Source organism: Facilibium subflavum (genome assembly GCF_003574485.1).
Lineage (GTDB): Bacteria > Pseudomonadota > Gammaproteobacteria > Francisellales > Francisellaceae > Facilibium > Facilibium subflavum.
The window spans coordinates 1-53,291 of the sequence record NZ_KZ984700.1; the positions used below are offsets into that span (position 1 = coordinate 1).

At 37.8% G+C, this 53,291-nt stretch carries 47 protein-coding genes and 1 tRNA gene; 17 read left to right on the plus strand and 31 right to left on the minus strand.

What is annotated here, in order from left to right:
• Positions 1-259: 259 nt before the first annotated feature.
• The 10 genes from DNK84_RS14115 to uvrY all read right to left on the minus strand — a co-directional run bounded on the left by DNK84_RS14115 (position 260) and on the right by uvrY (position 11,909).
• On the minus strand, positions 260-412 hold the full coding sequence (locus tag DNK84_RS14115) for a hypothetical protein (protein ID WP_162902112.1): 153 nt from the start codon (positions 410-412) through the stop codon (positions 260-262).
• Positions 413-754: 342 nt separating this feature from the next.
• Positions 755-1,672, minus strand: coding sequence for a protease modulator HflC (gene hflC / locus DNK84_RS00220; RefSeq protein ID WP_119342579.1), 918 nt, complete (start codon positions 1,670-1,672; stop codon positions 755-757).
• Positions 1,669-2,727, minus strand: a complete 1,059-nt coding sequence (gene hflK / locus DNK84_RS00225) for an FtsH protease activity modulator HflK (RefSeq protein WP_119342580.1) — start codon at positions 2,725-2,727, stop codon at positions 1,669-1,671. The genes hflC and hflK overlap by 4 nt, the downstream gene beginning before the upstream one ends.
• Positions 2,728-2,750: 23 nt before the next feature.
• Positions 2,751-4,058 carry a ribosome rescue GTPase HflX gene (gene hflX, locus DNK84_RS00230; protein WP_119342581.1) on the minus strand — a complete coding sequence of 436 codons (1,308 nt, stop codon included), beginning with the start codon at positions 4,056-4,058 and terminating at the stop codon, positions 2,751-2,753.
• Positions 4,059-4,083: 25 nt separating this feature from the next.
• Positions 4,084-4,455: an RNA chaperone Hfq gene (hfq, locus tag DNK84_RS00235; protein WP_119342582.1), complete on the minus strand. Its 372-nt coding sequence runs from the start codon at positions 4,453-4,455 to the stop codon at positions 4,084-4,086.
• Positions 4,456-4,662: 207 nt separating this feature from the next.
• Complete coding sequence (locus DNK84_RS00240) at positions 4,663-6,069, minus strand: HlyD family type I secretion periplasmic adaptor subunit (protein ID WP_119342583.1); 1,407 nt, start codon at positions 6,067-6,069, stop codon at positions 4,663-4,665.
• Between the two features lie 18 nt (positions 6,070-6,087).
• Positions 6,088-8,256 (minus strand): type I secretion system permease/ATPase, encoded by a 2,169-nt coding sequence (locus tag DNK84_RS00245; protein ID WP_119342584.1) that lies wholly within the window; start codon positions 8,254-8,256, stop codon positions 6,088-6,090.
• A gap of 67 nt (positions 8,257-8,323) precedes the next feature.
• Complete coding sequence (locus DNK84_RS00250; protein WP_162902113.1) at positions 8,324-9,139, minus strand: phospholipase A; 816 nt, start codon at positions 9,137-9,139, stop codon at positions 8,324-8,326.
• 183 nt (positions 9,140-9,322) lie between these two features.
• A complete protein-coding gene (gene uvrC / locus DNK84_RS00255) occupies positions 9,323-11,152 on the minus strand; it encodes an excinuclease ABC subunit UvrC (RefSeq protein WP_119342586.1) in 1,830 nt (609 codons plus the stop codon).
• A 106-nt stretch (positions 11,153-11,258) separates the two neighbouring features.
• Positions 11,259-11,909 (minus strand): UvrY/SirA/GacA family response regulator transcription factor, encoded by a 651-nt coding sequence (uvrY, locus tag DNK84_RS00260; RefSeq protein WP_119342587.1) that lies wholly within the window; start codon positions 11,907-11,909, stop codon positions 11,259-11,261.
• 221 nt (positions 11,910-12,130) lie between these two features.
• Here uvrY and DNK84_RS00265 point away from each other — a divergent pair, with 221 nt between their 5' ends.
• On the plus strand, positions 12,131-13,234 hold the full coding sequence (locus tag DNK84_RS00265; protein WP_119342588.1) for a ribonuclease D: 1,104 nt from the start codon (positions 12,131-12,133) through the stop codon (positions 13,232-13,234).
• A gap of 21 nt (positions 13,235-13,255) precedes the next feature.
• Here the strand turns inward: DNK84_RS00265 and DNK84_RS14120 are convergent, their stop codons facing one another.
• From DNK84_RS14120 to rpoZ, 11 genes are all read right to left on the minus strand, one after another.
• The gene (locus DNK84_RS14120) at positions 13,256-13,405 is read right to left on the minus strand and encodes a hypothetical protein (protein ID WP_162902114.1); all 150 of its coding nucleotides are present in this window, start codon (positions 13,403-13,405) and stop codon (positions 13,256-13,258) included.
• Positions 13,406-13,545: 140 nt separating this feature from the next.
• Positions 13,546-13,833 carry a hypothetical protein gene (locus tag DNK84_RS00270; protein WP_119342589.1) on the minus strand — a complete coding sequence of 96 codons (288 nt, stop codon included), beginning with the start codon at positions 13,831-13,833 and terminating at the stop codon, positions 13,546-13,548.
• Positions 13,834-13,902: 69 nt separating this feature from the next.
• On the minus strand, positions 13,903-14,502 hold the full coding sequence (gene lexA, locus DNK84_RS00275) for a transcriptional repressor LexA (RefSeq protein WP_119342590.1): 600 nt from the start codon (positions 14,500-14,502) through the stop codon (positions 13,903-13,905).
• Between the two features lie 89 nt (positions 14,503-14,591).
• Positions 14,592-15,920, minus strand: coding sequence for an amino acid permease (locus tag DNK84_RS00280; protein ID WP_119342591.1), 1,329 nt, complete (start codon positions 15,918-15,920; stop codon positions 14,592-14,594).
• A 102-nt stretch (positions 15,921-16,022) separates the two neighbouring features.
• Complete coding sequence (gene rplT / locus DNK84_RS00285; RefSeq protein ID WP_119342592.1) at positions 16,023-16,382, minus strand: 50S ribosomal protein L20; 360 nt, start codon at positions 16,380-16,382, stop codon at positions 16,023-16,025.
• A gap of 36 nt (positions 16,383-16,418) precedes the next feature.
• Entirely contained in the window at positions 16,419-16,616 is a 198-nt protein-coding gene (gene rpmI / locus DNK84_RS00290; protein ID WP_119342593.1) for a 50S ribosomal protein L35, read from the minus strand.
• 57 nt (positions 16,617-16,673) lie between these two features.
• Positions 16,674-17,195: a translation initiation factor IF-3 gene (infC, locus tag DNK84_RS00295; protein WP_119342594.1), complete on the minus strand. Its 522-nt coding sequence runs from the start codon at positions 17,193-17,195 to the stop codon at positions 16,674-16,676.
• Positions 17,196-17,210: 15 nt separating this feature from the next.
• Entirely contained in the window at positions 17,211-19,130 is a 1,920-nt protein-coding gene (gene thrS, locus DNK84_RS00300) for a threonine--tRNA ligase (RefSeq protein WP_119342595.1), read from the minus strand.
• Between the two features lie 243 nt (positions 19,131-19,373).
• Positions 19,374-20,438 carry a 3-deoxy-7-phosphoheptulonate synthase gene (locus DNK84_RS00305; RefSeq protein WP_328587414.1) on the minus strand — a complete coding sequence of 355 codons (1,065 nt, stop codon included), beginning with the start codon at positions 20,436-20,438 and terminating at the stop codon, positions 19,374-19,376.
• Positions 20,439-20,858: 420 nt separating this feature from the next.
• A tRNA-Val gene (locus DNK84_RS00310) sits at positions 20,859-20,934 on the minus strand.
• 68 nt (positions 20,935-21,002) lie between these two features.
• On the minus strand, positions 21,003-21,215 hold the full coding sequence (gene rpoZ / locus DNK84_RS00315; RefSeq protein ID WP_119342596.1) for a DNA-directed RNA polymerase subunit omega: 213 nt from the start codon (positions 21,213-21,215) through the stop codon (positions 21,003-21,005).
• 134 nt (positions 21,216-21,349) lie between these two features.
• Here rpoZ and rsgA point away from each other — a divergent pair, with 134 nt between their 5' ends.
• Positions 21,350-22,336, plus strand: a complete 987-nt coding sequence (gene rsgA, locus DNK84_RS00320; protein ID WP_119342597.1) for a ribosome small subunit-dependent GTPase A — start codon at positions 21,350-21,352, stop codon at positions 22,334-22,336.
• Here the strand turns inward: rsgA and pdxT are convergent.
• Positions 22,323-22,862 carry a pyridoxal 5'-phosphate synthase glutaminase subunit PdxT gene (gene pdxT / locus DNK84_RS00325; protein WP_119342598.1) on the minus strand — a complete coding sequence of 180 codons (540 nt, stop codon included), beginning with the start codon at positions 22,860-22,862 and terminating at the stop codon, positions 22,323-22,325. The genes rsgA and pdxT overlap by 14 nt on opposite strands.
• A 6-nt stretch (positions 22,863-22,868) precedes the next feature.
• A complete protein-coding gene (gene pdxS / locus DNK84_RS00330; protein WP_119342599.1) occupies positions 22,869-23,744 on the minus strand; it encodes a pyridoxal 5'-phosphate synthase lyase subunit PdxS in 876 nt (291 codons plus the stop codon).
• A 411-nt stretch (positions 23,745-24,155) separates the two neighbouring features.
• Between pdxS and DNK84_RS00335 the strand changes: the two genes are divergently transcribed.
• Complete coding sequence (locus tag DNK84_RS00335) at positions 24,156-25,748, plus strand: FMN-binding glutamate synthase family protein (protein WP_119342600.1); 1,593 nt, start codon at positions 24,156-24,158, stop codon at positions 25,746-25,748.
• Between the two features lie 4 nt (positions 25,749-25,752).
• On the opposite strand, the gene DNK84_RS00340 is transcribed toward DNK84_RS00335, so the two are convergent.
• Positions 25,753-26,928: a YihY family inner membrane protein gene (locus DNK84_RS00340; RefSeq protein WP_162902115.1), complete on the minus strand. Its 1,176-nt coding sequence runs from the start codon at positions 26,926-26,928 to the stop codon at positions 25,753-25,755.
• A 23-nt stretch (positions 26,929-26,951) separates the two neighbouring features.
• Between DNK84_RS00340 and wrbA the strand changes: the two genes are divergently transcribed.
• From wrbA to topA, 3 genes are all read left to right on the plus strand, one after another.
• A complete protein-coding gene (gene wrbA, locus DNK84_RS00345) occupies positions 26,952-27,536 on the plus strand; it encodes an NAD(P)H:quinone oxidoreductase (RefSeq protein WP_119342602.1) in 585 nt (194 codons plus the stop codon).
• Positions 27,537-27,741: 205 nt separating this feature from the next.
• Positions 27,742-31,080: a beta-ketoacyl-ACP synthase 3 gene (locus tag DNK84_RS00350; RefSeq protein ID WP_119342603.1), complete on the plus strand. Its 3,339-nt coding sequence runs from the start codon at positions 27,742-27,744 to the stop codon at positions 31,078-31,080.
• Between the two features lie 171 nt (positions 31,081-31,251).
• A complete protein-coding gene (topA, locus tag DNK84_RS00355) occupies positions 31,252-33,564 on the plus strand; it encodes a type I DNA topoisomerase (RefSeq protein WP_119342604.1) in 2,313 nt (770 codons plus the stop codon).
• Here topA and DNK84_RS00360 read toward each other — a convergent pair.
• Entirely contained in the window at positions 33,549-34,310 is a 762-nt protein-coding gene (locus DNK84_RS00360) for an AraC family transcriptional regulator (RefSeq protein WP_119342605.1), read from the minus strand. The two genes, topA and DNK84_RS00360, sit on opposite strands and share 16 nt — an antisense overlap.
• 143 nt (positions 34,311-34,453) lie before the next feature.
• Here DNK84_RS00360 and DNK84_RS00365 point away from each other — a divergent pair, with 143 nt between their 5' ends.
• Positions 34,454-35,896, plus strand: coding sequence for an MFS transporter (locus tag DNK84_RS00365; protein ID WP_208123214.1), 1,443 nt, complete (start codon positions 34,454-34,456; stop codon positions 35,894-35,896).
• On the opposite strand, the gene DNK84_RS14125 is transcribed toward DNK84_RS00365, so the two are convergent.
• Both DNK84_RS14125 and DNK84_RS00370 read right to left on the minus strand, forming a co-directional pair.
• The gene (locus DNK84_RS14125; protein WP_162902116.1) at positions 35,783-36,442 is read right to left on the minus strand and encodes a hypothetical protein; all 660 of its coding nucleotides are present in this window, start codon (positions 36,440-36,442) and stop codon (positions 35,783-35,785) included. The two genes, DNK84_RS00365 and DNK84_RS14125, sit on opposite strands and share 114 nt — an antisense overlap.
• A 68-nt stretch (positions 36,443-36,510) precedes the next feature.
• The gene (locus DNK84_RS00370) at positions 36,511-37,218 is read right to left on the minus strand and encodes a DUF445 domain-containing protein (protein ID WP_119342606.1); all 708 of its coding nucleotides are present in this window, start codon (positions 37,216-37,218) and stop codon (positions 36,511-36,513) included.
• 167 nt (positions 37,219-37,385) lie between these two features.
• On the opposite strand from DNK84_RS00370, the gene accD reads away from it, so the two are divergent.
• The 3 genes from accD to tsaE are packed head-to-tail and all read left to right on the plus strand — an operon-like array spanning position 37,386 to position 39,853.
• On the plus strand, positions 37,386-38,279 hold the full coding sequence (accD, locus tag DNK84_RS00375; RefSeq protein WP_119342607.1) for an acetyl-CoA carboxylase, carboxyltransferase subunit beta: 894 nt from the start codon (positions 37,386-37,388) through the stop codon (positions 38,277-38,279).
• Positions 38,266-39,456, plus strand: coding sequence for a bifunctional folylpolyglutamate synthase/dihydrofolate synthase (locus tag DNK84_RS00380; RefSeq protein WP_162902117.1), 1,191 nt, complete (start codon positions 38,266-38,268; stop codon positions 39,454-39,456). Before accD ends, DNK84_RS00380 begins: the two co-directional genes overlap by 14 nt.
• Complete coding sequence (gene tsaE / locus DNK84_RS00385) at positions 39,428-39,853, plus strand: tRNA (adenosine(37)-N6)-threonylcarbamoyltransferase complex ATPase subunit type 1 TsaE (RefSeq protein ID WP_235826780.1); 426 nt, start codon at positions 39,428-39,430, stop codon at positions 39,851-39,853. Before DNK84_RS00380 ends, tsaE begins: the two co-directional genes overlap by 29 nt.
• A 94-nt stretch (positions 39,854-39,947) precedes the next feature.
• On the opposite strand, the gene nagE is transcribed toward tsaE, so the two are convergent.
• Positions 39,948-41,684, minus strand: coding sequence for an N-acetylglucosamine-specific PTS transporter subunit IIBC (gene nagE / locus DNK84_RS00390; RefSeq protein ID WP_119342609.1), 1,737 nt, complete (start codon positions 41,682-41,684; stop codon positions 39,948-39,950).
• 19 nt (positions 41,685-41,703) lie between these two features.
• Positions 41,704-44,211 carry a phosphoenolpyruvate--protein phosphotransferase gene (gene ptsP / locus DNK84_RS00395; RefSeq protein ID WP_119342610.1) on the minus strand — a complete coding sequence of 836 codons (2,508 nt, stop codon included), beginning with the start codon at positions 44,209-44,211 and terminating at the stop codon, positions 41,704-41,706.
• Between the two features lie 235 nt (positions 44,212-44,446).
• On the opposite strand from ptsP, the gene DNK84_RS00400 reads away from it, so the two are divergent.
• Positions 44,447-44,827: a DUF4870 family protein gene (locus DNK84_RS00400; protein ID WP_119342611.1), complete on the plus strand. Its 381-nt coding sequence runs from the start codon at positions 44,447-44,449 to the stop codon at positions 44,825-44,827.
• Here the strand turns inward: DNK84_RS00400 and nadB are convergent.
• Together nadB and DNK84_RS00410 are read right to left on the minus strand one after the other, a co-directional pair.
• Entirely contained in the window at positions 44,817-46,391 is a 1,575-nt protein-coding gene (gene nadB / locus DNK84_RS00405) for an L-aspartate oxidase (protein WP_119342612.1), read from the minus strand. The genes DNK84_RS00400 and nadB overlap by 11 nt on opposite strands.
• An 83-nt stretch (positions 46,392-46,474) precedes the next feature.
• A complete protein-coding gene (locus DNK84_RS00410) occupies positions 46,475-46,675 on the minus strand; it encodes a CarD family transcriptional regulator (RefSeq protein WP_208123215.1) in 201 nt (66 codons plus the stop codon).
• Between the two features lie 87 nt (positions 46,676-46,762).
• On the opposite strand from DNK84_RS00410, the gene DNK84_RS00415 reads away from it, so the two are divergent.
• The 6 genes from DNK84_RS00415 to DNK84_RS00440 all read left to right on the plus strand — a co-directional run bounded on the left by DNK84_RS00415 (position 46,763) and on the right by DNK84_RS00440 (position 53,206).
• Positions 46,763-47,497, plus strand: a complete 735-nt coding sequence (locus tag DNK84_RS00415) for a response regulator transcription factor (protein ID WP_119342613.1) — start codon at positions 46,763-46,765, stop codon at positions 47,495-47,497.
• A gap of 93 nt (positions 47,498-47,590) precedes the next feature.
• Positions 47,591-48,751 carry a sensor histidine kinase gene (locus DNK84_RS00420; RefSeq protein ID WP_162902118.1) on the plus strand — a complete coding sequence of 387 codons (1,161 nt, stop codon included), beginning with the start codon at positions 47,591-47,593 and terminating at the stop codon, positions 48,749-48,751.
• Complete coding sequence (locus DNK84_RS00425; RefSeq protein WP_119342615.1) at positions 48,726-49,892, plus strand: hypothetical protein; 1,167 nt, start codon at positions 48,726-48,728, stop codon at positions 49,890-49,892. The genes DNK84_RS00420 and DNK84_RS00425 overlap by 26 nt, the downstream gene beginning before the upstream one ends.
• 284 nt (positions 49,893-50,176) lie before the next feature.
• The gene (locus DNK84_RS00430) at positions 50,177-51,250 is read left to right on the plus strand and encodes a hypothetical protein (protein ID WP_119342616.1); all 1,074 of its coding nucleotides are present in this window, start codon (positions 50,177-50,179) and stop codon (positions 51,248-51,250) included.
• A 648-nt stretch (positions 51,251-51,898) separates the two neighbouring features.
• Complete coding sequence (locus DNK84_RS00435; protein WP_119342620.1) at positions 51,899-52,222, plus strand: helix-turn-helix domain-containing protein; 324 nt, start codon at positions 51,899-51,901, stop codon at positions 52,220-52,222.
• Positions 52,223-52,312: 90 nt separating this feature from the next.
• A complete protein-coding gene (locus tag DNK84_RS00440; protein WP_119342617.1) occupies positions 52,313-53,206 on the plus strand; it encodes a cation diffusion facilitator family transporter in 894 nt (297 codons plus the stop codon).
• Positions 53,207-53,291 lie beyond the last annotated feature (85 nt).

Consider the following 53,291-nt stretch of genomic DNA (forward strand, 5'->3'; position numbering starts at 1 on the left):
ATTACCCTATTTACACCTCTACTACGAGCAAGTGCGACTACCATGCTAAACTTACCTCTAGATGTATAGGATCCAAGATAAGCATGCAGAAATAGCAAGGTTCTCCCAAGTTCCAAAGCAATCAGTTCATCTACCCGCTACGGACTCAGACCCCGGCACCTCCACGCATACTCGCCTTTACGTATTGCGTAGTGCTGATTTCAGGCATATGAAAACCTTGATCAGGTGCGACGATGGTATATTACGGGGCTCAATACCTTCACTCGCGTTGTGGCTGATAGACCGCCCTTACTACAGCTTCATAATGTTCGTTACCTTGCATTATGTGTAGTTCGGTTCCAGACTGGTGGCTAGCCTTTTTCTGGGCTGGATTGTCCAGCTTGATTGCCTTAGCTTTGCTTGGCGCACTCATATTATTCTATACTCCATCATTTTTTATTGGTTTCCTACACTCTAAATATAAAGTGCAGACTCATCATGCCGACAAAATAATGCCATGTCCAGCGCTATCACAATAATTTTTTTTACTGCAGATAGAAACTGGTAATCTCACCAAAAGCAGACTTTAACGGATAACATTTTCTAATAACCTATAATGTAGAGGAAGCGACATAGGAGCCCATAATCAAACCTCAAGCAGGATCAGGGCATTAATCCCAACTTGCACTAAGAGTTTCCTTAATAATATGAAAAAATGATGCTTTTAGAAAAACTATTGTGTGACAGACTTATTTGCAAAACCGCTTCGTCAAAACTATTTTGCAGTGATGGCCTGCTGATTATCTTCTGTACTTAGCTGATTAAAGTATTGAAAAAACTTGCCTTCAGGTTTTAAAACAAAGACATCCTTTTCTTTATTGTTAAAGCTTTGCTGATAGGCCATCATAGCACGCCAAAAACCATAAAATTTCTCAGATTGACTGTAAGCCTTAGCATAGATTTCAGCTGCTTTAGCATCTGCTTTTGCTTTAATTTCCTTAGCATCACGATTGGCTTTTGCCATTGTGATCGTTACTGTTGCATCAGCATTGGCCTTAATACTCTCTGATTTCTGCTCACCCTCTGCACGAATAAGTGACGCTACTTTATGTCGCTCTGAGCGCATTCTTTGAAAAATAGAGTCTGTAACGGTGTCTGGCAAATCAATTTGTTTAATACGTACATCAACCACATCAATACCAATTTTTTTGGCTTGCTCTTGTACACTTTGGGTTAGTGTCTGCATTAACTCGTCACGATCGTTATTAATCAATCCCTTAATATCTGTCTTACCAACTTCAGCACGTAAAGATGATTCTAAAAATTGCTTCAATAGGACAGTTGCTCGATCATCATTACCTGAAACACTGCGATAAAATTGCGAAATATCACTGATTTTCCATTCCAGATATGCATCGATAATAACATCTTTTTGCTCATTGGTAACAACCCTTGCCTCATCAATTAACAGGGTTTTCAGACGCATATCATATATTTTAACATCCTCAATAAAAGGAATTTTAAAATGCAGCCCTGGTTGATAAATTTTAACTTGTCCAGCCTTATTTTTATTTAACTCACCAAGCTTTAGTACCACTGCTTCATAACCTTGTGTCACACGAAATAACATGCTGTATAAAACGACTAAAACGGCAATAATAAGCACAATAAGTCCCATCATCTTATTACTCATTGCTCACCCCCATTTTCTTTCTGGCCTGATACAGCAAAAGGCGTTGATTTCTCGCCATAAAATAGATTTTTTGCGCCATTTCCATCAATCACATACAACTTATTATTGCTAAAGATTGATGCCATTGTTTGATAATATAATTGATTTTCTACAATATTTGGCTGCTGCTTATACACTGGTAATAACTGATTAAAGCTTGCAACATCCCCTTCTGCCTCTAATACGATTTTTTGGCTATAAGCACGCGCTTCATCTAAAATACGTTGCGCTTTACCTTTTGCCACTGGCATAACTTTATTTGCATAACTGTAAGCTTCATTTTGTAAACGCTCACGGTCTTCTCTTGCCTTAATCACATCATCAAACGCACTTTTCACCTCGTCAGGTGCCTTAGCAGGCTGCATAATAACCTCATTTACTAAAATCCCTGTTTGGTATTTCTTTAACAATGCTTTAAGTTCCTGCTCAACCTGAAGTGTAATCTGCGCACGTGATACCGTTAATATTTTCTCAAGCTTGTTTGCACCAACCACTTGACGCACAGCGCTTTCAAGCGCCTGCCTTAATATTAATTCAGGCGAGGTAGTCGAAAATAGATAATGCTCCAGATCCCCGATACGGTACTGAACTGAAAAAGAAACATGTACGATGTTTTCCTCAGAGGTCAACATGAGTTTATCAACACTAATCGTATTTAAAACCTGCACATCCTTTTTAATCACCTGGACAAAGCCTGGTGGATACCAGTGAACACCAGGGCCTTCAATTCCTGAGAACTTGCCGAATTTTAATATCGCTGCCTGCTGTGCTGGCTGAATAACATAAATACCAAATAAAGCCCATATAATGACAACCGCTGCAACCAATGCCAATAATATTTTTTTTATTGGTAGAGGTTCTTGCGATTTGGCGTTGCGCGAATAAATGCTTTTATTGTTTTGATCTCCATTATTATTGGAAGGCTTTTTCTTTCCAAAAAAACGTCGAATGGCTTCTTCAAGATCAGGCGGTCCCTGATCTGACCCTTTATTATATGCGATAAATTTAAATCCCATGCATCAATACTTTAATTACGCTCTTATAAAGAGTCATCTTGACTAAAATTTGCCATTAACTCAAGCTTATTTGTTTGAGAAATATGAGTTAGATCACTTTTTGCAATATGAATGGCTAAATGATAGTCGCCACTTTCAGCAATTTGCTCTTTTTCCACAACACCTAATTGATAAAGCTGCGCCCTAATTTTAGTATGCTGAGGAGATAAAACAAGCACCCCTTTAAGCCACTGCTGATTAAAGAATTTTGCAATCGCCTCATAAAGGTATTCAATCCCCTGACCTGTATAAGCAGACAAATAGACTTCTGATGGTTTATTTTGACGATAATAAACACCTGCATCAACGTTATCTAGAAGGTCAATCTTATTATAAACTGGCAAAATCGGCTTTTTATCCGCATGAATCTGCGCTAATACCTGATGCACCTGTTCGATATATGCCAAATGCTCAGGATCAGCATAATCGATAACATGTACAAGCAAGTCTGCTTCAATTGCTTCTTCAAGCGTTGCACAAAACGCTTCAACTAAATCATGTGGCAAGTTACGAATAAAACCAACCGTATCAGACAACACCACCTGACCCAACTTGGGAATATTCACCTGACGCAAGGTTGGATCCAAAGTTGCAAACAACTGGTCTTTTACGAAAACCTGTGCCCCGCTTATCTTATTAAATAAGGTTGATTTACCCGCATTTGTATAGCCGACAAAAGCAATCGTTGGAACACTGTGCTTTTTTCTTGAGGCTCGGCTTAAGCTGCGTTGTTTTTTAACCTTTTCCAGGCGTTTCTCAATTTGCGCAATACGCTGACGAAGCATTCTTCTATCTAGCTCAAGCTGTGTCTCACCTGGACCACCACGCACGCCAATACCACCTTTTTGGCGTTCAAGATGTGTCCAACCACGAACAAGGCGTGTTGCCACATAGTTTAATTGTGCAAGCTCGACTTGCAGCTTTCCTTCATAGGTTTGTGCACGCTGAGAGAAAATCTCTAAAATCAAACGCGTACGATCAATAACCTTACAACCTAATACATTTTCAATATTACGTTCTTGAGAAGGGGTGATACTATGGTTAAATACAACAAGCTCAATGTCACAAGCTGCAAGCTGCTGTTTGATTTCATCGAGTTTTCCCCTGCCACAAAAATATTTTGGATCAGGATAATTACGCTTGGCTGATACAGAAGAGATGACTTGCCAGCCGGCGGCATTAACCAGCCCGCAAAGCTCGTCAACCTGAGCATTCAACTCAGGTTTTGATGAGAAGTGAATATCAACAATAAGACAACGTTCACCAATATGATATTGCTGAAATATTTCCAATGAAAATGTCGCCCTTTATTGTCAATTAATTTTGGTTATTTTGAGAGGTTGTTTGCCCTTCGGCCAGGTTCTCTTCAAAAGACTCATCCTCAAACACCTCTTCCATTTGATCAAAATCTTCTTCTTGATTTTGCTCAGACATCGGTGTTTGTTGCTGATTGTGATGCGGGTTGTAGTTGCTATAAACTAAACGTACGGCTTTTGCAGGAACAACAGTTGAAATAGCATGCTTGTAAACCATTTGGTTAACACTATTTCTTAGAACGATGGAAAACTGGTCAAATGCCTCGATAATACCTTGCAATTTAATACCATTTACTAAATAAATTGATACTGAAATCTTTTCTCTTCTTAACGCGTTTAAGAATGGGTCTTGCAAAGATGAGATTCTAGACATAATTTTATCCTCTTTTATCATTATTTTGTTTTTATAATCATTATTATTACATCGAATTACCGATGAATAGTACTGCCAACACTATTAAACAACAAGGTCAAAGCAGTATATCCCGTGCATTCTATCACTATTTCAATCAATAAAAAAGGAAATAACGATGTGTTTTTGCACAAAAATGCAGCTGAATCGCTGATTTCATGCAAGCGATTATCGTTCTCGCAAACTTTCTTCTAACCCTTTAATCAATGGATGTAAAAAATAATCAATAATTCTTCTTTGGCCTGTTTTAATTTCGATGCGTACTGACATCCCTGGTATCAATCTAATGTTTTTATTGTTAACTGACAAACGCTGCTTTGCCAGATGAATGCTCACTTTATAAATAAGTCCTAACCTTTCATCCTGAACAGCATCTTCAGAAATATCACGAACTTTGCCTTCAATGTAACCATATTCGGTAAAAGGAAAAGTATCAATTTTTACCACGACATCTTGCCCTTCATGGATATAACCAATATCCTGATTCGAAATGATCGCGGATACTTCTAAAATATCATCTTTTGGAATAATCTTTAACAAAACTTTTGCCGGTGATACCACCTCATTAATCGTATGAACCATTAGCTCATGTACATAGCCAGTAATAGGGGCTTTAAGCATAAATTTATCATAAAGCCGTTTTTGTTTTTCCAAATTAGTTTGAAGCGAGCTGATCTTCTCTTGTGTCTGCTGTATTTCCTCTAAAGCATTGACAAAATATTCTGCTTTTTTTAGTGAAAGCTGGCTTTCTACGCTTTGCAAAACTGCTTGCTGCTCTTTCTTCTGCGCTTTTGTTATCGACAGCTGTTTTTGCTTCTCGATTAATGTTTGTTTAAGCTTTAAATACTCAGCTTTAGAGGTATAATTCTGCGCATATAAATGCGCGAGCATGTCATGCTGTTCTTTCACAATTGGTAACATCTCCTCAAGCATAGCAATCTGATTATCTGCTGAAACAATCTGATTTTGAACTTTTGCAATTTGTGATTTTAAGCTTGCAATCTGCGCAGCATATGCTTGCCATTTTTGCCATAACAAATGCTCACCAGTTGTGTTTCTTTCAGGTGCATTTTCTAAGAAAAAATAAATAATATCCTCTAATGTCAGTGATTTTTCTTCGCCACTTTTAAGCAGCTGATAAAAGGCTTGATTGACATATAGCGTTATTTTTTGCTGCTTTAGCTGTTTTGTTAAATAATCAATTTCATTTTGTGTAAAACTCTGATCAAGCGCAATTAAAGCATCATTTTTATGTACCAATTGACCATTGTGCACAAAAATTTTGTGAACGGTCCCTTTCTCTAAAGACTGAATCACTTTAACCTGCCCACTTGGGACAAGCTTCCCTGCCCCGGTAATAACAATATCAAGTCTGCCTAAACATGCCCATAAGATCGCTAGTAAAAGCAATAAAGTCATACTCCACAGAATAATACGAGTCAGCGGATGTGGTGGGCGGTGTTGTATTTCTAACGCTGCTGGCAAAAAGCTTAATGTATCTTTCTGACGGTGCTGGTCTTCATTAAGATATTTTCGACGCTGCCAATAATTTATAAAGCGCATTAATAATTTCATTACATCACCTGAAATAACTCATCCATTTACAAAATTACTATCAATTCTTTCCCCTTTCTTGAACGCTTCTTGTGTATGGTATTGCGCTTTATACAGGCTTGCATAATCACCTTGGCGTTGAAGTAAATCCTGATGTGTCCCAACTTCAGTAATCACACCATCTTTCAAATACATTATCTGATCACAGCAAGTCACTGAGCTTAAACGATGCGCAATAATAAAGACCGTCCTATTTTCTGCTATAAATTGCATATTGGCTTGAATGATTCGCTCAGATTCATAATCAAGCGCTGAAGTTGCCTCATCAAAAATTAAAATTCTAGGATCATGAATTAACGCTCTTGCAATTGCTAATCGCTGTTTTTGCCCACCTGAAAAATTCGCACCTTGTTCTTTTATGAGCGTCTCATAGCCATTATTAAGCGTGCAGATAAATTCATGTGCACCAGAAAGCTTTGCTACATGTATCACATTATGTAAAGAAGCTCCTGGACATGTCAGTGCAATATTATCACGAACACTGCAGTTAAATAAAAAATTCTCTTGTAAGACCACGCCAATATTTTGCCTAAGCCAGCTGATGTCAATTGCCGATAAATCAACGCCATCAATTAGTATTCTGCCTGATTCAGGAACGTATAACCGCTGAATGAGTTTTGTCAGCGTACTTTTCCCAGAGCCAGAACGCCCAACAATACCAATCATTTGCCCAGGCTTACTATCAAAGCTTACCTGCTTTAAACAAAGTGGCATATCAGAATGATAACGAAAATTAACAGCTTTAAAGCAAACCTCGCCTTGAAAGGTATCTAGATTGTGTTTCGCAATTTTTTGTGACGTTTCAGGCAAAGCATTTAATACATCACCTAAACGTTGTAGCGAAATGCTGGCTTGTTGAAAATCCTGCCATAACTGAACAAATTTCAAAATAGGCGTTGTTACACGTCCTGCCAACATATTAAAGGCAATGAGCTGCCCAATTGTCAATTGCCCATTAATAACAGATTTCACACCAATAAAAATGATTAAAAGTGTTGTGATTTTACTGATAAACTGTGCGATCTGACCACTTATATTACTTAGATTACGTGCGCGAAAGTTTGTCTGTACATAGCTTGCTAGATTTTCTTCCCATTTGTGCTGCATCCGCGGTTCAATTGCTGATGATTTAATGGTCTGGATTCCCGTTAAAGATTCAGTGAGAAAGGCCTGGTTTTTAGCACCCTCTTTGAATGCTTTATCCAGGCGGTATCTTAAAATCGGGGCGATAAATATTGATAAACCCGCATAAAAAGGAATTGTTAGTAATACAACCAGGGTTAATGTGGGCGAATAAAACCACATCACTGAAAAAAACACAAAAGTAAACCCAAGGTCGATAATCAATATTAAGGCACTACTTGTTAAAAACTCCCGCATACTATCAAGCTCTTTAACACGCGCAACATTCTGGCCAATTTGTCTTGATTCAAAATAAGCCAAGGGCAAACTTAACAAATGCTTATAAAGTCTGCTGCCAAGCTCCACATCAACACGGCTTGTCGTATGTGATAGCAAATAAGTACGAATCGCACCAAAAATAACTTCAAACAATGAAACGACCAAAAAGCCAATTGCCAATATTTCAAGGGTTGTCAAGGCTTGATGAACAACAACTTTATCCATCACAACCTGAAAAAACAAAGGTGTTACCAGCGCAAATAGCTGCAAAAAAAATGAGGCAATCAAAACATCACGAAAGATATGCCTGTATTTCCATAATGCTGGAATAAACCACCTTATACTAAACTGCTGCTGCTTTTTACTGTGATGTTTTGGCGTTAAGTAAATAATCTCATTGGCAAAAAGTGCATTAAATGCATCTTCTGTTAAATGCTTTATTTGGCGGCTTAATGGATCAATGACTAAATATTCATTTTGCTGTTTTTTCACACCTAAAACGACAAAATAGCCATCAACACCCAATGCAATAGCAGGCAAAAGCGAAAAATTGATTTTTTGCGCTGTGGTTTTGACATGTTTTACTTTGAAATGATAGGATTTTATTGCACGCAATAAAGCCTGCTGTGATAAAGGTTCTGTACCATTACCATATTCGTGGTAAACCATTTGTTCATTAATAGCAATATGATAAAGGCTTGCTATTTTGACAAAAGAAAAAATCCCTGAATCGCATCCCGACAACATTGTTTGTATATATCATGTTCAATGTAATTTCATTATAGTCGATGAAAAAAACTTATGATCAAAATAATCAATTCAATAACCAATCTGTAAAATCAATCCCTAATCCTAATCCTGTATTGTAGTGATTATAGCTAATAAGGCTTTGCCCATATCCTGTAAAAACTTGAGCCATCCCGCGAAGACCATGGTAAATGGGGAAGCTCCAACTCAACTGCACAGCACCTCGTTTAAAACCGCTTTCAAGGTTGTTTCGCAACATAACGGTAAAAACATTATTATAAAGTCTATAAGATAGCTTGAGATTACCATGTCCCATATAATCTGTTATATCAGGATTATAGTCCTTTGACTCTAAAACACCATAAACCCGTAGCCAAGGCTGAACCTGGATCAGCCAATGATCAGCTGGTTTAAACGTCCAATTGGAAAAAACGCGATTCCAACTGCGCTCATTTTCGCCACCTTTACCATTAGACTGATGCACAAAGCCAAGTGATACTGTTTTTAAACCAATGATATTATTACCGCTAAAACTGTATAACAAAAAAGTACTTGGCTCATAATCAGTCTCACGAAAGTATGCAGAATCATTATATGCCTGCCAGAAAGAGCGCTGTGTATAAGTAAAGTACCAAGAAAGTGGTGTTGCAAAAATATTGCGCCAAATACCTGCTTGAACCGAAATTTGAAAATTAACCTCTGTATTTTTATTTTTTTGGCCATCTGGCCCTGAAAATACTTGGGTTTGATTATTATTGTAATAAAAAGGCAATACATAATTGGGTTGATAGGCTGAAAACACATTTCCCCAGCCTGCTTGAGTTGAGCTTTCATTAGGCGTTATATTAACTTCTTTCCCATTTTTTTGTTGTACTGTTTGCATGCTATCAGAACCTATATTTTGAACCTTTTTTGCGCTACTTAGATTAACGCTAATACATAACAAAAAGACGGCAAAAAACAGTTTCACTTTTTTGCACATAGTGTGTCGCTCAATGATTTGTTTTAAAAAAGCCTACAAAGCTTATGGCAAAAGGTAAAGCATACATACCAAAAATTTATGTTTTTAATGCAATGCATGCCAGATCATATCAGCCATTTTAGCACTAATGCCTGATACTTTGGCTATTTCGCTAGCTGAAGCGCTTGTTAAGCCTTGCCATCCGCCAAAGTGTGTTAATAAAGCTTTTCTACGCTTAGCACCGATTCCTGGAATTTGCTCTAAAATAGACTCTGTTTGTCTTTTAGCAACTTTTTTCCGTTGGCCGGTAATCGCAAAATCATGCGCACTGTCACGAATTTGTCGAAGCAGTAAAAAGGCTAAATCATACGCTGGCAAGTGATAACCAGTTGAATCAAATCCACGATAGATCACTTCCTTTCCACTAATACGCTCAACCCCTTTTCCAAGGCTTACAAGCTGTATTGTATTTTGCAAATCAAACTGCAATAGCGCCTGCTCTGCTTTATGCAACTGCCCCTTTCCACCATCAATGACAATAACATCTGGTAAATTATCCGCCTGAACGCCTGAGGATAACCGCCGATGCAATGCTTGTGAGATCGCCGTATAATCGTCTCCAGCCGTAACCCCTTCGATATTATATCGCCGATAAGCAGACTTTACTGGACCTTGCTTTTCATAAACAACACATGAAGCAACTGTTGCTTCTCCTTGATGATGACTGATATCAAAACACTCAATACGTCTGATTTCTTCGATATTTAGCCATGTTTGTAATGCTGTAAATTTTGCAGCATATTGAGACAAAGACTGTAAGTTTGATTGTAGTTTCTGCTTGGCATTCACCATAGCAAGCTTTTGCCATTTTGCATTGATTCCTGTGGTCTTTATTAACCACTGAAGCTTTGCCCCTGCTTTTTTTTCAATCGCTGATAACAATGAAGATGATACCTTTGATCCCTCAGGTAAAATAACTTGTTCTGGCCAGAGGTTGCGGCTTTGATCAGATAAGTAATAATGTAAGAGAAATGCTGATATAACATCCTCTTTTTCTTGCAGCATATCAATGTCAATAAACCAATGTCGATCATATTCAACTTTGCCTTGGCTTATTTCCAAAAGACTTACACAAGCTTTTTGCATAATTGATGCAATACCAATTACATGAAAACTACGCAAACTAACCTGATCGATAATCTGCTGTTGCTGTATTTTCGTTAAAATTGTCAGCTGATCTCTTAACATGGCTGCTTTTTCAAAATCATGCTGTTCTGCAGCCTGGTGCATTTTATTTGAAACTTCTTCTAGCACACTGCTTAGTTTACCTTGAATAAAACGTTTTAATAAATCCACCTGCTCTGCATAGGTTTCTTTCGATATTTTATTGACACATGGCGCACTGCAACGCTTTATTTGATATTGTAGACATGGCCGTGTACGTGCTTTGTAATAACTGTCTTCACATTGGCGAACCGGGAAGATTTTCTGCAATAAAACAAGCGTTTCACGCATGGAAGCAAGCGATACATAAGGGCCAAAATAAGTGGCTTTTTTATCTGGTTTGCCGCGAAAGCCATAAAGCCTTGGAAAATCATGATGGCTAAGTGCCAAATAAGGATAGCTCTTATCATCTTTAAACAAGATATTATACTTAGGTTTATGCTTTTTAATTAAGCTACTTTCTAATAGATACGCCTCATATTCACTTGGCGTTACGGTAATATCAATATAGTGAATCTGCGCAACAAGACTTTGCGTTTTTAGATCCTTAGCACCTTTGCTAAAATAACTGTTAATCCGTTTATTTAAATTTTTTGCTTTACCCACATAGATAATATTGCCTTGTTTATCATACATGCGATAAACACCAGGATGTGTACTGACATTCTTTAAAAACGATTCAAGATCAAATGTGAAATCATCTAAAAACATGATGGTAGTTATCTATTAATGGTTAGCTTTATATTCAACGTTGCCGTATTTATTGAAAGATAATGAAGATAAATGTAGGCGATTTTTAATATAGATAAGGATACAGCTAAACCTTATCTTCTTCAACATCGATAAGTTTATGGCGTATGGCAAGATGCGTTAACTCAACATCACTATCAATCCCTAATTTTTCAAATAAGCGATATCGATAACTGTTGACCGTTTTAGGACTTAAACACAGCTGATCAGCAACTTCATTGACTTTTTGCCCGCTGGTAATCATAATCAAAACCTGCATTTCGCGCTCTGATAAAGAGTCAAAAGGTGATTCATCCTCATGCGTTAAATGCTTTAAAGCAAGTTGTTGCGCCACTTCAGGTGAAAGATAACGCCGACCAGAATGCACCATTTTGATTGCCTGAATCATCTCATCCACACTTACACCTTTAGTCATGTAACCTGATGCACCTGCTTGTAAAACGCGTGTTGGATAAGGCTCATCGCCATATACTGTCACCACCAGAACTTTTACATCCGGATGAGATTTTACAATGCGTTTTGTTGCTTCCAACCCGCCCATACCAGGCATTTTCACATCCATTAAGATCACATCAGGCTTAACTTTAGGTACGATTTGAATCGCCTCCTCACCACTGGATGCCTCACCGACAATTTGTATATTCCCCACATCGCTTAAAAGTTTCTTAATTCCCAAGCGAACCAAATCATGGTCATCAACTAATAGCACCTTAATCACTGTGCGCCTCCTAAAACTTTATCGCCTACAATTTTACATTATCACTAAACTACAATCTATTAAAGTGGTTTTTAGGGCTTATTTCCTAGCACCTTTGTAAGAGTTTTTCCATAGTATAGCTGAAAATAAGTGAAGGTGTAGATACGATTAAGCATTAATTTTACTTGAATTTACCATTTTACTTTGTAAGATAGGCAATATTCTAATCGTTAGCCAATTAAATGATCACAACAAATCAACATCTGCATGCGCTTGCACAACAATTACAAAGTGAAGAGGCTATCGGGCTGGATACCGAATTTTTCTGGCGTTATAGTTACTATCCCAAGCTATGTCTTATTCAAATATCAACCCCAGAGCAAGTCTTTTTAATCGACACACTTGCCCCTGGGCTTGACTTATCGATACTAACGCCTGTTTTTCAAAATCCAAATATTTGTAAAATCATGCATGCTGCTGATAATGATATTAAAATCATTAAACATGCGCTTAATACATCATTTGAAAATGTCTTTGATACACAGACAGCCATGGCTTTTTTAGGCAATCCACATCAAGTTTCTCTTCCACATTTGCTGTCTGAGTTAAATATCGCCATTGTTGATAAGGAACAAAAACTATCTGATTGGCGCATACGCCCCCTAACAGATGAACAAATAACTTATGCTGTTGCTGATGTCGCTTATTTGCTCGAGGCCTACCACGATCTCCAACAAAAGCTTGAAAAAGCACAAAAGCAAGCCCATTTTATTGAAGAGATGGATCGCTGCTGCCAAAATGCTGGATTTTCTACGCCTGAGCAAGCAGTAAAAAGGATGTTTCTGCGTATCAAATCACTTAGCAATGATAAAGCCCAGGCAAATTTAATCTCACTAGTGAAATGGCGTGAGCAATATGCACAAAAACATAATCTTGTTGTGCGCAACACACTTAACGACCAGATGCTAACCAAAATTGCCAAGCTCAATCCAAGCAATATTACACAGCTTGCCGATAGCAACATACTATCAAAACAGAAATTAAATCGTTATGCTTCTTTGGTTATGTCCGCACTTCATAAAGCATCCTCCCAAGATGATCTGCTTAGTGAAAGGCCAGCAATGCCCACGATAAGCAAAGAAACCCTCAATGATATTTATCAAAAATTACAAACGCTTTGTGAACAGCAAAATATTGCTGTCGAAATTGTTGCTGCTAAACAAGATCTTAAACTCTTTGTACAAAGCTGTCTAATGGACCCTGAAAATTTAAAAAGCAAACTTGCTGAAGGCTGGCGCTTTAAATTGTTTGGCAGTTTATTAATTAAGCACATATACCACTTGTAAATCATTTGGTAAATATTTGCACTAATGCCTGATAATCTCACTTAGCTTTAAATCTAATGTCCTTGCAATCACAGAAATTGGCACGCCATCTTTAAGCATCTTTTCGGCTTCTATCAATCGTTCAGTTTTATTCAGCACGGTCTCAAAATTGTCTATTTTTGTCTTTCTCATCTTGAATTAATCCTTTATATACTACTATATAAGCGCTTACGCAAAGCTTTTGCACGCTGTCTGTAAAGCGCCTGTTTTCCAAGCTTCCCTTTCTTAAAAGCACAAATGTAGCTAAATAATAATTTCATCAAACATCTCCTTTAAGCTGCCTTGTTATTATGATTAATCAATGCCAATACATTTGATATTACATCATGTAAATCAAATGGTGTAACTGAGCTTACTCGCTTGACTGGTTTTTTGCGTAGTTTCCCTTGATGACTTAATAACACCTGAAATCCTTTGTAAGGGTTGAATGTAATTTTTAAAAGGTGATTATCTTTTGCCTGCGCAGCAACACCTTGGTCAATTTTATAAAACTCACTGACTTCCCAATAAAATACGCATGGATTTGCACATAAAAATGTTATTAATCGCTGACTGTTCATTATTTACGACCTCCTTATACCTTTATCTAACATAGCGCTATTAATACTAAAAAAGTGAAATTTATACGCTTAACTTAATAAATATGATTTATCAAAACGCACACCAAGATAAACCCCTTGTATCTTAATACGGCTGGCCGAATAAAGCATTGGTGTTAATTCATCGTTATGTGGAATAAGTGCAACCGTTGATTTATCCTGCATTACAAACTCTTTTAATGTCGCCTCTTCGTTATCAATTAATGCCACAACAATCTGGCCATCTCGTGCGATACTTTGTTTTTGAATCAGCACCAAATCACCATCTAATATTCCGCTATCTTTCATAGAGTCTCCTGAAATTTTCAGTAAATAGCGATCATTTGTTTGAATTAGCGAGCTAAAGTCAATGGTTTCAATCACTTCATACGCCTGTAAAGGCTGGCCTGCCGCAATGGTTCCTACAAGCGGTAAAAGTAACCTGCTGCTTTTTAGCACTTTTATATGTTTACGCTTGCCCTTTGGCGTTTCAATATAGCCTTTTTTTTCAAGGCTTTGAATATAATAATGAACACTGCCTTTTGACTTGATCCCAAGCTTGTGTGCAATATCGTTTAGCGTTGGCACTTCTTCTTGGTAGGCAAAATCTTGTATAATTTCTAAGACCTGCTGCTCTCTTTTCGTCAACATATACTTCCCTGCTATTTTTACGAGACATAGTGCTATTATGTTCTATTTTTTTAGAACATCAAGCAATTTATTAAAATTTTACTAAATTTTTAGAACATCGACTTCCTTTTTATAGGCTTTGCTGTATTAATCCATTCTGCTGCTGCATATATTGGAGTGCCTAGAAAGAATAAAATCATCCCATAGTAAACAACTTCTTTACCTGAACCAACAATTGTCCACAATGAATAAGCACAAGCTAGAATGGCAATAATTACACTTGCATGGTAAATACGCGTTTGTGGGTTTTGCGCTTTAATGACTAAAATATTCGCAATCGCCGTATAAAAATAAGGTATAAGCGCTGCTAATACCGCCATTAAAATGATTAAATTAAATTGTGCAACCAAGCTTTTTGACATTGTCATCAACAATAGTATTGTCATCAAGACAGCTGAAAGCAGCAAACTAAAAACCGGGGCACCATGTTTATTTTCTATGGCAAAGATCGCAGGGAATAAACGGCTTTTCGCAATTGATTGGGAAACAACAGCTGTTAACATCACCCAACCATTTAGCGTCCCCAAACAAGCAATAACCGCTGCCACAGCAATAACCATACTACCATTTGGCCCTAGAATTTCAGCCGCAGCCAAGGCAAATGGTGCATTGGAATTTTGTAAATTTATCGCCGGCACCATTCCCATAATCACAACAGAGCTTGCAATATAAATAAATGCAGCAATCAAAACACCAGTGAGTGTTGCCAAAGGAATTGTCTTAGCAGGATTTTTAACACGACTTGCCGTCACTGCTGCTGACTCTAAACCAATAAATGCCCACAAGGTAAGTGATGCTGCCGAACTAAAGGCATCAAAATTTGCTTGTCCACTGATGTTAAAACCAGTATAAAATTGAGGGTGTATATACCACATTCCAACTACGATGATAAAAAGCAAAGGCAGGCTTTTCGCAATCATTGTGATGACTTGCAACCAGCCTACACTTCTGGCGCCCAGCATATTAAAAAAGGTTAAAAGCCATATAATACCAATGGCAGAGCCACCTGCAATAACATAGTTATTCAAAGCAGGAAAAAAATAGCTCATATAACCTACCATGGCAATTGCAATTGCACAGTTTCCCACCCAAAGTGATGCCCAATAGCCAAAACCACTTTGAAAACCAAGAAACCGTCCCAACCCAACACGAACATAAATATATGGCCCACCATCAACCTTAGGAACAAGACGGCTAAAGCTACAAAACACTAATGCCAATGCCGTTGAACCAAGTGCTGTGAAAACCCAGGCAAGAATGCTAATACTACCAAATTTTGCCAGTCCTGATGGTAATAGAAAAATACCAGATCCCACCATATTTCCAGAGACAAGGGCCACAAGCATCCAAAAATTCATATAATGCTTATCTTCCTGCACAATATTCACCTTTTTACATAAGTAATAGTCAAAAAAAAGGGTGTACCCTCAAGCACACCCCTTTTAAAAGTTTTACGCTGTTATTTGCGTTGGTATAGCAAATTATGCAGCCAGTGCTGCTTTTGCTTTTTCTACCAGTTCGGCAAATGCGTCTTTGTTGAATACCGCAAGCTCAGCAAGTACTTTACGATCTAGATCGATTTGCGCTTTCTTTAAGCCATTGATAAATTTGCTATAGCTTAAATCATGTTGACGTGCTGCTGCATTAATACGAACAATCCACAAAGAACGAAATTGTCTTTTTTTCTGTCTGCGATCACGATATGCATATTGACCTGCTTTAATAACAGCTTGCTTGGCAACACGGTAAACACGCGAACGCGCACCATAGTAGCCCTTGGCCTGTTTTAATATCTTATTATGACGACGGCGTGCTTGAACGCCTCTTTTTACTCTTGGCATAATTTACTCCACTTTAAAAAAACTTAGTTAATTGAATTAAGCAAACGGTAATTGCTGATTAAGACTTGGTACATCAGCCTTAGCCACCTGATCCATTCCACGCAGATGACGCTTACGCTTAGTTGTCATCTTAGTATTAATATGGGCACGGTTTGCTGCACGATGCTTAAAACCACCCTTACCAGTTCTTTTAAAGCGCTTATGCGCACCTTTATTCGATTTTAATTTTGGCATAATCTACTCCGCATTTTACCATTATTATTCAGGTATCTGTTTTAACGACAAATACATTTATTTTTTCTTTGGTCCTAAAACCATGATCATTTGACGACCTTCCATTTTCGGTCGGTGCTCCACCACGCCGTAAGGTTCTAAATCAGACTCCAAGCGCTTCAACATTTCCATGCCTAACTCTTGATGTGCCAATTCACGCCCCCTAAAACGGACTGTGATTTTGACTTTATCGCCATTTTCTAGGAACTTTATCAGGTTGCGTAGTTTTACCTGATAGTCCCCAACATCGGTACCAGGTCGAAGTTTAATTTCTTTGACCTGCATCTGTTTTTGCTTTTTCTTTGCAGCTGCTTTCTTTTTGCCCTGTTCAAATAGATATTTACCATAATCCATTAACCGACATACTGGCGGTTTGGCTTGTGACACCATTTCCACCAAATCAACACCTGCTTCTTCAGCCTTTTCCAGCGCCTCTTTTAATGAGACGATACCAATTTGTTCTCCATCCGCTCCAATCAAACGGACTTCTTTCGCCTTAATATTCTCATTAATTGGCGCTTTTTGGTCTGACTTGCTAATTGTTCACTCCTAATATCAACTTGTTACCAAACCTTTTTTTGCCACCTCATCGCTCAATAGCTTACTAAACTCGCTGATCGATAATACACCAAGATCTGTGCCATCTTGTTTTCTGACACTGATTTGATCTGAAGCAGCTTCTTTTTCACCAGCGATGGCTATAAAAGGAACTCTTGCTAAAGTATGCTCACGGATTTTAAACCCAATTTTTTCATTTCTCAAGTCAATTTGTGAACGAATGTGCATATTTTGCAATTTTGTCTGTATTTTCTGGATATATTCATCCTGTTTATTACTAACACCAATTACGACAACCTGAGTTGAGGCAAGCCATACAGGCAATTTCCCGGCATAATGCTCAATTAACACACCAATAAAGCGCTCTAGAGAACCCACAATTGCCCGATGAAGCATTACAGGCGTCTTTTTTTCGCTTTGTTGGTCAATAAATTTAGCGCCTAATCGCTCTGGCATTGAAAAATCCAGCTGAATTGTACCACATTGCCAGCTTCGACCAATGGCATCTTGTAAATGAAACTCAATTTTAGGACCATAAAAAGCACCCTCACCTGGCAAATAGTCAAATTTAACGCCATGGTTGGTTAATGCATCTGCTAATGCCCTTTCTGATTTATCCCAAATTTCATCAGAGCCCACACGCGCATCTGGACGAAGTGCCAACTTAATATCATAATCATTAAATCCAAAATCACGATACACTTCAAAACACTGCTCAATCATTTGTGTGACTTCTGACTCAATCTGTTCTTCTGTGCAAAAAATATGTCCATCATCCTGTGTAAAGCTTCTCACACGCAAAAGTCCATGCAAAGCGCCTGAAGCTTCATTTCTGTGTACCACACCAAATTCTGCCATTCTCAAAGGCAGATCACGATAACTTCGCAACTGACTATTATAAACTTGCACACAGGTTGGACAGTTCATAGGACGAAGCGCATATTCTCGGTTTTCAGAATGTGTCATAAACATATTATCTGCATATTTGGCTGCATGTCCTGATTTCTCCCACATTGAGATATCCGCAATCAATGGTGTACGAATTTCTGTACATCCATACTTTGTGTTTGAGGCTCGCATGTAATCTTCAACAACTCGCCAGATAGCAGTGCCCTTTGGATGCCAAAATGCGATTCCTGGGGAGTCTTCTTGAAAATGAAACAGATCCAGAGCTTTACCAATTTTTCGATGATCACGCTTTTCTGCTTCTTCTAAACGATGCAAATATGCCTTAAGTGCTTTTTTGTCTGCCCAACATGTCCCATAAATTCGTGTTAGCATTTCATTTTTTGCATCACCACGCCAGTAAGCACCAGCAACTCGCATTAGCTTAAATGCCTTAAGGTAACTTGTATTTGGCACATGAGGCCCTCGACACAAGTCAGTAAAGTCTCCTTGCGTATAAAGACTTAATTCCTCATTTTCAGGTAAATCGCGAATAATTTCCGCCTTATACTTTTCACCAATCGATTCAAAATAAGCAATCGCCTGATCACGTGTCATCGTACTTCTTATGACTTCTTGTGCTTTTTGCGCAAGCTCGTGCATCCGCTGTTCAATCTTTGACAAGTCTTCACTGCTAAATCCGCGCTTATAAGCAAAATCATAATAAAAACCATCTTCAATCACAGGACCAATTGTCACTTGTGCCGATGGAAATAATTGTTTAACTGCCTGGGCCAACAAATGCGCACAAGAATGACGAAGGATTTCAAGTCCTTGGTTATCTTTAACCGTTAATAACTTGATTGCTGCATCATCTTGCACCATAAAAGACATATCTACAAGCTTGCCATCAACGACACCAGCAACAGCAGCTTTAGCAAGTCCAGGACCAATATCAAGCGCAATATCATAAACAGACACTGGCTTGTCAAATACTTTTTCCGAGCCATCAGGTAGGCTAATAACAGGCATTCATCACTCCACTTAATTTATCAAAAAAAACGACACTCACTTATATGATTTATAAACGATTACAGCGTTTCTTGTTTTACCCTTTTGTAAAATATTCCACACATGCTACGCACATCATATAGGTTTGCATTTTATCTATAATTATCTGGCTTGGCATTTTCAATGATTTGACATATAAATGTCAAGAAAAAGCCAACGCTCGCAATCAGGCGCCGAAAAGGCTTACATTTTTTCAAATACAGATTAGTGCCCGCGTACTTCTTGAACTGCTTTAGCTAAATTAGCTAACATTTGAGTAGTCTCTTGCCAATCAACACAAGCATCTGTAATACTCTTACCATACTCAAGTGGTGTAACAAAAATCGACTGATTCCCCGCTTTTAAATTACTCTCTATCATAACACCTAGAATATTTTTACTACCTTGCTTTATCTGCTGGCAAACTTCATCAACCACAACAATTTGCTTTTTATAGTCTTTATTGCTGTTGCCATGACTACAATCCACCATGACCTTATGTGGTAGTTTTGCCTCTTCCAACATCAAAGCTACTTTATCAACACATTCCTTTGAATAATTTGGCCCAGTCTTGCCGCCACGCAAAATCACATGGCTATCAGCATTTCCTTTTGTCTCAAAGATAGCGGTTGTCCCTTGCTTTGTCACCCCTAAAAAGTGATGCTTTGATTTAGCAGCTTTCACAGCATCCACAGCAATATCCAAGCTGCCTTTGGTCCCATTTTTAAATCCAATTGGGCATGATAAGCCAGATGCCAGCTCTCGATGGACTTGGCTTTCTGTTGTTCTTGCACCAATAGCGCCCCATGAAATTAAATCTGAAATATATTGGGGGCTGACGACGTCTAAAAATTCCGTAGCACAAGGCAAGCCCATATCCGAGATGTCTAAAAGTAACTGCCGCGCCATACGAAGGCCTTTATTAATCTTAAAGCTATTATCCAGATCCGGGTCATTGATAAGCCCTTTCCAGCCAACGGTCGTTCTTGGCTTTTCAAAATAAACGCGCATCACGATGATCAGCTGATCGCTATATTGTTTTGCAGCCTGATACAACAACTCCGCATACTCTTTAGCTGCTTTCACATCATGTACAGAGCAAGGCCCTACAACAACCACTAAACGATCATCTTGCCCATGCAAGCTTCTTTCAATTGCCTTTCTTGCGGTTATAACCGTACTAGCTGCAGATCTTGTTATTGGCTGATCTTCATGAATCACGCCCGCCGGCACCAATGTTTTTTGATCGCTAATACGCATATTATCTGTCTTTTCTTGAAAATCAATCAACGTCAATTACTCCACTTTATTTGGAAACCTCCATACTATAGCATGCTTTATATGCATGCTTAAACTACTCGACAGGTGAAAATGATAAATATTTTAAAGAACAGAATGCAAACAGAGTTTTATATCCATCACAAATCATTTTATGGTGTTCGGTGTCGAAGAAGTTTTTGATCGTTTTGTACGATTGGCTTGCAGGTAATAGCAAGGACTATTGGTAAAACCACATCGCTTAAAAATGCAAGAAATTCGATGACAGAAATTCTGTAAAGTGGTTTATGGTGGGTATAAATATACAAAAAAGCAACTCTCTTTCTAAATTAGAAATCTAAGCATTAAGCATTTAGTTTCTTTTATTTGAAAAATTCATAACTTACAGCAACTAAATATTTTGCAATTAACTGCATAAGATCATGTTGTCAGTGGTGGGTGCTGAGGGGTTCGAACCCCCGACCCTCGCCTTGTAAGGGCGATGCTCTCCCAGCTGAGCTAAGCACCCGACAACGAGATGAGATTATAGAGCCTCGACAAATAAAGTCAATGCTTTCATTTCATTTTTTTAAAAAATTAATAATCCTGCTGTTTGCGGATTTCATCTTTTGATATCACGCCTTCTGCAATTTCCCGAAGCGCAACAACAGTTGACTTATCGTTATCCCAGTCAACACGCGGTTCTTCACCACTTAACATTAGATGGCGCGCCCTTTGGGCAGCTAATAGAATTAACTCAAAGCGGCTATCAATTTTATCTAAACAATCTTCAACAGTAACACGAGCCATAATTATCTCCTTCGTTCAAAAGCTGCCCAGATTTTATAAGATTTTTTATAGTTTGCCAAGTACTATAGTACGGATGGATAAAATTACGCTATGATTACAAACAAATAGACTTGGTAATCGTATAATAAAACCAAATGGGTAAACGCAGACTATCAAAACAACAATTACGTAATATTAAACACAAACAACAAACGCAACTAGTACAATCACCTGAGGGTACAATATTATTGGATGGTGTGGTAATTGCTCATTTTGGCAAACGAATTCAAGTTGAAGATAGCGAAGGAAAAACAATCTTGTGTAAATATCGCCAGAATATTGGAGATATCGTTGCAGGAGACAAAGTTTTATGGCAGCAAGAGCCAAATCATAGTGAAGGTATCATATATCAAGTATTGCCACGCACCAATATCCTCAAACGCCCAAGTAAATTATCAAAAAAGACGAAAAGCATGGCAGCAAACATCGATCAACTTGTAATTATGCTTGCAGTGGAACCTGCACCTATTGAACACTACATAGATCGCTATCTTGTCGCTGCTCACCATATGAATATTCATCCTGTTATTGTGATAAATAAAATAGACCTTCTTAACCGAAGCGATAATAAAGCTCAAATCGCCGATATCACTCATTTATACCAAACATTGGGCTATGAAGTGTATCACCTATCTGCCATTACACATGATAAATTTGATAAACTAAAATCCATGTTATCTGGAAAAACTTCCATTTTTGTTGGACAATCCGGAGTAGGGAAATCAGAGACATTAAATGCGCTTTTGGGCCAAATCATGGCAAAAACGGGAGACATCTCAGCACACAATAAACGTGGGAAACATACAACCACAACAGCATGTCTGTATCATTTAGACACGCATACGCATATCATTGACTCACCAGGTATACGGGAATTTGGGATATGGCACTTAACTGAGGAAGATATTTTTAATGGATTTAAAGAATTTCACCTTTCTGGTCAGACCTGTCAATTTCGAAATTGCGCGCATTTAAAAGACACAAAAGGCTGTGTTATTGATCAGGCACTTAAAGAAGGAAAGATTACGCCACAGCGTTTTATTAATTATCACCGATTAATACAGGAAATCACATCGTCATAAATGCTTTATGTATTAATGTATCCTCTGATAATTCTGGATGAAAAGTCGCGGCTAAAATATTGTCTTTACGCAATAATACAGGTTTACCTTGATAATGAGATAACACTTCAATCGAAGTATCATTTACTTTATCAACAATTGGTGCTCTGATAAAAAAACCATTCATTTTTTTCTGAGTACCATCAAGATCAACATCCAAAGGATAAATTCCACTGGCAAGCTGCCTTCCATAGCCATTTCGCGTAATTTCAACGTCCAAAAGCCCTAACTTCTGCAACAAAATAACGCCAGCGCAGGTTGCCAACGTTGGCACCTTCTGCGCTTTATGCATCAATGTTTCCCATAAATGGTGCTTTTGCAATAAATATGTCATTGTTGTACTCTCACCACCTGGCAGGATAATTGCATCTGCTTTATCAAGCCCAGCTAGCGTTTTAATTAAAATACAATCATAGCCAAGTAAGGCAATCTTTTTTTGATGTGCCTCATAAGCACCTTGTAAAGCCAGAACACCCACGGTTTTCATTAATGATCACCCTCTGGATGAGAAAATTTGATGCGGCAATAAATCATCACAATTAATCCCAGTCATTGCTCCACCTAGGTCTTCTGAAACTTGCGCTAACATCAAAGGATCATTATAGTGTGCAACCGCACTAACAATGGCCTCAGCACGTTTTTGTGGATTTGATGATTTAAAGATGCCAGAGCCAACAAAGACCGTTTCTGCACCTAATTGCATCATCATTGCAGCATCTGCAGGTGTTGCAATGCCGCCGGCAGAGAAATTAGGCACAGGTAATTTGCCATGTTTATGCACATATTGCACAAGCTCAAATGGTGCAGCTATTTTTTTTGCAATTGTCATCAACTCAGAAGAATCTGCAGTTTGCACTTCTTTAATCTGTTTATTCAATGCACGCATTTGCTTTACCGCCTGAACAACATCGCCTGTTCCAGCCTCACCTTTGGTACGAATCAACGCCGCCCCTTCACCAATTCGACGCAAGGCTTCACCTAAATTGCTACAGCCGCAAACAAAAGGTACTTTAAATTGATGTTTATCGATATGGTTTTGATCATCAGCTGGCGTCAGAACCTCGCTTTCATCCACAAAGTCAACACCTAAAGCTTCAAGAATCTGTGCTTCAACAAAATGCCCAATACGCACCTTAGCCATTACAGGGATACTTACTGCATCCATGATCTCCTTAATAAGCCTTGGATCAGACATTCGCGCAACACCACCGTCTTTACGAATATCAGCAGGGACACGCTCTAGTGCCATAACAGCAACCGCACCTGCTTTTTCTGCAATTTTTGCCTGCTCTGCAGTCACAACGTCCATGATTACGCCACCTTTTAGCATTTCTGCTAACCCTATATTAATCTGCAATCTATCTGTCATTGATTCTCTCCAAATTTTCAGTCAATGATTAAATAATTTAACCAGCTACATACATTTATATCATTTGCACATCATTATGCATTAAGCATCAAGAAGCACAAGCAATAAATTTCCCCCACATACAATAGAGGAATTTATCGGCTGAAACAATGCATTTAACCTCGGTATTTTCATATTTTTTAACAGCATGGCTATTATACCGCAAATTTACTCAATACACATCTAGTACCGATATTTTCCAGAGCCAGACTAATACCAAAATCAGAAAGCGTATAAGTATTACTTTGGCAATAAACACATGTAAACGCCATATCAATTTATCATATAACCTGGTTGTGTCAGGTTGCCTTTTTTAGCATAGTTGCACTATTATCATTAGATATAATCAGCCTTAATAAAGGATCTATATTTATGTTCAAAATTTCCGAACGACGCAAATGGTATATTGGTTTTGGGATTTGTTTTTTAATTATTCTAGCTTTGCTGTCACTTTTACACAGTTATATTACCATTAGCATTTTTCTAGGTATTATTTTACTGGTCGCAGTTTATGATCTATTGCAAAAAAAGCACACAATTTTACGCAATTTCCCTGTTTTAGGACATATGCGCTTTATTCTTGAGTTTTTCCGCCCTGAAATCCAGCAGTATTTTGTGGCAAGTAATGAAAGTGAACGCCCATTTGACCGCCAAACCAGGACACTTGTGTACCAACGTGCAAAAGGAATAAATGACACACTACCTTTTGGTACAGAGCGCAATATCACCTACCCTGGATATGAATGGGCACTTCACTCTTTATCACCTGCCCATCCAGATGACGTTGATCCACGCATTCAAGTTGGTAACAAGCAATGCCGGCAGCCCTATCAATCTTCACGGCTTAATATATCGGCAATGAGCTATGGTGCACTATCTAAACACGCTATCATCGCACTAAACAAAGGTGCTAAGATGGGAAACTTCTGCCATAATACTGGTGAAGGTGGATTGAGTGAGTATCATTTACAAGGCGGGGATTTAACCTTGCAAATCGGTACAGGGTATTTTGGTTTTCGCACGCCTGATGGTGATTTTGACCCAGACAAATTTGCCAGAAAAGCGAATCTTGAGGTTGTCAAAATGATTGAGATCAAACTTTCACAAGGCGCAAAACCGGCACATGGTGGCGTTTTACCTAAAAGTAAGCTTACACCAGAAATCGCGCGAATCCGTGATGTTCCAATGGACAAAGATGTTTTATCCCCACCATCTCATTCATCCTTTAGCACACCTGAAGGCTTATGTCATTTCATTGCACAAGTACGTGACTTATCTAATGGAAAACCGGTTGGTTTTAAGTTATGCCTTGGCAGAAGAACTGAGTTTCTCTCTATTTGCAAGGCAATGCTTAAAACTGGCATTTATCCAGATTTTATTACCATAGACGGCGCAGAAGGCGGTACAGGTGCCGCACCTGAGGAATATGTCAACCACTTAGGCGTCCCATTAGAAGATGCCATTGCCTTTGTGCACAATGCACTTGTTGGTTGTAATATTCGAGAACATATTCGTTTGATTGCCAGCGGGAAAACTGCAACAGGATTTGATATGGTCAAGCGAATCTCATTAGGTGCCGATATCATAAATTCAGCACGAGCAATGATGCTATCTCTTGGCTGCATCCAATCAAAGCAGTGTGATAGAAACACCTGCCCAACAGGTGTTGCGACACAAAACCCAAGGCTTTATCGTGCCTTAGACGTCAATGATAAGGCAAAGCGCGTCTATAATTTCCATAAAGCAACGATGAAAAGTTTTTCAGAACTGGTTGGTGCCATTGGGTTAAAAGATCCAAGCGATTTATCTGCATCAAGGATCATGCGTCGTATTGATGAACAAACCGTAAAATCCCTGGACGAAGTTTACCAGTATATTAAGCCAGGCTGCTTGATTGATGGTGAAAACATCCCTGAGAAATATCTAAAATACTGGCACCAGGCAAGCGCGGAAAAATTTTCCTAAAAACTTACTCAATCACATCACGAATCGGCATTTCCATCGACGCTTTCACAGTTTTTTTAACACCAGACAGTGACTCAAAGCTCTTACTATCCAAATCAAGATGGTAATGTAAGCGGCGATACAGCATAGCTAGTGATTCAGTGCTTACATCACAGTTTAAGCAATATCTTTGTGCTTGTGTTAGCTGAATGTAACCACAAGCAACAAGCTTATCAAGCACCTGCTGTAAGTGCGACATACTGGCACCTAGGGCTTTTTGATTAATCTTGCTCAACGTATAGCTCTTTTTTTCTTTTTGTGCCTGTTGCAGCACCTTTAAAACCCGCAAAGCCAGATCAAACTTATCGCATTTTTTCTCTATCTTTTGCTGCCAGGGAACACTTAGCGCATGAACAACGACGGCACCTAATAGAAAAATCTGCCATGAAATAGCAACCCATAAAATAAATAAAGGTATGATTGCCAGCGCACCATAAAGCATTTCGTAGGTTGGCAGATAAAAAACATACCAGGCAAAAATCGTTTTGGCAACATCAAACAATACCGCCATAAACGCACCGCCTAAGATGGCATGCCATAAGCGCACATTGGTAAATGGAACAACGGTATAAATAAAACTAAAAGCAATCAGGTTAAAGAAAAAAGGCAAGAGTTTTAATAGTGGGAAATACCCACCAATACCATCACCAATCCATTGCCAAGAAAGCAAATAAGAGCTCACCCCCAAACTGCTGCCGACAAAAATCGGCCCAAGCGTTAACACAGCCCAGTACAATAATATTGCCTGCATCAAGGGACGCTCTTTTTTAACATACCAGATATTATTGAGCACTTTTTCCAAAGCGCGCATCATCATAATGCTAATAAATACAAGAACAATAACTGCTGTTACCGGAAGCCCTGCGCGCTTTTCCAAAAACATTTGTAAATAGGTATTTACGGTGACACCCGTGCTTGGCATTAAGTTTTGTAAAATAAATGCCTGAAATTGACTTTGAATGCTTTTAAATGCCGGCAGCATGCTTAGAATCGATAGTGATACGATCAATAAAGGCACCAGCGCAAAAAGGCTCGTCAGTGCTAATGTTGAAGCTTTAGCCAGGCAGTTTTGTTGTAAATATTCTTTAAACACCCATACCCAATATTGCAAAAATCTTCTAAAATAGTGTTTATAATCCATAACCTCACTGTCCTTAAGTAAACATGAAAAGCATATTAATCCTTTATTATAGTCAAGGAGGATCAACAAAGGCAATTGCATCAAAAATTGCGCAAGGTGTTGAGTCCGCTGGTGCACAAGCCATTATTCGAACTGTGCCGAATGTTTCTCCCAACTGCGATAAAACGCAAAGCACGGTTCCAGATAAAGGCGCTATTTACGTCACCAAAGAAGATTTAAAGCATTGTGATGGCATTATCGTAGGTAGTCCAACACGTTTTGGAAATATGGCAGCACCTTTAAAGTATTTCTTGGATACAACGAGTGATTTATGGTTCCAAGGCACGCTAATCAATAAACCCGCGGCCTTTTTCACCTCTACGGCAAGCCTGCATGGTGGCCAAGAAACAACCTTGCTATCGATGATGCTGCCTTTTATCCATCATGGTGCTGTTATTGTGGGCATCCCTTATAGTGAAGTTGCTTTACAAAAAACACGCACAGGTGGCACGCCTTATGGCATGAGTCACTTTAATGGCATGGATTCTGATAAGCCCCTATCCGAGGATGAGATCACGCTATCAAAGGCTTTAGGAAAGCGTGTTGCGCAAATTGCACAAAAATTCTAAGCTTTATAAACGTTTCATTTTACCGTGGCAGCGGCACATGTTCCAAAAAGCCTATTTATGTTAAAATGATGCCAACACAAATGAAACATGCGCTAAATTATTTGACTTTCAAGCCTATCTCAACGAATATTTCACTTATTATAAAATTTGTGAAAATGCAGACACTGTGAGTACGAATACTTTATGTAGCAAGGAAACATCTATAATGACAACCACATACGACACACAGACAAAAGACCTACTTAGCTGCTATGAAAAAATGTATAGCGCCAGAGCCATTGATGACCGAGAAGCTGAAATGGTAAACAGCGGGAAAGCAAACTTTTTAGCATCATCACGTGGCCATGAAGGTGCAATTATTTTTAACGCTTTCTTACACGAAGATGACTGGTTACACTGCCACTACCGTGATAAGCCTTTAATGCATGCCAGAGGCATGAAAGCAGAAATGTTTTTCTACAGCTCTCTTTGCAAAGCTGAAGGCATTTCAAATGGTCGCCAAATGGTTATTGGGGTTAGTGAAAAGGCTTTAAATATCGTTAGTATTATCACCCCTGTCGGCAACCAGGCTTTACCTTCTTGTGGGATCGCGCAAAGTATTAAAGATGCCCCAAACAACCCAATTGTTTATTGCGGAATGGGAGATGGGACAACACAGCAAGGGGAAGTATTAGAAGCATTTGCCGAGGCAAAAAGACAGAATCTTCCTGTATTATTTGTTGTGCAAAATAATGAGCTTGCCATATCAACGCGAACACAAGGCAAAACCTTTTTCTCGATGCCCGATGGCAGCAAAAAGGATCAGTTTTATGATATCCCGATTACCTATTTGGATGGCACACGCCCATTAGAACAGTACCAGGCAATTAAATCTATTATCAAGGATATGCGCCAAAACCGCGCCCCACACATCATTGTTTTTGATGTTCCTCGACTAAATAGTCACTCTAATGCTGATGATCAAAGAATTTATCGCAGCAAAGAAGAACTGGAACAGTTAATAGCACAAGATCCACTTACTTTAAGTCGAAAGTACCTGCAAACACTTGGCATTACAGAAAATCAATTAAAGTCGATTGAAGCTGATTGCGATAAAATCATTGATGATGCTATGCATACAGCCTTACAAGGAAGCACGCCTGAGCCTTGCTTTGATGCAGAAAAACCACTGCCTGCGCATTTACTCCCTGATCGTGAAGAGTACCGTGGCGACTTTTCCCAACAAACACGTTTAGGCATGGGAGCTGCCATGCGTGAAGTTTTTCGTCAACGATTACTTAATGATGAGCGGGTTTATTTATTAGGTGAAGATATTGAAGATGATAAAGGTGATGTATTTGGTGTGACCAAAGGCTTATCAACACAATTTCCCGGACGCGTTGTTAATAGCCCCTTAGCAGAAGCAACCATTGTTGGGAAGTCTATTGGAATGGCACTAACCGGTAAACGCCCAGTTGCCTTTATACAGTTTGCTGATTTTATGCCACCGGCTTACAACCTGATATTTACCGAGCTTGCTACAATGCATTGGCGCTCAAACGGTGATTGGGATTGCCCTGTTATTATCTTTGCAGCCTGTGGTGGCTATCGCCCTGGTCTGGGTCCATTTCATGCACAAACCAACGAAGGCACATTTGCACATATCCCAGGATTAGACGTTTACATGCCATCTAATGCAGCAGATGCCGCAGGTATGTTAAATGCAGCCTTTGAATCTGATCGCCCCAGTGTATTTCTTTACCCTAAAAAGCTTTTGAACAATTCAAGCATTGATGATACAACATCAACCGATGTCAGCAAACAAATCATTCCTGTTGGTAAAGCAAGAATCGCAAAACCAGGAAGCGATATCACACTTGTTGGCTGGGGCAATACCGTAAGCCTTTGCCATGAAGTCGCTGACACACTGGAGACAGTTGGTGTTGATGCGGAGATTATTGATTTAAGAACCATTCGCCCTTATGACTTAAAAAGCGTGTTGGCTTCAGCAGAAAAAACAGGACATTTAATCGTCACACATGAGGATAATCTAACCTGCGGTGTCGGTGGTGATGTTATTGCCTCAGTTGTTGAAAACGCGACAAGAAATATTAAAGTAAAACGTGTCACAAGAAGCGATACCTATGTACCGTGTAACTTTGATAACCAAATGCAAGTATTACCCTCTTTTGAGCGCATCTTAACCGCAGCTGCTGAACTGCTGGATTTATCCTTAAGCTGGGAAGTGCTTAAAAATAATGATGCTGGCAGTTATAATGTCGAAGTCATTGGTGCAAGCCCTTCTGATGAAAGCGTATTAATCACTGATTTATATGTGAAAATCGGAGATGAAATCAAGGTGGGTGATAAGCTGGTTGATCTAGAAGCCAGTAAGTCTGTTGGTGAAATACTGTCACCTAGTAATGGAACCGTTGAAGAGATTTACGTGGAAGAATCTGAGCGTGCAACAGTTGGCGATTTATTGCTGAAACTTCGCTTACCTCAAGGCAGTGTTAATCAGCAAAAAGAACAAAAACGCCCGATATTAAAGCGAAAAGTTCACAAAGAAGTAGTTCAAAAAAATAAACAACAAGGTGTTTATCCTGTGGGTATCAGCGCACCTTGCTTTAAAACAGGGGGCAAAAAAATTACCAATGATACACTTTTGGTGAACTTCCCTGAGCATGCATCTGATGATATTATTAATCGCACTGGCATTGAAAGCCGCTTTTGGCTGGATAAGGGTGAAAGCATCGTTGATCTGGCTGCACAAGTTGCAAAAGAGTCACTTATCAATAGCCAATTAACACTTGCTGATATTGATATGCTGATTTGTGCAACCTGCACGCCTGATGAATTTCTATCGCCATCCATGGCATGTTTAGTATTAGAAAAACTTTATCACACTTTTGGCCAACACAATATTCCAGCTTATGACTTAAATGCGGCCTGTAGTGGCTACCTATTTGCATTACAAACGGCAAAGGATTATTTACAAATTCGCCCAAATAAGCGTGTATTAGTTATTACAGCAGAGTATATGAGCAAACGTGTCGATCAAAAAGACTTTGATACAGCCTTTTTGTTTGGTGATGCTGCCACAGCAACTATTGTCAATGGCGATGCACACCGCGATGATTCTCTGGCAATGATTGATGAGATTGCATTAACGAGTATTGCTGAGAATGGTGAAACTTTGAATGTTCCTGCTGCTGAATGCCAATTTATTCAACTTGAAGGCAAAAAACTCTTCACTTTTGCAGTTAAGACAATGTCAATGATTATGCATAAATGCTGCCAACAAAGCGGGATTGCATTAAATACGGTTGATCTTGTTATTCCACATCAAGCCAATCAACGCATCTCTAATGCCGTTGAAAAACGTTTAAAAATGCAACCAGGCACACTTTATAGTAATATTGCCCGTTATGGTAATACTTCCTCTTGCACCATTCCAATTGCATTGAGTGAAACATTAACAAAGCAAGGTAAAGATAAAAAAGTCGCCCTTTGTGCATTTGGCTCAGGATTTACGGCTGCAGCGGCTTTATTAACAACCAAGTAAGTGTTTTTGAAAAGGTAAAACCAACTAACTGCTGGTTTTTCATAAAATTCACTATAATATATTGCATTGTATTTTATAACTGTTAGATTAGCTCCTATAAAAATTGCAATTAACGCCTTATAGGAAATTTTGCTATAAGTTATGTAAAACACAAAAAATGAAGACATTATAATGACAAAAAATTTAGTAATTGTAGAGTCTCCCGCTAAATCCAAGACGATTAAAAAATACCTGGGCAAAGATTTTGAGATTCTTGCTTCTTATGGTCATGTCCGTGATTTAGAACCAAAAGAAACTTCTGTTGATATTGAAAATAATTTCAAAATGAAATATCAGCTTATTGAACGTAATAAGCGTCATGTGGATGCAATTAAAAAATCTGCTAAAGATGCGCAAAACATCTACTTGGCAACAGATCCAGATCGTGAGGGTGAGGCTATCTCATGGCATATTTATGAGCTATTAAAAAATGCGCGCTTATTAAAAGATAAGACCGTTCATCGTATTGCTTTTAATGAGATCACTAAAAATGCGGTGACCGAGGCGGTAAAAAATCCACGTGATCTTTCTATGGATCTTGTTAATGCACAACAAGCACGCAGAGCACTTGACTTTCTTGTTGGCTTCAAGCTTTCTCCACTTTTATGGAAGAAAGTTCGTCGAGGGCTTTCAGCCGGACGCGTTCAAAGCCCAGCGCTTCGCATGATTGTTGAGCGTGAACTGGAAATTGAGGCATTTGAATCACAGGAGTATTGGAGTATTACGGCTCAATGCCAGAAAAAGCGCAAATTTGATGCCAAACTAATACAGTTTGCAAATAATAAATTAACGCAATTTTCTTTAACGACAGAAAACCAGACGAAAAGTGCTTTAGAAACAATTAAGTCAGATGCTAATGGTTCGCTTATTGTACAAAGTGTTGTTAAGAAACAAAAAAAACGTAATCCTTTACCACCATTTATTACCTCAACATTACAGCAAGATGCCGTTAGAAAGCTTGGCTTTACCACGAAAAAAACAATGATGCTTGCCCAGCAATTATATGAGGGGATTGATCTAGGCAGTGAAGGTGCTGTTGGTTTAATTACCTATATGAGAACAGACTCTACTAATTTATCAAATGATGCTGTAAATGATATCCGCGACTTTATTGAGCAAACTTATACTAATGCGTTGTTGCCAAGTAAGGTACGTGTTTACAAAACAAAAAACCAAAATGCTCAGGAAGCGCATGAAGCAATTCGCCCAACCTCTGTATTCAAACGTCCTGAAGATATAAAAGCGTTTTTAAGTGCAGATCAGTTTAAGCTTTATGATCTTATCTGGAAACGTGCCGTTGCCTGCCAGATGGCACATGCGGTAATTGACACGGTAGCCGTTGAGTTAGTGACTGAAAATAAAGCACATATGTTTAAAACAACGGGCTCAGTTATTGCAAAGCCTGGATTCTTAACTGTTTACCAGGAAGCAAAAGATGAGGATGCTAAAGATTCTGATGATGAAGCCGTGCTGCCAGAATTAAAACAAGGTGAGACGGTACAAGTGAATGATATTATTGCTAAACAGCACTTTACCGAGCCACCACCACGCTACAGTGAGGCCTCTCTAGTTAAAGCACTTGAAGAGTATGGCATTGGCCGACCATCAACTTATGCGACCATTATTTCAACCTTGCAACAGCGTGAATATGTTGAAGTAGACAAAAAACGCTTCAAACCAACTGACGTTGGCCGTGTTGTGAATAGCTTCTTAACCAATTATTTCAAAAAGTATGTTGAATATAGTTTCACGGCAAAACTTGAAGATGAGCTTGATGATATCGCAGAAGGCAAAAGTGAATGGATTCCTGTGTTAGAGCACTTCTGGCAGCCTTTTATTCGGAAAATTGAAGAAACTGACGCTTCGGTGAAAAAAAGTGATGTAACGCAGGAAAAACTTGATGAGGATTGTCCAGAATGCGGACATAAGCTCTCTATCCGCCTGGGTCGAAGTGGCCGTTTTATTGGCTGTACCAATTACCCTGAATGTACTTATACCAGAGCAATAAAATCAGAAGAAACCGAAAAGGATGAAGCCACACCACAAGCACCTGAAATTGTTGAAGGCAGACAATGCCCACAATGTGATTCAGATTTACACATCAAACAAGGGCGCTATGGTAAATTTATTGGTTGTTCCAATTATCCTAAATGTAAACACATGGAACCCCTTGAAAAACCAAAAGACTTAGGCATACAATGCCCTAAGTGTAAACAACATAATTTTGTTGAGAAAAAATCGCGCAAAGGGAAAGTATTTTATACCTGCAGTGGCTTTCCAAAATGTAAAAATTCATTCTGGTACCCACCTATTCAAGAAGAATGCCCTAAATGTAAAAGCCCAATCTTGCTGCATAAAATCACTAAGAAATACGGTGAACAAAAAGTGTGTCCAAATGAAGATTGCGATTTTGCAGTGGATTTAGGCAATCATTCAGAGGAATAAAAATCTGAAGGCTTTTTGCCAGTCAAGCGCTTAAACATGTGAATAAAAGCACTGTCACTGTCATAACCAAGCTCTCTTGCAACAACAGAGGTTTTTTTCACAACAGCCAAACGCTTAATGGCAATTAGCGCTTTATAGTTTTGTAACCATTGTGAAAAAGCCATTCCTGTTTCTTCTTTAAAAATTCGGCTTAGATGCCGAGTACTTAAATGTACAATCTCTGCAATATTATTAAGTTTAAGCGGTGTATCCAGATGTGTATTGATATAATGAAGCATCTTTTTAAGCCTTGGATGTTCAGGAATTGACAACTTATAAAAGTGCTCGTTTTGCAAATCCAAAAGCTCAAAGGTCAGCACTTCTAAATACGCAAAACTAATATTCTCTGGTGTTGCTCTGGATCGTGTTAATTTTAGAATCAACTCTTTTAATAATCCGCTGACAAGTAACACCATCGTATTGCCTGGCAACTCTTGTGACTTGGTTTGTGTCAAATATAAATGATATGCCCTTGTCTTACTTTGCATCTGCCCGCTATGTGCCATATTTGCAGGAATATAAATCAAAAAACCCGACGGAATAAGATAAACATTACTCCCCACAATAACCTTCATTAACCCTGTTTCAATATACGTTATCTGCGCTTTGGCATGGCTATGCGCTTCAAACAGATTATCTTGATTTTCTTCTGTTACACCAAAAAGCGGCAAATGAGCATCATCAATAATCTGAATGGGTTCATTCATTTCATATTACCTTGTACTGCAAATATCATAACCTTATGATAGCAAATATTACATTTAAGCAAAATATTGTCTTTATTATTATAATAAGCCTGATCAAAGAACGATACACTCATCACTTAAAAAAATAAATAAGGTTACGTTCTATGACACCATTTAAAACAATTCTTCTTCTTAGCTATATCTGTATTGCTTCACTATCTGCAGCGATCATCACCCCTGGATTACATAGTATTCAGATACAATTTCAGCTAACAAGTGGTGCACTTAACTGGGTTATTTCTATTTTTTTAATTGGTTATGTCATTGGTCAGCTAATTTATGGGCCATTATCAAACCGCTATGGCAGATTAACTGCATTACGAGGTGGCTTGGTTCTTAATTTAATTGGCATTGTTATATCATTGCTTGCTGCTTATTTTTCCCTGTATAATTTGCTTTTAATCGGCAGGGTGATAACGGCACTAGGCGCCTCAGCAGGGCTATCGATAAGCTATACGCTGATTCACGAGTTATTACCTGAACAAAAAGCAAAACATGTACTATCCTTTGCTGTTCTTGCCTTCACCATTGGGCTGGCGATCTCAGTAACTGTCGGTGGTATTATTACACAATATTTTCATTGGTATGATTGTTTTTGGCTTTTACTGGCCCACGGTATTATCATGCTCGTATTAACCTGGCAATTTAAAGAGACACTTATTAATAAACAATCATTGCTCTTGCGGCATATTGGTTACAACTATCTTCAGGTACTTAAAAATGCAAAGCTCATCATTTTCTCTCTTTTGGTCAGCCTGCTTACCATTTTTTCATATGGATATTCAGCTGTAGCACCTTTATATGCGCAAAAGGTGCTGCACCTGCGCCCTGACACCTATGGTTATTGGAATATCATCAACACCGTGGGAATGCTTGCAAGCAGTTTTCTGGCAAGCTTCTTGCTAAAACGTTTAAGTGCTGAAAAAACAATCATGTTGCTTTTAGCGCTTGTAATGCCATTTATCTTTATACTGCTTGGCATTGCATTTATTAAAAGCGCAAGTACCTTATTATTTTTTGGGATTACCACCCTTTTATATTTAATCATGGGAGCAATAATGGGACCTGCAAGCTATTTGGCAACACATCATACAAAAGATAAAGCCAGCGCCAGCAGTATGATGTCTTTTATCAACATGGGTGTAGCAACACTAAGCGTATCGATCATGGGTTATTTACCACTAAGTAGTATTGCGCAATTTGCAATAACACTATTGTTTATGTATCTTATTACAAGCACTTTTTCAGTTGCCTATATAAGCATAAGCAAGTTGAATAGCGCCAAGCTATTTCGTTCAGTCATCTCATTACGCATTACGCATTACGCATTACGCATTACGCATTACGCATTACGCATTACGCATTACGCATTACGCATTTATACCCATCATAAACTATTTTTCAGTATTTCTGTCAACTCTAGTTTGGATTATTTAAGTGCTACTCACAAGATAATAAGTCCCACCCTTACCATCTCCTGTAAATCTAACCTTGAGATTATAGACCTGATCACAGGCATTTACAGCCCATATCTCATTCCAAGATGAAATAGGCCTTGTTTGCCCTGCTTCTATGGTCTCCATTGACTTTACTTTTGGCAATACAGAAATATAACGTTTAATCGAAACAGGTGTTTTATTACAACCCAGTGCCACTAATTTTCCTGCCACAGCTTGCATAGTGTCTCGTTGAAGCAGATTATCTGCTAAACTTGCCTCCATTACTGCCCCTTTTGGCAGTGGCATATCATCAGCTAAAAAATAGTAAAGATCCTGACCTATCGCTTTTTGATAACTCACCTTCATCCTTTGTGACCGATAACACCCCTTTAAAACCCAGGACTCTTGCCAAAATAACTGACCTTGTTGGTAACGTGGATTTTTAACCACTCGAATATCAACGATTTCAGGGATCTTTTCGCATCTCGTTAAATAAAGAAATTTATAAGTCAGCATCTCAAAAACACCTGCTCTTAGCTTGATTATTTTTTCTTCTAGATCACTTGATAATCCTGCAAAGCCAATATTTATGCCAAGCAATAGCATTAACATGAAAGCACAAAAAGTCTTGATACCCTGTTTGTCTTTTTTCATTGTGTAATCCTTGGTGAAAAAATAAGGTAGGTAATATCAAATTGTAGACAATAAATTCAAAAAATAAATTATGATAAAAAGCTTGCGATTAAACCGATAATACCGCCGAATATTCCCCCCCAAATAACAAGCCAGCCTAAGTGTTTACGGATCATATCCTGGATAATTTTCTTGACCATTTTAGGCGTCAGTTGTGAAAGTCTTGCATCAATCATTTTCTCTAGTTTATCCGCAATAAACTGACTGTCCACAGCGCCCATCAAAGACTTTATACCCGCTTGCGCCTTATCACTTTCTAACATTTCATATAATGCATCATGCATTTTCTGCTTAAAGCTATCACGCATTGGCTCTATTGCTTGAACGCCACCTAAAAAAGATTCAACCATCCCACCAAACTGGCTTGACATAATGGTATCGACAAATTTGTCAAATAATTGGTCATAATCGATCAACTCGCTCATTTTGCTTTGCAATATTTTATGATCCAAATGCAGCGTGCCTAATAAAAATTGCTGAACATTTTTTTCATTAAAGAATTGCGTCAACATCATATTTTTAATCGCTTTTTTAAATCCTTCAAACTGTTTTGGAATCACACCTGAGCCATAAACAAAAGGAATTTTATCAAATAGCATAATTATTGCCAGCCAATTGGTTAAGGCGCCTGATAGTGCATAAAAGCCAACTGCTTTTAGATGTGTGTCAGCCAAAATAATACCCAGAATACTTAATATTAAGGCAATAACATTGGTCACCAAACTTTTATTTATCATATAGATTTCCTTTGGTTTTTAAAACGAATCACATAATAAAAAAACCATGATAAAACGACAAGTATTAATTCAAAAACTAATGCACCACTACTGGATAAACCTTGCATCATTACCTGTGCGCTATATAATGGGAGGTTGTGTTTAAATGAAAGAGTGATAGATAATCGATGAGTTGGCTGACAAAAATTATTCCCCAACTACGCTCAGATTCTGAAAAAAAAGAAATGCCTGAAGGCGTATGGCATAAGTGCTCATCATGTGGCACAATCTTATATCTACCAGATTTAGAAGAAAACAAAATGGTATGTAGTCATTGTAATTATCATATGCGCATTGGTGCACGAAAGCGTGCCATGATGTTTTTGGATAAAGACAGTCCAAACGAGTTATTTGGCAATATAAAGCCTAAAGATATCCTAAAATTCAAAGATACAAAAGCCTATAAAGACCGTTTATCTCAAGCACAGAAAAAGACCAAAGAAAATGATGCTTTGCTTGTGTTTGAAGGTACTATTAATAAGCTTCCTGTTGTTACGGCAATCTTTGATTTCACCTTTTTAGGTGGTTCTATGGGTTCTGTTGTTGGTGAGAAATTTGTACGTGCAGTTGATACGGCGATTGAAAAGCAACTACCACTTATCTGCTTTACGGCAAGTGGTGGTGCCAGGATGCAAGAGTCGTTATTCTCACTAATGCAAATGGCAAAAACATCAGCGGCATTAGCGCGTTTAGCAGAGAAAAAACTGCCTTACATCGTTGTATTAACTGACCCAACGACAGGCGGTGTTTCGGCAAGCCTTGCCATGTTAGGTGATATCCATATTGCTGAGCCTAATGCATTGATCGGCTTTGCAGGCCCAAGAGTTATTGAACAAACGGTTCGTGAAACTTTGCCAGAAGGTTTCCAACGAAGTGAGTTCCTGCTTGAAAAGGGCATGATTGATATGATCGTGCCAAGACATTTGCTTGCTGACCAAATCTCAAGGCTTTTATCAAAACTCATGTACCAGAGACAAAATACACAACAACACAGCCTGCATGACGACAGTGATACAGCCTGAATCCCTTATCAATCATTTTTTTGACAATAGCTATCCTTGTTGTCAATTTAATGATATTTCTTTATTTATAAATGCACTTAATATTCAGCATAAGCCACATGTTATTACCATCACAGGTACCAATGGCAAAGGCTCAAGTGTTGCCGTACTTGAACATTTTTTTGAATACAATAATATAGATTATATAAGCCATACCTCACCACATCTGTGTGATTTTAATGAACGCATTCGACATAACGGCCAGCATATTGATGATATTGCATTAACAGCTATCTTAGATAAGCTTCTTCAGGTTTCTCACATACTGAAATTAAAACTGAATTATTACCAAATTGCTTTTCTAGCTTGCTGTATTTATATGAATGAGAAAAAACCACAATGGCTTATACTTGAGGTAGGCATTGGCGGCAGACTTGACCCTGCAAATGTTTTTAATGCTGATATCGCTGTGATCACATATGCGGGCCTTGATCATACTGAAACCTTAGGTAATACTATTGATGAGATTGCCTGGGAAAAGGCACACATTGCCAGAACCTTCAAACCTGTGGTGCTCGGTGAGAAACTGCCTAAAAAGGCTATGGATTATTTAACTGAAATACAGGCAATAACTTATTATGCTCAATTGCCCAAAATATTTAAGCAAACCACCCTGCCTATCACAAGTCTTGCTTGTGCACTGACGGTGATTGATATCATCAAACAAAATACACAATATCGATTACCTCAGAATATCCATCAGATTTCTATCAAAGGGCGTTTTCAAGTGTTGCAGAACTCCCCAACAATGATTGCCGATGTTGCACACAATATTGATGCTGTTAAAAACCTATTTAAGCGATTATCACCTTACCAAAAAAGCCATAAACGTATTATTGCTGTTTTTGCTGCACAAAAAACAAAAGATACCCAGGCGATTGTTCAATATACAAAAGATAAAGTTGATTTTTGGTTATTACCAAGCTTGCAGGCGATTGATCCACGATTTGACAGCGTGCAAGAACTCAAGCACAAAGACGATCCACACCCTCATCTTATATTTAATAATTTTACTGACAGTTATGATTACTTAAAACAGATTATCACTGATCAGGATCTGGTGGTCGTTTTTGGCGCATTTACCTTAATTGGAGCACTACTAAAAGCCTATGAAAAACAAAACCTATTATGCCAATGATGATCAGAAAATGATTCACCTTGGCGAACAACTTGCCAGTCAACTACACCCTGGTGACATTGTGTATCTTCAAGGTGATCTTGGTGCTGGGAAAACGACACTGGTAAAAGGAATACTATCAGGCCTTGGCCATAAAGCTTCTGTTAAAAGCCCAACCTATACCCTTGTTGAAAGCTATGAGCTGCCTGATTTACAAGTATACCATTTTGATCTATATCGTTTATCAGATCCAGAAGAGTTAGAGTGGATTGGTATTCGAGATTATTTTGATCAAAAAAATGCGATTGCATTGATTGAATGGCCTGACAAAGGCAAAGGATTTTTACCCAAACCGACTAAGGAAATTTATCTTGATTACCAGCAGCCTGGGCGTAAAATTAAGTTTTGTATCCTTTAAAACCCACACCAAACGCCTGTTTCTACTACTAGAAAGCACTACTGAATATTTCTCTAATATGTAGAAAACACTCAAATCAAGAAATTAAGTAAGCTTATATAGCCTCTACCTCACCAAGTTTATTATCAAGTGCTTGATAATAAGCCCGCGTATTATATGGAATCAATAGCTGCTTTGTATTTTCCTCTATATCCACAATACCAACAACAATTTCTCCCATTAATTTGGTCATATTAACTTGATGGCTGTTTTTAAGGGTTACACGTACTCGAGTCATGCTCTCCAGGCGCATTGAAACAATATTGTCAACCCCACCCAAACCGTCAATAATTGCCTGTATTACATTTGCATCCACTTGCTGACTTACTGCCACACTTTCATTGCCTTGTTGTTGCGCTTCAGCTGCTTTTGTTACCTTGGAAGCTGATATTGAGACATCAGTCATAGAAGGCAAAGCTTCATTAATCTCACCTGAAATCAAATCCGCTTCAGGCCCTAAAATAACCTGAACTGTTTTATTATCTGGAATGACAACACCTCTGGCACCCAATTTTTTTAGCTGTGCTTTATTAATTAATTCTGCATTATTAACACGCAATCGAAGCCTTGTCGTACAGGCATCAACATTTTCCAGGTTTGGCTTCCCTCCTAATGCTGCGACAAATGCATGCGCTCTTGAGGCTGCTTGTTCCATGATCTCTTCTTCTTGAATTTCTTCTTCAACTTCTCGCCCAATCGTCATTAAATTAAATCGTTTGATAAAAAAGCTAAATAAGAAATAATAAACAACGGCGGTAACAAGACCTACCGGGATTAATAAAAGCGGGTGGGTATCCATCTTAAAGAACAATACATAATCAATGAGTCCTGCTGAAAAAGTAAAACCTAATTTAACACCTAATAAATACATCACGACCAAAGACACACCTGTTAATACGGCATGTATTGCGTATAACACGGGTGCTAAAAACATAAAGCTATATTCAATTGGCTCTGTTACACCTGTTAAAAAGGCGGTTAACGCAATAGAAAACAGCATTCCAGCAACTGCCTTTTGTTTATGCGTATGTGCATGACGATACATTGCAAAACAGGCTGCAGGCAGGCCAAACATCATGATTGGGAAGAAACCTGCCATAAAGGATCCTGCTGTTGGATCACCTGCCATAAAGCGTGCAATATCACCATGAACAGTCGCACCTGCTGCGGTGTGAAAACTTCCAAATTGAAACCAGACAAGGTTATTTAAAATATGATGCAAGCCAAACATTAATAAAATTCGGTTAAAAACACCATACAAAAATAAACCAATTGATCCTGACCCGATAAGCCAGTTACCAAAGGCATTGATGCCATCTTGAACAGGCGGCCAGACGTAGCCAAATAAAAAGCCAATAAGTACGGCAACAAGCCCTGTGATAATCGGAACAAAGCGTTTCCCGCCAAAAAATGCCAAGTATTCCGGCAATTTAATCTCATAAAACCGGTTATACAAAACACCTGCAACAATGCCAATAATAATACCGCCTAATACACCAGTATTAATATTGCTATCAAGGCTATTAATCACACTGTTCATAATAAAGAAACCAACCACCGCCGCCAGTGCTGCTGCACCATGGTTTTTCTTGGCAAACCCAAGTGCCACACCTACGGCAAATAAAAGTGGCAGGTGCGAAAAAATTGCATCACCGGCATTGGCAATCGCTTTGATATTTAATAAATCAGGTTGGCCAAAGCGCAGTAAAATTCCGGCAATCGGTAATACCGCAATCGGCAGCATTAAGGCACGGCCAAGCTGTTGTAAATTCTGTAAATTAAAACGCTTCATTGTCAACTCCCCCTAAAGATTAATTCATCAGTGTTTCTTTTACTAATTGGCGTACTTCATTGGCCTCTTCAAGTGCTAAAGCCTTTGCCGCAATCTCTTGGCACTTTTGAGCATCAAGCTGTCGAATAAGTGCTTTGTTTTCTGCCAGCATATTTTTTCGCATCGATAAGTGTGTAATACCAAGACCGATTAAAACGGCTAAAGCTTCTGTATCTGCTGCCATCATGCCGCATACAGACAGTTTTGTGTGATACTTTTGTGCTGCTTGTTGAATCTGCTGCAAGCTTTTTAACACAGCTGGATGTAAATGGTCTAATTGTGTGGTTAAGGCATGGTGTTCTCTATCCATCGCCAATATATATTGCGTTAAATCATTGGTTCCTACCGACATAAAATCAACCTCTTTGGCAAAAATATCCGCCTGCATCACAACACTTGGCACTTCAACCATAATACCAAGTGGCTGCTTAACCTTGGCTTTTAATTTTTGATGCTCTTCTAGATAAATCGCTTTGACTTTCCTAAATTCTGAAATATTGGTCACCATAGGCAGCATAATATGCGCATTGCAATTTTCCGTACGGATAATCGCGCGTAATTGCGTTCTAAGTAACGCTTCATTTGCTAAGCTTAACCGAATACCTCGAACACCTAAAAAAGGATTTTCTTCTTTTGGCATCTTCAGATAATCTATTTGCTTGTCACCACCGGCATCTAAAGTCCGAATTATTACCGGTTTTTCCTGTGTTTTTTGCAAAATATCATTATAAATGACGAACTGCTCATCTTCACTTGGTGCATTATCACGATCATAGAAAATAAATTCTGTCCTAAAAAGCCCAATACCTTCAGCCCCAGAAGCAATAAAATCAGCACATTCATCTGATGATTTAATATTCATATAACATTGAATTTCTTTTCCATCCTTTGTTATTGCTTTGTATTTGGCTTCCTGTTTAGCCAACTGTAGTTTTTGATGATATGCATCAATAACCCGCTGATAATCGGCTTGTGTTTGTTCATCCGGTGAGACAATAAGCCTCTGACCGGTTGCATCCAAAATCACCTCATGGCCAAAATATTGTGTTAGACTACTATCTACTTGAACCAGCAAGGGGATATTTTTGTTATTTGCGATAATCGCCACATGTGAGCTTCGCCCGCCTTGAGCTGCGACTAACCCCACAACATTTGGATCAAGTTCCAGCACATCTGATAAGGTAAACTCATCACTGTATAAAATAGTAGGCTCACTAAAAGTCTGTTTGCACTGTGACTGCCCTGTCAAATTATATAATATATGTTTTTGTATATCCTTTAAATCCGCAATACGCTCACTTAATAAGCTATTATGGGTATTATGTAAAATATCTACCGCTTTTTCAATCGATTGATCCCAGGCATATTCAGCCGTTTTACCTTGTTCAATCAAACTTTGTGTATTTTTTCTTACCAACTCATCATCCAATAGTTCAAGGTGTGCTTGTATCATCTGGACTGATGAGGGATCGTTCACATGGCTGAGCTTCTTTTGTAATGCCTGTTTATAATCAGTGATTGCTTTATCAAGACGTGTTAATTGTTGTGTTTTATCATCAGCAGATGTATCAAATGAAAATTCAACTGGCGAAAGCCTGTAAAGCTTTGCAATAGCAATGCCTTTGGAGGCACAAATGCCATAAAAAGTATTGCCTTGTACTTTACTTTCATGCTGTGCATGTCTATCTGCTTTATGTGCGTTATCTTCTATGGCACTGTCTTTGTCTTCAAACTGCAAGATTAAATCACTTACAATATCAACAGCTTGTTGTGCTTTTTCACCTGTTGCGGTGATATCAATTTCATCCTGATATTCAATGCCAAGCCCCATAATAGCAACAGGGCTTGCTAAAGTCGCTGCTTGATCACCTTTATACAGGGTAACCTTTGCATCCAACTTTTTAACTGCATTGCTTAAAACAGCAGCAGGCCTAGCATGTAAGCCATTTTTGTTGTTAATTTTAACGCGCCTGGTAACGAAAATATCTGCCGTATTCATAGCATCATTTTTTGATACTGGCTCAGGCAAATTTTTTTCTAAAGCTAACTTGAGAACCGGCAAACTTTTATCAACAATGCCTTTGGTTAATGTCTTCAAAGAATCGCCATGATACTCAGAGATGATCACAGGTGTAATCAACGATTTTACAGAGGAAGATACAAAATCAACATCAAACGAAAGGATTGGCGTATCAAGCACAACTTCCTGCCCCTCTTTGACTAAAACCTCGATACCTTGACCATCCAATGAAACGGTTTCTAACCCCAAGTGCACAAGAACATCATAGCCTTCTTCTGTATGTATGGTAATCGCATGTTTTGTCTTAGCAATGGTTTTCACTTTTCCCTTTACAGGTGCATACAAGATATTATCCAATGGTTCAATTGCAAAACCATCGCCCACCATTTTCTCTGCAAACACGGGATCTGGTACTTGTTCAAGTGCAACAATATAACCCTTAACAGGTGAATAAAGCGTTAATGCCATAACGTGCCCCCACTTTGGCTTAATACTAAAATGACATGTGAAAAAAGCATGTCATATTTTTATTTTTTTTATACATTACTCCTTATGTAATTTTTTTTCAAGAAAATCTGCTAGAAAAATATCGAAGAATATTTGCCGATATTAAAACGTATTTGTCACATCGCTGACAAGGCTTGTCAAGCGGCATATAAGCCTATAAAATATTCTCAAATTTGCCAAAGGATTTAAGCCTATCATGAAAAATGAAACTTATGCGCGCGCCGTCTATATTCTTTATTTTATTGGTTTTTTTACAGGATTAACGGCGATTATCGGTGTTATTCTCGCGCATATAAAGAAAAATGAGCCAGATGTACCTTTCTGGCTTAAATCCCATTTCTCCTTTCAAATAAAGACTTTCTGGTATGGTATTATTTATCTTATTATTGCCACTTTATTACTTGCCATCGGTATTGGGATTGTTGTTTATATCTGGTGGTTTATCTGGACACTAATTCACAGCATCAAAGGCTTTATTGCACTGGATAATCAATCAACCGTTACTGGCAAAGATGGTTTTTGGGGATTGGGTGAGTTTAACCTAAGTAAACTGCCAGAGGAAAACATTACGCCTTAGCAGGTTTAATGATTGTCGGTCTTAAAAACCGCTTATCCTTTTGCTTGTAATCCAGGGTATAATGAAGGCCGCGACTTTCTTTTCTTCTTATGGCAGACTCTACCATAAGCTCTGCTACAAGCACCAAATTTCGTAGCTCCAATAAGTCTCCTGTGATTTTAAAATCAGAGTAATAATCAAAGACTTCCTGGCGCAATAGCCTTATACGGTTTGCCGCTCGCTGCAGGCGTTTATTACTGCGCACAATTCCCATAAAATCCCACATGCTACGACGCAACTCTTTCCAGTTATGCCGTATGAAAATTGCCTCATCTGAATCTGTTACCAAAGCATCATCCCATTCATCAACATGTTGGCAAAGCGTTAAAGTTGATAGCTGATTTTGAATATCTTTTGCCGCAGCAAAAGCATAAACAACACACTCTAATAGCGAATTACTCGCCATACGATTAGCACCATGCAATCCAGTATAAGTGACTTCTCCTGCAGCATATAAACCAAAAACATCTGTTCTTGCCTGATGATTCACCATCACACCACCGCATGTGTAATGTGCAGCAGGCACAACAGGGATTTTATCTTTTGTTAAATCAAAACCATATTGCAGTAACTGCTGATAAATCATGGGGAAATGGCTTTGAATAAAATCAGAAGACTTATGGGTAATATCCAAAAACACATACTCAATACCATAGGTTTTCATTTGAAGATCAATGGCTCTTGCGACAATATCACGAGGTGCAAGCTCGGCACGTTGATCGATATCTAACATAAAACGATGTCCATTTGGCAGGCGAAGATAAGCACCTTCTCCTCGAAGTGCTTCACTTAATAAAAATGGACTGGTCCCTGGATGATATAAACAGGTTGGGTGAAACTGATTAAACTCCAAATTCGCAACACGGCAACCAGCTCGATGTGCAATTGCAATACCATCACCGCTTGAGACAACAGGATTGGTAGAATAACGATAAACGCGTGAAGCACCGCCTGAGGCAAGCATTGAAGCTTTTGCTAAAAAGGTTTCAACTTTACCTGTTGTCGTATTTAATACATATGCACCCACACAACGCTGGTTTTGTAAAATCATGTCAACCACATTGTAGTCTTCAAACACGCGAATGTTCGGATGTTTTTTAATCAATGAGACTAAGGTGTTTTGCACCTCTTTACCGGTTGCATCCGCTGCATGTAGAATGCGTCTTTTTGAATGCCCACCTTCTCTTGTTAAATGAAAACCATTTTCACCCCTTTCATCCAATGTGAAGCTGACACCTTGATCAACAAGCCAATTCACACAATCTCTTGCATTTTCAACGGTGAATCGGACAGCCGCTTCATCACAAAGCCCATCACCGGCAATAAGGGTGTCTTGTATATGTGACTCAAGACAATCATCTTTATCCATAACAGCGGCAATCCCGCCTTGCGCATAAAGACTAGAGCCTTCTCCAAGCTTTGTTTTACATACAATACTCACCTTTGCCTGATCAGCTAACCGTAATGCTGCTGTCAGCCCAGCCGTACCGGCTCCAATAATTAAAACATCCATTTGATGTTGCATAAAGACATTATCATCATATATGTAAGTGGCATGATTATAAGGTAATTTTATGCTTATTGCACATTTATCGCATTGATAGAATTTTATAGTTTGGATAGCTTGGTCATTTTAGCCAATAAAACTTTTTTCCCACCACCGGCTTTAAAGTCAATATGATAGCATTTATCATCGCCTTGACCTTCAGCCTTTAAAAACACCCCAATCCCAAATTTTGGATGATTGACAAACTCGCCTACTTTAAATGGATTATCTTCTTTTTGTTGTTTGATAAATTCAAACGCCATAAAAATACAATGGCTATGGAAAAATATTTTTTTTGAATTAAACTATTTCAATAAACTGTCCTTTAATTATAGAGGGAACTTCTTACAATGGATATAGAGTTGCCAACTTTGTTTATTTTAGATGATGATAAGGAATGCCTTTCTTTATTAAAAGATTATTTTGACCAGTTTTATCATGTTGAAATTTTCTCAGACCCACAAGAGTTTTTACATAGGTTTGATGATGAATCGGGAAATTGTCGACTTTTACTACTAGACTTGAATTTAAAAACCAACCTTATGGGAACAGATGTGTATAAAGCAATCCTTAAAAAAAATAGAATTCCTACCATCGTAATTTCATCCCTGCTTGATCCTATTGATAAAGTTGTCTGTCTAGAGCTAGGAATAAATGACTATGTAACGAAGCCTTTACACTTAAGAGAACTTCATGCAAGGATAAAAAATCTACTATCGATTTATCACCAGGACTCATTAAGTCATGTAAATGCAACCGAAAATAAGTTGAAAGAGCAGTATTCTTTTAGCCAGTTCATTTTAGATACACAAAAACGTTTATTAATTACTAAATCAGGGGAGAATATCGCATTAACAAAATCACTGTACACCTTGCTCGTTATACTTCTAGAGAATGCTAAATTTGTGATTTCACGAGAAAGTTTATTAGAAAAATTAGGGAAGGAGTATGATGTTTATGATCGCTCTATAGACGTTCAAGTGAGTAATTTACGCAAAATACTGGCAAAATTTAGCGATGAAGAGTTGATCCAGACAAGGCATGGTATGGGCTATGTGTTTAATGCCAATGTTGTAAAAGAGTAAAAAATGCTTTACTCACTCAAACATGTCATTAAAGCGCCTATCCTTAGCTTTACCTTTATTGTTATAACTGTAGCAATTTTATTACAAACGACCATGGGTATCTATTGGCTAACAAAATATCTACCTTCTGAGGCAAGCAAACAGGAAATTGTGAGGCTAACTAAAAATATTGAGTTCTTAAGTCATCATTTCTACTCAGAAAAAGAATTTGTCAACTATATTCATAGCCTGCAGAAACATCGAATTAGAGTAAGCGGATATATGCTTAAGCTCAGCCTGGGCAAAAAAAGCTTATGTCATTCCCACGAATCTGCGAATGTGGTTATAGCTTTAGATAATGAAAAGTGCTTTTTTTTCCGATATAACAACAACGTAGGCATTACGCTCCTATTTACTAAAGATGCCCCTGTCAATATAACAATATGGCTGCCTTTGCTTTCAGTATTACTTGCCATTATTTTGACGCTAATTTATATTTTTATTATCTATCAGAGCTATTTACATAGTGTTTTTTACGTTAATTACTTACATAATTACAGCAGAAACATGGAAAAAGCTAAGCGAATTGAATCCCAATATTTTGATAAATTTTTATCTCATTTAAACCAAAAAATCATTTCATCGACAACAAACATTGAATCGATTATTAAATCACGCGCCAAGCTCTTAGCAACGACTTTACATGATATTCAAGGGCCTTTAAACCGCATTCGATTACGAATGGAAATTGAAAAGGGAGAAATTCCTGACAAAGACGAAAAAGACTTTAATGAGATACACCATATATGCTCTAGTTTAGTTATGTATGGTAAGAATGACTGGTTAACCACTGAGCCAAACCGATACTTTGATTTAATTCCATTGCTAGAAGAAATTATCACAGATTATCGATCAGTAGGACATAATATTATTGCCCATGAGTTCTCACATAAATCTATATTCATTTATGGCAAGCAAAATGCACTAAAAAGAGCATTTAATAACCTCATTGATAATGCTTTCAGCCATGCAAGCATAGTCTCTTTAAGGCTGCATAAATTAAGACACAAGGTCATTGTAACTATTATTGATAACGGGCCGGGTATAGACGAAGAGATAATGCCTTTAATTTTAAATGTAGGATTATCTACAAAAGGGTCCTCTGGGATTGGGTTAGCTATTGTAAAGGAAATCTTAGATTTTCATAAAGCAGACATGAAAATGACAAATACAAAGGATGGGCTAAAAATTGAAATTGAACTACCAGTACTCTGATATAATAAAGTCACTTATCTTGCTAGCTGCTTTTACGTTGCTATCTCTAATGGTGTCAATAAATGAGTTTCAAGTTATTTATTATAATTTAGGCCTTGAAATTATTCCTGTTAATTTAGGAACGCAAGATATTATCTCAGTGTCTCCTTATTTTGATTTATTCGATCTTATCACTGTTCCATTAATGCTACTAATAATTATTATAGTAGGTTTTTTATATGATCATTTGGGTTTCTGGCGGTTATTTTTGCCAATTGTAATTATGCTAATGATTACCATATATTTTACTGAAAGCATTGCATTTATGATTTTACTTACACCGCTTAACCGCCCCTTATTTATCTTAACATTAGCACAGATAATTCGTTTTAATAAGGCAGTTAAACCCCGTATTTTTTTTATGACCCTGACCATTGCCTGTTATGTGTTTATATACCCAAAAACATGGGAGTTTTTCCTGTCAAAAGAATTAATAGATGTTTTAAGTAGCCACACATTTGAACTTTATTTCGACTTAGTAACATTGTTTATATTGACTCTTTCTAGTATTGCTGTTATCTATTTTATTATGTTTTCGCGAAAACAGTTTAAAATAAAGAATCTACCTGTAAAGTTCTTCATCGCATGTCTTCGAATACGCCAGCTTACATTTTCAAAACAGGAGATGCTTTTTATACTTTTATTATCGATTATAGTTTACTTGTCAAGGTACGCAATCACCCATATCATGCTAAAAAATACAACTAATTTTGATGTCAACTTATCTTTGGTTGAAGGTCTTGAAATTACATATATGCTTATTTTCTGCTTTTGGTTAAGAAAGAGTTATAGCCACAAGCTAAGACGCAAGCTACGCAGACTTTACGTGGGGATATTTTGTGCTATATTATTGCTATTACTACTTAGTGCATTTCCTTTAAGTGTATCTCTTGCAGAAGCTACCTATTATCTATTCTACCCACTAATTGTTGCTGTATTTTTACCCATTTTATTCTACATTTTTTTAAACATAATAAAGCTTGAACAATGTAAGTTGCTAGGATTCCAACTGGCGCTCTCATTTATACTGATTAGTATTATATGGCGACTTTCCTTCTTTATTGCACATTATTTAATACAGATAACTTTATTATTAATTTAAACCTAAATATGACTTTCACATCTCTATATTGAGAACAAAGAAAGCTCTACAACCATAATTCAACTGTATTCGTCATTTTCCCATTATTAACCAAAGTTAAAAGCAGAAGGTTGAGCAACACGTGTCAATTTCATTGATGGTGTTTATTACTGAAATTTTTAAAGATAAATTGAATTTTTACATTTTTATTACAATTTCAATAAAAAAATAGAGCACAAATTACTCATAATTAGATCGCTTATTAAAGCAACTAACTTAACAAATAACTAAAACTAGGAGTTAATATGAAAAAGGCTATTGCTATCATAACGTTACTGACTGTTTCTTGGACTTATGCTGCACAGACAATGGAAACCGATAAACTGGTGAAAGCAGCAATTCAAGATGTGAATACCACCACTTTAAGCGGTAAAGTTACTAATATCAATCAATTCAACAGTGTTCTTGATAGTGCATCAAAAGGCAGTTATATTGCAGCAGGTATTGCAGCAGCAAACCTCATTACAACATTAGCACCACAATACACTGCGTTCACAAAAGATGCAACCTTGCAAAACATGCAAGCATCAAGTATGGCTTTTGGGCAAGCGGTTGTTAATGCAGCACAAAACTATCAAAAACTTGATGTGGTCGATCAATATATACAAAAAGCTACACAACAGTATAATGATTTTTGGAATTATCGTGTAGCGTTCTTAACGAGTTCTGATGCAGCTGATGCAAAAGCTCAACAGATGAACTACTTTTTGAATTACCTAACATTAAATGGTATAAAATTAGCCTCAAAAGGCAAAAACATGCAAGAGGTTGCTGATAGTTATGCCGAGGCAAACCGTTTAGCCTACCAATTGCCTGTTGATGCCTACAATATTTATATGCAGTATAGAGACGACGCTCAAAAAATGCTTAACGTAAATCAGGATCAGCTTGTCTCAGAAATTCAAGCGTTACGTGCTAATGCACGTGTCCAAAACATTAGTCAAATTAGCGTTGATGTCAATAATGCGATTGAGGCTGCCTTAAACAAAAAATATGAAATTCGCATATTTGGTTTTAAAGTAACAACTTTTAGCATCCCTAAAAAGTTAAAGGATTTTGTTCATAATGCGGAACAAAAAACAGGTGCTGCAGATGCATATCAAGCTCTACAATTTTTTATGATGCAAAACACTCAGGACGGTAAACCTTCTGCTGCAGTATACAGTGAAGTATTGAAAAATAAAGATACAAATAGTTTTGCTAAATTGATGGTAGTCTTAGCTAATAACTTATCTGCTCATTTTACGAGTTTAACACCAGAAGAAGCTTATTACGCCATTGGTTACCAGTTAGCAAATCAACTGATTGCTAGAATGTAATATGACTACAGAATGAATACAAAGCCAAAAATTAAGTGGCAAACTTACAATAACTTCATGTCATGCAGAGACTTTATAATAAATCGTATTGTAATCAGACAAAACTTGATGCATTGTATTTTTGTTTGCCATATCAGGGAGGCTTTTCTACACCTTAGATATACCCATCACAAACTATTTTACAGNNTTCGTCCTTAGATTATACGTTTTAACCATTATAACCTATGAAAGAATTTACACACTTATTTCAATATTCCTTTTTTTGCGCTGCAGTATAACTCTGCTTAATAAACGACCACTTTCGCCTGTAATAAGCAACTAAAGCTGAAAATCTGACTTTTAATTATGTACAAGGATGACAATATACTTGTTATTAACTGAAAACTTAATTAGTCTCCTAATACTGGCTTAATTTAAGAAAGTGAGGATAATAAGTAGTATCAAGTAATAAATGCCTTCTTTAAGTTAAGTATTTTGAGGAATATTTGTGGTCTCAGAGAAAACACTTTGTGCATGTTGTTACATTTACTATAACCATATGTGTAGGTTTGCTTTAGTGACACAAGCACTTGGTAACTAATATTGGTTTCATCATTATTTAGATCTTTAAAACAATGCTTTATGGGGTAAAAGGAGGGGATGATAAAGATGACTGCAACAATGCATTATAAACTAAAACAAGGTAACAGCTCAAAACAAACGTTCCCATTGCGCGAAGTGGTTAAAAAACGTGTCCAGCAGCTTTATAGAAATTCCAGCCTGGATGGCTTGGAAAGTGGAAAAGTTTATCATCTAATTATGGAAGAAACCGAATGGTCAATGATCGAAGTATCGTTGGAATTTACTGGGTATAATATAAGTAGATCTGCACACATTCTTGGTTTAAACCGTGTAACTTTCCTCCAACAACTGAAGCAGTACAAATATGCTCAGACTCACATTCCGTGCTCCGAGTCTTACAGCCTAGGATAAATAAAATACTGCCTAAGCCATGCGCCAAATTTAATAGTGCCTTTATTCTTTTATATTGAACTTACGTTAAATTAACAAAATAGGTAAATCATGGATTTTGTAAATACCCAAAAAATTGAAACCAAAACCCTTAAAGTTAACTTTATTTTATCGGCTGTTTTTGTTTTATTTAGCCTAGTAATCGTCTATTTTGCAAAATCTTTAACTGTGTTACTAGATGTGGGTTATTCATTTATCACACTTTTAATCTACATAATCTCACTATATGTAATCAAAAAAATAAATCAACCTGCTAACAAATACTATCCATATGGATACTATCGTTTAGAACCTGTTTTTGTAATATTGCAAGCAGGATTTATTTTGGTTGTTTCTGTTAGCGTTATTGTTATATCAATTGTTAATCTCCTTACTCATGCAATAATTCCAAATTATTTGTTTGCACTGATTGGTTCCTTTATTGGTACAATAACTTGTAGCATTATGTATTTCTATGTTAGAAATGCCGCACGAAAAACCGGCTCTAAAATTCTATGTGCTGATGCTGAGCTTTGGAAAGCCGATGCCCTCTTAAGCGCTTCTGTTGATATTTCGCTAGCCATTGCACTAATTTTAACGTTTTATGGACTAGGCGATTTGGCAATCTATGTTGACCCAAGTGCTGCTATTATTATGGGGTTAGTAATTATTTTAAAGCCATTAAAGCTAATTAAAGAGGCAGGGCTTAATCTGTTAGATGCGTCAGTCGCTCCTGAACTAAGTAAACAAATCACTACAATAGCAAATATAACTTGCAAAAACCAGGGCTTAAGTGCTAAAAAAGTTGTTATCACGCAGTCCGGACGTTTCTTGTGTGTTGATCTGTATTTAAAACTCCCTCCAACCTTACAAACAAAGGAATTACACTACTTAAAAACAAAACTATTAAAACAGTACGAAGCGCAATATAAAAAATATGTAACTTATGTCTTTCTAAGCATTTAGACTGTCAACATAACTTTTTGGTGATGGTTTATTTTGTCAAGAATATAAATATGTTACATCAATCGAAAATGGGGTATAAAGTATG

Excerpts from the sequence above, each read along its gene's own strand:
- hflK (WP_119342580.1), bottom strand. The coding sequence starts at position 2,727 with ATGGGATTTAAATTTATCGCATATAATAAAGGGTCAGATCAGGGACCG.
- pdxS (WP_119342599.1), bottom strand. The coding sequence starts at position 23,744 with ATGACAGATAGATTGCAGATTAATATAGGGTTAGCAGAAATGCTAAAA.
- tsaE (WP_235826780.1), top strand. The coding sequence starts at position 39,428 with ATGAAAAACAAAACCTATTATGCCAATGATGATCAGAAAATGATTCAC.
- rpmI (WP_119342593.1), bottom strand. The coding sequence starts at position 16,616 with ATGCCAAAATTAAAATCGAATAAAGGTGCGCATAAGCGCTTTAAAAGA.
- DNK84_RS00420 (WP_162902118.1), top strand. The coding sequence starts at position 47,591 with ATGGGTATCTATTGGCTAACAAAATATCTACCTTCTGAGGCAAGCAAA.
- DNK84_RS00435 (WP_119342620.1), top strand. The coding sequence starts at position 51,899 with ATGACTGCAACAATGCATTATAAACTAAAACAAGGTAACAGCTCAAAA.
- accD (WP_119342607.1), top strand. The coding sequence starts at position 37,386 with ATGAGTTGGCTGACAAAAATTATTCCCCAACTACGCTCAGATTCTGAA.
- wrbA (WP_119342602.1), top strand. The coding sequence starts at position 26,952 with ATGAAAAGCATATTAATCCTTTATTATAGTCAAGGAGGATCAACAAAG.
- DNK84_RS00350 (WP_119342603.1), top strand. The coding sequence starts at position 27,742 with ATGACAACCACATACGACACACAGACAAAAGACCTACTTAGCTGCTAT.
- lexA (WP_119342590.1), bottom strand. The coding sequence starts at position 14,502 with ATGTTGACGAAAAGAGAGCAGCAGGTCTTAGAAATTATACAAGATTTT.
- DNK84_RS00240 (WP_119342583.1), bottom strand. The coding sequence starts at position 6,069 with ATGAAATTATTAATGCGCTTTATAAATTATTGGCAGCGTCGAAAATAT.
- DNK84_RS00360 (WP_119342605.1), bottom strand. The coding sequence starts at position 34,310 with ATGAATGAACCCATTCAGATTATTGATGATGCTCATTTGCCGCTTTTT.
- DNK84_RS14115 (WP_162902112.1), bottom strand. The coding sequence starts at position 412 with ATGAGTGCGCCAAGCAAAGCTAAGGCAATCAAGCTGGACAATCCAGCC.
- DNK84_RS00365 (WP_208123214.1), top strand. The coding sequence starts at position 34,454 with ATGACACCATTTAAAACAATTCTTCTTCTTAGCTATATCTGTATTGCT.
- DNK84_RS14120 (WP_162902114.1), bottom strand. The coding sequence starts at position 13,405 with ATGAGAAAGACAAAAATAGACAATTTTGAGACCGTGCTGAATAAAACT.
- DNK84_RS00440 (WP_119342617.1), top strand. The coding sequence starts at position 52,313 with ATGGATTTTGTAAATACCCAAAAAATTGAAACCAAAACCCTTAAAGTT.
- pdxT (WP_119342598.1), bottom strand. The coding sequence starts at position 22,862 with ATGAAAACCGTGGGTGTTCTGGCTTTACAAGGTGCTTATGAGGCACAT.
- rplT (WP_119342592.1), bottom strand. The coding sequence starts at position 16,382 with ATGCCAAGAGTAAAAAGAGGCGTTCAAGCACGCCGTCGTCATAATAAG.
- ptsP (WP_119342610.1), bottom strand. The coding sequence starts at position 44,211 with ATGGCATTAACGCTTTATTCACCTGTTAAGGGTTATATTGTTGCACTT.
- DNK84_RS00245 (WP_119342584.1), bottom strand. The coding sequence starts at position 8,256 with ATGTTGTCGGGATGCGATTCAGGGATTTTTTCTTTTGTCAAAATAGCA.
- rpoZ (WP_119342596.1), bottom strand. The coding sequence starts at position 21,215 with ATGGCTCGTGTTACTGTTGAAGATTGTTTAGATAAAATTGATAGCCGC.
- thrS (WP_119342595.1), bottom strand. The coding sequence starts at position 19,130 with ATGCCTGTTATTAGCCTACCTGATGGCTCGGAAAAAGTATTTGACAAG.
- DNK84_RS00370 (WP_119342606.1), bottom strand. The coding sequence starts at position 37,218 with ATGATAAATAAAAGTTTGGTGACCAATGTTATTGCCTTAATATTAAGT.
- nadB (WP_119342612.1), bottom strand. The coding sequence starts at position 46,391 with ATGCAACATCAAATGGATGTTTTAATTATTGGAGCCGGTACGGCTGGG.
- DNK84_RS00415 (WP_119342613.1), top strand. The coding sequence starts at position 46,763 with ATGGATATAGAGTTGCCAACTTTGTTTATTTTAGATGATGATAAGGAA.
- DNK84_RS00430 (WP_119342616.1), top strand. The coding sequence starts at position 50,177 with ATGAAAAAGGCTATTGCTATCATAACGTTACTGACTGTTTCTTGGACT.
- hfq (WP_119342582.1), bottom strand. The coding sequence starts at position 4,455 with ATGTCTAGAATCTCATCTTTGCAAGACCCATTCTTAAACGCGTTAAGA.
- rsgA (WP_119342597.1), top strand. The coding sequence starts at position 21,350 with ATGGGTAAACGCAGACTATCAAAACAACAATTACGTAATATTAAACAC.
- DNK84_RS00400 (WP_119342611.1), top strand. The coding sequence starts at position 44,447 with ATGAAAAATGAAACTTATGCGCGCGCCGTCTATATTCTTTATTTTATT.
- DNK84_RS00250 (WP_162902113.1), bottom strand. The coding sequence starts at position 9,139 with ATGCAAACAGTACAACAAAAAAATGGGAAAGAAGTTAATATAACGCCT.
- DNK84_RS00410 (WP_208123215.1), bottom strand. The coding sequence starts at position 46,675 with ATGGCGTTTGAATTTATCAAACAACAAAAAGAAGATAATCCATTTAAA.
- DNK84_RS00335 (WP_119342600.1), top strand. The coding sequence starts at position 24,156 with ATGTTCAAAATTTCCGAACGACGCAAATGGTATATTGGTTTTGGGATT.
- uvrC (WP_119342586.1), bottom strand. The coding sequence starts at position 11,152 with ATGTTTTTAGATGATTTCACATTTGATCTTGAATCGTTTTTAAAGAAT.
- topA (WP_119342604.1), top strand. The coding sequence starts at position 31,252 with ATGACAAAAAATTTAGTAATTGTAGAGTCTCCCGCTAAATCCAAGACG.
- DNK84_RS00270 (WP_119342589.1), bottom strand. The coding sequence starts at position 13,833 with ATGAACAGTCAGCGATTAATAACATTTTTATGTGCAAATCCATGCGTA.
- DNK84_RS00265 (WP_119342588.1), top strand. The coding sequence starts at position 12,131 with ATGATCACAACAAATCAACATCTGCATGCGCTTGCACAACAATTACAA.
- hflC (WP_119342579.1), bottom strand. The coding sequence starts at position 1,672 with ATGAGTAATAAGATGATGGGACTTATTGTGCTTATTATTGCCGTTTTA.
- DNK84_RS00340 (WP_162902115.1), bottom strand. The coding sequence starts at position 26,928 with ATGGATTATAAACACTATTTTAGAAGATTTTTGCAATATTGGGTATGG.
- nagE (WP_119342609.1), bottom strand. The coding sequence starts at position 41,684 with ATGAAGCGTTTTAATTTACAGAATTTACAACAGCTTGGCCGTGCCTTA.
- DNK84_RS14125 (WP_162902116.1), bottom strand. The coding sequence starts at position 36,442 with ATGAAAAAAGACAAACAGGGTATCAAGACTTTTTGTGCTTTCATGTTA.